The 57,671-nt window shown below is 66.8% G+C and carries 50 protein-coding genes and 6 pseudogenes (2 of these 56 running past the window's edge); 21 read left to right on the forward strand and 35 right to left on the reverse strand.

Translation table 11 applies throughout. From position 1 onward, the window contains the following. A protein-coding gene (locus tag OG844_RS00280) for a hypothetical protein (RefSeq protein ID WP_406387292.1) crosses the window boundary here: on the forward strand, positions 1-66 show its 3' portion. It extends 1,809 nt beyond the left edge of the window; 66 of the gene's 1,875 nt are visible here — the last part of the coding sequence; its start codon lies beyond the left edge, outside the window; its stop codon occupies positions 64-66. A 502-nt stretch (positions 67-568) separates the two neighbouring features. On the opposite strand, the gene OG844_RS00285 is transcribed toward OG844_RS00280, so the two are convergent. Next, positions 569-1,066, reverse strand: a complete 498-nt coding sequence (locus OG844_RS00285; RefSeq protein WP_406387294.1) for a hypothetical protein — start codon at positions 1,064-1,066, stop codon at positions 569-571. A gap of 643 nt (positions 1,067-1,709) precedes the next feature. Between OG844_RS00285 and OG844_RS00290 the strand changes: the two genes are divergently transcribed. The 3 genes from OG844_RS00290 (at position 1,710) to OG844_RS00300 (ending at position 4,755) form a co-directional block, all read left to right on the forward strand. Beyond that, positions 1,710-2,846, forward strand: a complete 1,137-nt coding sequence (locus tag OG844_RS00290; protein WP_406387295.1) for a helicase associated domain-containing protein — start codon at positions 1,710-1,712, stop codon at positions 2,844-2,846. 256 nt (positions 2,847-3,102) lie between these two features. Next, positions 3,103-3,903 (forward strand): hypothetical protein, encoded by an 801-nt coding sequence (locus OG844_RS00295; protein WP_406387296.1) that lies wholly within the window; start codon positions 3,103-3,105, stop codon positions 3,901-3,903. A 408-nt stretch (positions 3,904-4,311) separates the two neighbouring features. Continuing rightward, positions 4,312-4,755: a hypothetical protein gene (locus OG844_RS00300; protein ID WP_406387297.1), complete on the forward strand. Its 444-nt coding sequence runs from the start codon at positions 4,312-4,314 to the stop codon at positions 4,753-4,755. A gap of 690 nt (positions 4,756-5,445) precedes the next feature. Here the strand turns inward: OG844_RS00300 and OG844_RS00305 are convergent. From OG844_RS00305 to OG844_RS00325, 5 genes are all read right to left on the reverse strand, one after another. Then, positions 5,446-5,877 carry a hypothetical protein gene (locus OG844_RS00305; protein ID WP_406387298.1) on the reverse strand — a complete coding sequence of 144 codons (432 nt, stop codon included), beginning with the start codon at positions 5,875-5,877 and terminating at the stop codon, positions 5,446-5,448. A gap of 27 nt (positions 5,878-5,904) precedes the next feature. Beyond that, positions 5,905-6,405: a hypothetical protein gene (locus OG844_RS00310; protein ID WP_406387299.1), complete on the reverse strand. Its 501-nt coding sequence runs from the start codon at positions 6,403-6,405 to the stop codon at positions 5,905-5,907. Between the two features lie 906 nt (positions 6,406-7,311). Further along, on the reverse strand, positions 7,312-8,238 hold the full coding sequence (locus OG844_RS00315; RefSeq protein WP_406387300.1) for a phosphotransferase: 927 nt from the start codon (positions 8,236-8,238) through the stop codon (positions 7,312-7,314). A gap of 6 nt (positions 8,239-8,244) precedes the next feature. Then, positions 8,245-8,958 carry a hypothetical protein gene (locus OG844_RS00320; RefSeq protein ID WP_406387301.1) on the reverse strand — a complete coding sequence of 238 codons (714 nt, stop codon included), beginning with the start codon at positions 8,956-8,958 and terminating at the stop codon, positions 8,245-8,247. Between the two features lie 44 nt (positions 8,959-9,002). Next, positions 9,003-9,311 (reverse strand): SDR family NAD(P)-dependent oxidoreductase, encoded by a 309-nt coding sequence (locus OG844_RS00325; protein WP_406387302.1) that lies wholly within the window; start codon positions 9,309-9,311, stop codon positions 9,003-9,005. A 743-nt stretch (positions 9,312-10,054) separates the two neighbouring features. Between OG844_RS00325 and OG844_RS00330 the strand changes: the two genes are divergently transcribed. Both OG844_RS00330 and OG844_RS00335 read left to right on the forward strand, forming a co-directional pair. Next, entirely contained in the window at positions 10,055-10,849 is a 795-nt protein-coding gene (locus tag OG844_RS00330) for a DUF4037 domain-containing protein (RefSeq protein ID WP_406387303.1), read from the forward strand. Continuing rightward, a pseudogene (locus OG844_RS00335) lies at positions 10,846-11,927 on the forward strand (DegT/DnrJ/EryC1/StrS family aminotransferase). The gene OG844_RS00330 and the pseudogene OG844_RS00335 overlap by 4 nt, the downstream one beginning before the upstream one ends. Before the next feature lie 42 nt (positions 11,928-11,969). On the opposite strand, the gene OG844_RS00340 reads toward OG844_RS00335, so the two are convergent. From OG844_RS00340 to OG844_RS00350, 3 genes are all read right to left on the reverse strand, one after another. Next, positions 11,970-12,134 (reverse strand): hypothetical protein, encoded by a 165-nt coding sequence (locus OG844_RS00340; protein ID WP_406387304.1) that lies wholly within the window; start codon positions 12,132-12,134, stop codon positions 11,970-11,972. 539 nt (positions 12,135-12,673) lie between these two features. After that, entirely contained in the window at positions 12,674-13,825 is a 1,152-nt protein-coding gene (locus tag OG844_RS00345) for a pentapeptide repeat-containing protein (RefSeq protein ID WP_406387305.1), read from the reverse strand. 286 nt (positions 13,826-14,111) lie between these two features. Then, positions 14,112-15,059, reverse strand: a complete 948-nt coding sequence (locus tag OG844_RS00350; RefSeq protein WP_406387306.1) for an SDR family NAD(P)-dependent oxidoreductase — start codon at positions 15,057-15,059, stop codon at positions 14,112-14,114. A 232-nt stretch (positions 15,060-15,291) separates the two neighbouring features. On the opposite strand from OG844_RS00350, the gene OG844_RS00355 reads away from it, so the two are divergent. Both OG844_RS00355 and OG844_RS00360 read left to right on the forward strand, forming a co-directional pair. Then, a complete protein-coding gene (locus tag OG844_RS00355) occupies positions 15,292-16,137 on the forward strand; it encodes a helix-turn-helix domain-containing protein (RefSeq protein ID WP_406387307.1) in 846 nt (281 codons plus the stop codon). Between the two features lie 572 nt (positions 16,138-16,709). Next, positions 16,710-16,941 (forward strand): annotated as a pseudogene (locus tag OG844_RS00360) (transposase); the annotation flags it as partial. A 289-nt stretch (positions 16,942-17,230) separates the two neighbouring features. Here the strand turns inward: OG844_RS00360 and OG844_RS00365 are convergent. The 9 genes from OG844_RS00365 to OG844_RS00405 all read right to left on the reverse strand — a co-directional run bounded on the left by OG844_RS00365 (position 17,231) and on the right by OG844_RS00405 (position 24,132). After that, positions 17,231-17,926, reverse strand: a complete 696-nt coding sequence (locus OG844_RS00365) for a FadR/GntR family transcriptional regulator (protein WP_406387308.1) — start codon at positions 17,924-17,926, stop codon at positions 17,231-17,233. 128 nt (positions 17,927-18,054) lie between these two features. Next, positions 18,055-18,906 (reverse strand): amidohydrolase family protein, encoded by an 852-nt coding sequence (locus OG844_RS00370; protein WP_406387309.1) that lies wholly within the window; start codon positions 18,904-18,906, stop codon positions 18,055-18,057. Continuing rightward, on the reverse strand, positions 18,903-19,214 hold the full coding sequence (locus tag OG844_RS00375; RefSeq protein WP_406387310.1) for an L-rhamnose mutarotase: 312 nt from the start codon (positions 19,212-19,214) through the stop codon (positions 18,903-18,905). Before OG844_RS00375 ends, OG844_RS00370 begins: the two co-directional genes overlap by 4 nt. Further along, positions 19,211-19,861: a lactate utilization protein C gene (locus OG844_RS00380; protein ID WP_406387312.1), complete on the reverse strand. Its 651-nt coding sequence runs from the start codon at positions 19,859-19,861 to the stop codon at positions 19,211-19,213. Before OG844_RS00380 ends, OG844_RS00375 begins: the two co-directional genes overlap by 4 nt. Next, positions 19,848-19,970: a hypothetical protein gene (locus OG844_RS00385; protein ID WP_406395937.1), complete on the reverse strand. Its 123-nt coding sequence runs from the start codon at positions 19,968-19,970 to the stop codon at positions 19,848-19,850. Before OG844_RS00385 ends, OG844_RS00380 begins: the two co-directional genes overlap by 14 nt. 193 nt (positions 19,971-20,163) lie before the next feature. After that, positions 20,164-21,156 carry an aldo/keto reductase gene (locus OG844_RS00390; protein ID WP_406395938.1) on the reverse strand — a complete coding sequence of 331 codons (993 nt, stop codon included), beginning with the start codon at positions 21,154-21,156 and terminating at the stop codon, positions 20,164-20,166. 2 nt (positions 21,157-21,158) lie between these two features. Further along, positions 21,159-21,920, reverse strand: coding sequence for an SDR family NAD(P)-dependent oxidoreductase (locus OG844_RS00395; RefSeq protein ID WP_406387313.1), 762 nt, complete (start codon positions 21,918-21,920; stop codon positions 21,159-21,161). Further along, the gene (locus OG844_RS00400) at positions 21,917-23,269 is read right to left on the reverse strand and encodes an L-fuconate dehydratase (RefSeq protein ID WP_406387314.1); all 1,353 of its coding nucleotides are present in this window, start codon (positions 23,267-23,269) and stop codon (positions 21,917-21,919) included. The genes OG844_RS00395 and OG844_RS00400 overlap by 4 nt, the downstream gene beginning before the upstream one ends. Before the next feature lie 11 nt (positions 23,270-23,280). After that, positions 23,281-24,132, reverse strand: coding sequence for a fumarylacetoacetate hydrolase family protein (locus tag OG844_RS00405; RefSeq protein WP_406387315.1), 852 nt, complete (start codon positions 24,130-24,132; stop codon positions 23,281-23,283). 458 nt (positions 24,133-24,590) lie between these two features. Here OG844_RS00405 and OG844_RS00410 point away from each other — a divergent pair, with 458 nt between their 5' ends. From OG844_RS00410 to OG844_RS00425, 4 genes are all read left to right on the forward strand, one after another. Continuing rightward, positions 24,591-25,628, forward strand: a complete 1,038-nt coding sequence (locus tag OG844_RS00410) for a sugar ABC transporter substrate-binding protein (protein ID WP_406387316.1) — start codon at positions 24,591-24,593, stop codon at positions 25,626-25,628. A gap of 84 nt (positions 25,629-25,712) precedes the next feature. Continuing rightward, the gene (locus OG844_RS00415; protein WP_406387317.1) at positions 25,713-27,266 is read left to right on the forward strand and encodes a sugar ABC transporter ATP-binding protein; all 1,554 of its coding nucleotides are present in this window, start codon (positions 25,713-25,715) and stop codon (positions 27,264-27,266) included. Next, on the forward strand, positions 27,250-28,281 hold the full coding sequence (locus tag OG844_RS00420; RefSeq protein ID WP_406387318.1) for an ABC transporter permease: 1,032 nt from the start codon (positions 27,250-27,252) through the stop codon (positions 28,279-28,281). Before OG844_RS00415 ends, OG844_RS00420 begins: the two co-directional genes overlap by 17 nt. 194 nt (positions 28,282-28,475) lie before the next feature. Further along, the gene (locus OG844_RS00425) at positions 28,476-28,706 is read left to right on the forward strand and encodes a hypothetical protein (RefSeq protein WP_406387320.1); all 231 of its coding nucleotides are present in this window, start codon (positions 28,476-28,478) and stop codon (positions 28,704-28,706) included. Between the two features lie 127 nt (positions 28,707-28,833). On the opposite strand, the gene OG844_RS00430 is transcribed toward OG844_RS00425, so the two are convergent. Continuing rightward, positions 28,834-28,965: a hypothetical protein gene (locus OG844_RS00430; RefSeq protein WP_406387321.1), complete on the reverse strand. Its 132-nt coding sequence runs from the start codon at positions 28,963-28,965 to the stop codon at positions 28,834-28,836. Between the two features lie 635 nt (positions 28,966-29,600). On the opposite strand from OG844_RS00430, the gene OG844_RS00435 reads away from it, so the two are divergent. Further along, positions 29,601-32,081 carry a discoidin domain-containing protein gene (locus OG844_RS00435; RefSeq protein ID WP_406387322.1) on the forward strand — a complete coding sequence of 827 codons (2,481 nt, stop codon included), beginning with the start codon at positions 29,601-29,603 and terminating at the stop codon, positions 32,079-32,081. A 291-nt stretch (positions 32,082-32,372) separates the two neighbouring features. Here the strand turns inward: OG844_RS00435 and OG844_RS00440 are convergent, their stop codons facing one another. Together OG844_RS00440 and OG844_RS00445 are read right to left on the reverse strand one after the other, a co-directional pair. Beyond that, positions 32,373-32,723, reverse strand: coding sequence for a DinB family protein (locus OG844_RS00440; protein ID WP_406387323.1), 351 nt, complete (start codon positions 32,721-32,723; stop codon positions 32,373-32,375). A gap of 113 nt (positions 32,724-32,836) precedes the next feature. Beyond that, positions 32,837-33,712, reverse strand: a pseudogene (locus tag OG844_RS00445) (transposase). On the opposite strand from OG844_RS00445, the gene OG844_RS00450 reads away from it, so the two are divergent. Continuing rightward, positions 33,623-33,952, forward strand: coding sequence for a hypothetical protein (locus tag OG844_RS00450; protein ID WP_406396387.1), 330 nt, complete (start codon positions 33,623-33,625; stop codon positions 33,950-33,952). The pseudogene OG844_RS00445 and the gene OG844_RS00450 sit on opposite strands and share 90 nt — an antisense overlap. 137 nt (positions 33,953-34,089) lie before the next feature. On the opposite strand, the gene OG844_RS00455 is transcribed toward OG844_RS00450, so the two are convergent. Together OG844_RS00455 and OG844_RS00460 are read right to left on the reverse strand one after the other, a co-directional pair. After that, on the reverse strand, positions 34,090-35,931 hold the full coding sequence (locus tag OG844_RS00455) for an alpha-L-fucosidase (RefSeq protein WP_406395939.1): 1,842 nt from the start codon (positions 35,929-35,931) through the stop codon (positions 34,090-34,092). A gap of 129 nt (positions 35,932-36,060) precedes the next feature. Continuing rightward, positions 36,061-38,808 (reverse strand): glycosyl hydrolase family 95 catalytic domain-containing protein, encoded by a 2,748-nt coding sequence (locus OG844_RS00460; RefSeq protein WP_406387324.1) that lies wholly within the window; start codon positions 38,806-38,808, stop codon positions 36,061-36,063. A gap of 902 nt (positions 38,809-39,710) precedes the next feature. Here OG844_RS00460 and OG844_RS00465 point away from each other — a divergent pair. After that, positions 39,711-40,355 carry an RNA polymerase sigma factor gene (locus tag OG844_RS00465; protein WP_406387326.1) on the forward strand — a complete coding sequence of 215 codons (645 nt, stop codon included), beginning with the start codon at positions 39,711-39,713 and terminating at the stop codon, positions 40,353-40,355. A 1,083-nt stretch (positions 40,356-41,438) separates the two neighbouring features. On the opposite strand, the gene OG844_RS00470 is transcribed toward OG844_RS00465, so the two are convergent. The 3 genes from OG844_RS00470 to OG844_RS00480 all read right to left on the reverse strand — a co-directional run bounded on the left by OG844_RS00470 (position 41,439) and on the right by OG844_RS00480 (position 48,736). Next, positions 41,439-42,659, reverse strand: coding sequence for a sulfite exporter TauE/SafE family protein (locus OG844_RS00470; protein ID WP_406387328.1), 1,221 nt, complete (start codon positions 42,657-42,659; stop codon positions 41,439-41,441). A gap of 16 nt (positions 42,660-42,675) precedes the next feature. After that, positions 42,676-46,041 carry a PQQ-binding-like beta-propeller repeat protein gene (locus OG844_RS00475; protein ID WP_406387329.1) on the reverse strand — a complete coding sequence of 1,122 codons (3,366 nt, stop codon included), beginning with the start codon at positions 46,039-46,041 and terminating at the stop codon, positions 42,676-42,678. A gap of 214 nt (positions 46,042-46,255) precedes the next feature. Next, the gene (locus OG844_RS00480; protein ID WP_406387331.1) at positions 46,256-48,736 is read right to left on the reverse strand and encodes a SpoIIE family protein phosphatase; all 2,481 of its coding nucleotides are present in this window, start codon (positions 48,734-48,736) and stop codon (positions 46,256-46,258) included. A 353-nt stretch (positions 48,737-49,089) separates the two neighbouring features. Between OG844_RS00480 and OG844_RS00485 the strand changes: the two genes are divergently transcribed. From OG844_RS00485 to OG844_RS00500, 4 genes and pseudogenes are all read left to right on the forward strand, one after another. Beyond that, a complete protein-coding gene (locus tag OG844_RS00485) occupies positions 49,090-49,296 on the forward strand; it encodes an alpha-galactosidase (RefSeq protein WP_406387332.1) in 207 nt (68 codons plus the stop codon). Between the two features lie 40 nt (positions 49,297-49,336). Continuing rightward, a pseudogene (locus OG844_RS00490) lies at positions 49,337-49,477 on the forward strand (alpha-galactosidase); the annotation flags it as partial. Further along, positions 49,426-50,034 carry an alpha-galactosidase gene (locus OG844_RS00495; protein WP_406395941.1) on the forward strand — a complete coding sequence of 203 codons (609 nt, stop codon included), beginning with the start codon at positions 49,426-49,428 and terminating at the stop codon, positions 50,032-50,034. The pseudogene OG844_RS00490 and the gene OG844_RS00495, both read left to right, overlap by 52 nt. Further along, complete coding sequence (locus OG844_RS00500; RefSeq protein WP_406387333.1) at positions 50,007-51,194, forward strand: M20 family metallopeptidase; 1,188 nt, start codon at positions 50,007-50,009, stop codon at positions 51,192-51,194. The genes OG844_RS00495 and OG844_RS00500 overlap by 28 nt, the downstream gene beginning before the upstream one ends. Before the next feature lie 207 nt (positions 51,195-51,401). On the opposite strand, the gene OG844_RS00505 is transcribed toward OG844_RS00500, so the two are convergent. The 7 genes and pseudogenes from OG844_RS00505 to OG844_RS00535 form a co-directional block, all read right to left on the reverse strand. Further along, positions 51,402-51,617 carry a hypothetical protein gene (locus OG844_RS00505; RefSeq protein ID WP_406387335.1) on the reverse strand — a complete coding sequence of 72 codons (216 nt, stop codon included), beginning with the start codon at positions 51,615-51,617 and terminating at the stop codon, positions 51,402-51,404. Positions 51,618-52,021: 404 nt separating this feature from the next. After that, on the reverse strand, positions 52,022-52,483 hold the full coding sequence (locus OG844_RS00510; RefSeq protein ID WP_406387336.1) for a transposase: 462 nt from the start codon (positions 52,481-52,483) through the stop codon (positions 52,022-52,024). A gap of 196 nt (positions 52,484-52,679) precedes the next feature. Next, a pseudogene (locus tag OG844_RS00515) lies at positions 52,680-52,891 on the reverse strand (glutaredoxin domain-containing protein); the annotation flags it as partial. Further along, the gene (locus tag OG844_RS00520) at positions 52,789-53,790 is read right to left on the reverse strand and encodes an ISAs1 family transposase (RefSeq protein ID WP_406387337.1); all 1,002 of its coding nucleotides are present in this window, start codon (positions 53,788-53,790) and stop codon (positions 52,789-52,791) included. The pseudogene OG844_RS00515 and the gene OG844_RS00520, both read right to left, overlap by 103 nt. Continuing rightward, a pseudogene (locus OG844_RS00525) lies at positions 53,709-54,002 on the reverse strand (transposase family protein); the annotation flags it as partial. The gene OG844_RS00520 and the pseudogene OG844_RS00525, both read right to left, overlap by 82 nt. Before the next feature lie 151 nt (positions 54,003-54,153). Continuing rightward, positions 54,154-54,441: a hypothetical protein gene (locus tag OG844_RS00530; protein ID WP_406387339.1), complete on the reverse strand. Its 288-nt coding sequence runs from the start codon at positions 54,439-54,441 to the stop codon at positions 54,154-54,156. Next, complete coding sequence (locus OG844_RS00535) at positions 54,438-55,256, reverse strand: phytanoyl-CoA dioxygenase family protein (RefSeq protein WP_406387340.1); 819 nt, start codon at positions 55,254-55,256, stop codon at positions 54,438-54,440. Before OG844_RS00535 ends, OG844_RS00530 begins: the two co-directional genes overlap by 4 nt. 70 nt (positions 55,257-55,326) lie before the next feature. On the opposite strand from OG844_RS00535, the gene OG844_RS00540 reads away from it, so the two are divergent. After that, on the forward strand, positions 55,327-56,118 hold the full coding sequence (locus tag OG844_RS00540; protein WP_406387342.1) for a helix-turn-helix domain-containing protein: 792 nt from the start codon (positions 55,327-55,329) through the stop codon (positions 56,116-56,118). A gap of 81 nt (positions 56,119-56,199) precedes the next feature. On the opposite strand, the gene OG844_RS00545 is transcribed toward OG844_RS00540, so the two are convergent. After that, a complete protein-coding gene (locus OG844_RS00545) occupies positions 56,200-56,703 on the reverse strand; it encodes a hypothetical protein (protein WP_406387344.1) in 504 nt (167 codons plus the stop codon). 2 nt (positions 56,704-56,705) lie between these two features. Continuing rightward, positions 56,706-56,873 carry a hypothetical protein gene (locus tag OG844_RS00550; protein WP_406387345.1) on the reverse strand — a complete coding sequence of 56 codons (168 nt, stop codon included), beginning with the start codon at positions 56,871-56,873 and terminating at the stop codon, positions 56,706-56,708. A gap of 228 nt (positions 56,874-57,101) precedes the next feature. On the opposite strand from OG844_RS00550, the gene OG844_RS00555 reads away from it, so the two are divergent. Further along, positions 57,102-57,671 carry the 5' portion of a fascin domain-containing protein gene (locus tag OG844_RS00555; protein WP_406387346.1) on the forward strand. It continues 21 nt past the right edge of the window, so the window shows 570 of its 591 coding nt (coding positions 1-570); the start codon lies at positions 57,102-57,104; its stop codon lies off the right edge, out of view.

The following is a 57,671-nucleotide window of genomic DNA, read 5'->3' on the forward strand; positions in this document are numbered from 1 at the left end:
GCGCATCGCGATCGATGCGATGCGTGGGCCCGGGACTGTCTGTCCGGCACGGCCTACAAGCCCTAGCAGCTGACGTAACTGCAGCACATCGCACCGTGCCTCTGGATCGGCTATCGGCGGTTGAAGGGAGTGACCTGCCAGCGCAGGGCGCCCCGACTAGAATATCCCAGACGTAGAAGCTCCGCTGGCATCTAAGGTCCCCCTGATCGCGTGGGCTGGGTGCACATAGGAAGTGCCATCAACTTGCCCAGCAGCAATGTCACACGATGTCACCACGTGATGTCACCAGCCGCCACCAGGGATTTCCCTCCCCCAGGCCAGACCACCCAAATACGAGACCTGACACTGGCTCAGTAATGACATCCTCTTGATGGCACCGCAACGACTCTTCACAGTGGGCCGACGTACAGGTGAACCAGGGCTCAGCGCTGGCTGTCCCGTGCGGCCTAGCGAACACCCGGTCATCATCGCCGACAACACGGCGCACCTGACCGTCAAGGCGGCTGCCCTGGCGTGGTGAGGGTGAGGATCTGTGCGAGAACCTGGGATTCGAGCCACTCGGCTACTGCTAACCCATGGGCCCCTGCTGACCCATCGGGTATCTCTCACGAATCAGGAGGCCAAGCTCACCCAGTACGGTGAGCAACGCCTGCCTCGTCCTACGGGCCTCCGCTGCCCAGGCCAAAAGAGAATCTCGGTGGGCCGACTCAGCGGCCAGAGCTTTCATCAACGCTGATTCGTTGTCCACGACCCAGGCAAGCCGACGATCTGCCGCGTTCTCGAATTCGGAGAGCAGGTCTGGGCAGTACACACGCATCATGTTGCGCAGCGTGCGCCTGGCAGCTTTGCGCCTATGCTCGCGGATCAGTCGCTTGAACAAGGACACCTTCGGTGTCAGCTGATTGACGATGCTTCGTTGCATTTGGACCGCGTGAACTGTGCCTGCCATCGGGCCGCCGTTAGACCCGCCACAGATCCTATTCACCGACTCGCCGTAGTCGTACCGCCTCCTGAACCAAGTCCGCCTTGCCGGCCCGATCTCGCCGTCGAGCTTCATCTCGATCAAGCGCGTAGTCTGCTCAGCTGCGGTGCACCACTGATCAAGAATCGCATGCAACTCCATTAGGCTGGCATGTAGCGAGGGCCATTCCGGCGATGCGGTTGCCTGTTGCCTTACACCTCGCACGACCGCACCGCCCGCGCGGGTAATGATGGTTGCCTCTGGCCCTGTGAGCATGCTTTCCCCCAACCGCCGACGCACGTCGAGTCATTGAGCCTATTCCAACCTGCTGTAGGGCGCACGGCGGTCGCCGCGAGCACGGTGCTCGACTGTTTCATGCACCTTCGGCATCCACGGGGTCTTTCTGCAGTCCCCCATCGCAGCGACTGGCCGGGGCTCCGGCGCCGACAACGGAGCCCTCGCGCCCCCTGACGTTGCTTCAGAGGGCCTCAAAACACCCGACGGCTGGCCGCCTAACCCGAAGACCTCAGCCACCCAATACCTACGGACATCAAGAACGTTCTGGTCAGAGGCTTGAGAACCTTGCGTTAAGCCCCCGAGGAAAGACATACGGGCAGTGATTTGTCTCGACTGAGGGGGCGTACAGGGGCGTGATGTCATCCACAGGCGACCCTCCCCCACCCGCACCGAGCCCGCCGAGACCATCGACGAAGCCGACGCCGACCTGGAGTACAAGGACGGCCAGGAGGTGCACGGACCGAGTGCCCCGGCGCGAGAGCTGCTGAAGTTCAGCACTCCCAGGGACCCGGCCGTGCTTGCCGCGTTCATCAAACTGCGGATCCTGGACCCCGAACGCGAGCACTGGCGACGCGGGATCGAGGCCTCCGTCCTCTACAACAGCGAGCACGCCGATCTGCAGGTGCCCTTCACCTACCGCGCCCCCGGCACGACGACGGATGACACCCCCGGCCCTGCGGAGGACGGTGCTGAGGGGACCCAATGGCCGGCGTCGCTGGCCGGGTTCCCGCTCGGGCAGTGGATCGCCGACGCCCGCCGGCAGTACGCCTGCGGCACCATGCCGAACGACCGCATCGACCAGCTCGAGGAACTCGGCATGATCTGGTCCACCGTCGACGTCGCCTGGGAAGAAGGCCTGTCCGCAGCCCGTGCCTGGGCCGCTCTGCACGGCCATCTGCTCGCTCCCTTGGATGCCACCTATCAGGGGGCGAACGTCGGGATCTTCCTGAAGAACGCCCGGGCCGCCGCCCGCCGCGCCGACGACAACACCCATCGCCAGGCCAAAGGCCTCCCCGCCGAAGCCGCGGGCTGGGCCCTGTCGGAGGAGCGGAGGGTGCAGCTGGAGGAGATCGACGCCTCGTGGTGCCCGTCCTGGGCTGTCACCTGGCAGCGCGCCTTCCACCTCACCCGCCTCCACCTCGAAGCCGGCGCACCCCTGCCCACCCGGCCCGGCCAGGCCCTGGCCGCCCTGGGCCAGGCCCTGGCCCAGGGCGAGGACCTCGGACGCTGGGTCCAGACGGTGCGCACCGGGTGGGACAAGCTCACCGGTGCCCAGCAGTGGAGGTGCGAGCAGGTCCTCGGTATCGAACCCGCAGAAGAGGCGGAGAAGCCGAAGCCCTCGATGAGCCAGGCCCAGAAGTGGGCGATGCACCTCACCGCCGCGAGGCAGTTCTTCGAGCGCGAGGGACATCTGAAGGTTCCGAGGAAGCACGTCGAGACGATCAGCCTCCCCGGGCCCGGTGCCGACCGAGAAGAGGAGCGTTCCCTGAAGCTCGGTGCATGGATCGCGAACCAGCGCCTGAGGGCAGCGTCGTTGACCCCCGACCGGATCGAGCAGTTGTCCAAGGTCGGGATGCGCTGGGCGTGATCGTGGGCTGACACTCGGCGAGTCCGTCCCTGGCAGCGTCTTGGCGACCGGCCGGCCGAGCAGGTCCGCTTCACCGGGTCGTGCGGTGCCCGACCCGTTAGCACCGTGCCGCCACCGCTGGCGTAACGGGTTGTCGGGATGCTGCGCGAACCGGGTGCAGGGTCCCCATTCTGGCCTCGTCCTCCATGTTGAGCCTCTACCTCGCTGTGACGATGAGCGCAGGGGCCCCGGAGGGATGAGGAGGCGCGGCACACCGATGGACACCGGCGACGACGTAGAGGCAAATCCCTCAGAGTCCGGGCGGCACGGACGGAAGTGGAAGACGGTTGAGCGGTTGTTGGGGGCGCTAGCAGCACTAATCGCGGTGATCGGTGGCGCCCTGTGGGTGTTCCAGTGGGCGGCCGAGGACTCGCCTGTGGAGAAGGAGCAGAATCTGGTCGAGCAGCTGATGCCGGGGCTGACCTTGGATCGTGCGGCCGAGATCATGGACGACAAGCCGCACTACACTCAACGGCTGGCATCCGGCAACAGGGTCTATCAGTACAACCGGAAATGGGAGCGCATCCAGCTCTTGGTGGACCCGGATAACATCAGCGTGCTGTCTGTGGGGGTCTTTGCGGACAGCACAGACTTCCGCCCCTCGTTCCCGCTCGGACGCAAGCATCAGCTGACGCTCAACCGCACGCTATACGACGAGATCGGCGAGCCATCCGTCCTTTTCGGCGACTGCGGGGTCCACTCCGGCAGCTACTTTGAGGCCCACTCGCTCCTGGAGGGAGCCCCGGCAGCCATCGTTGCCGTGGGCATCCATCAGTCCTTCCGGGGTGACAGTGAGACGAATCCCGCGTGCGGATTCAAGAATCTCCCCGGCTGCGTCCCCCACGACTTCAAGGCAGCCGAAGCCTTGACCGGCGACCACACGACGTGTCTGACATCCGCTCCCGAAGGTGCCTTTCGCAGAAGTACTCCCATCGCCGCATTCGTTGCCACCAAACAGGTCGAACTGTCGGACGACATGTTCCAGTCCCCGTACGTCGTGGGCGGCGGGAACTACTGACCGGACGAGCGATCCCATCTCACGTGCTCAGGGCAAGCAGCGGACGTCCGGGCACGTGGCTGCATGGCTACTCGTTACGGGCGTGCGCGCGAGGCGCCGGGCGCACCCGGACGAAGCTCCACGTCCGGTCGTGCAGGGCTCAATGAAGAACGGCTGATTTAAGCGGCACCTGGGAGAGAACGTCAGGCAGCAGCACTTCTCTCTTCTTCGACTCGGCTCGAAGATGGCTTGGACGGGTTGCGGAATCGACAGTTCTGGGCAATCAAGTTTAGAATTCAATTGACGCCTCCTTATGCCTACCCGTTTGATTGTTGCACCTGACCCAGCATCGAAAATTCATGTACAGCAAAGGTGGGGAACGTGCCCAGGACCACTGTCACGCGTCTACGCGGAGCATTAGTCGCCGCTATGAGCATTGCGCTCGCGGCCGGAATCACATCGACCGCGCAAGCGCAGACCACAGCCATCTCAGCTCTGACGAACTGGAATGTCTATTCGACACATTTTGGTCCAAACGGGGAGGATGCCCCCCTCCGCTACGGCCGCGGCGACGTGGCGGGCTCCGCAGGCTTCGGGAAGCTGCACATCGAAGACAAGCACGCGAGCCAAATGGCCAGCTGGTCCGTCATGAAGAGAGACATCGACAAGACGCTGGACAGGGGCACCTGCAGCACCACCGGCACTTCGGGCAACCGCAAGACCACATGCATCCTGAACAGCAACACCTTCTACAACACACGAGCACGCCAAATGAAGGTGGTCTTCGCGCACCGAGTCGACTCGGACTCCAGGGATGGCCGCCCTGTAGGTATAATCACCGCCTACTACTCCATCTGCGGCTGCTTTCGCTAACGGGGGAACATGTCACTTCAGAGGCAGTACACGGAATACCTGAGGGAACTCGAATTCGACGTCCGGCAAGGAATCAACGATTCTTTGACCTCAGAAAAATACGGCACCCTCAATTCCCTGAACTTCCACGAAGACGATCAAGGCGTCTGGCTTGAGGCATCAGTTCAACTGAGGAAAATCGAGGCGCCGTGGAAGTTTCGCCGTGTCGTAGTTCGACTAGATGGCCCTCTCGACAGCCCGCTCATGGCCTCAACCCTCTTCAGCACAGCCATGATTGAGGACCTGGACACACTCCCGTGGCCGCCAACCAGCGCCTGACCGACCAGCAGGCAGGGAAGCTTTCCCGCAGCAAGTGGAAGCCACCGCAGTGAGCACGCCATCTTGATCGGCAGCGACCGTTCAAGCGCTCCATGACGTCTCGGGCCCGGCAGTGGGCTGAAGGGCGGCGAGTCAGCTTCTCGGTAACAGCTAGAGCTGGCCAGCCTCCGCCCGAGCCCGCAGGAACGCGCAAGAGGCCGCTGTCGGCCCACCGCTCGAGATGCATGAGCGCCGACGACAGTATGCGGTGGTGGTCATAACCCTGCAGGGACGCCGCCTGCCTGCAGGCCTGGACCGCGGCTGCCCGCCGAGAGGCACCTCGGGTGCAGATTTTCGTCGGCACCTCTGGAGCGGCGCCCAGGCAGGTGCCGGTCAGCGCGAACGGCCATGGCTGTTGCCCCTCAGCGCTCGGGCTTGGTCCACCAGGCTGTCGAAGAGCTCCGTACTGATGTTCGGCGGGAGGCCGTCGCCCTTGCTGCAGCAGGGCGGCTTGGTACGCCGCTCCTTGGACGGCTGTTCCACCCTGGCAAGCTTGTAGAGCAGGGCGTAGACGTCCGTTGCAGGATCATCGTCCCGGTGTGGTCCGACGAGTAGGACGACGGCCTGATTGCGCGCGAGAAAGGCTGTGACCACCCGCATGGAGTTGCGCAGGTGCTTGACGCATAGATGCTCGACCACATCGCCCGTCAGCCGATACTTGAGCGCTTTGCAGCCCTGGCTGCGCAGCTCCTGCAGGAAGGCCTCGTAGGCGGTGTGGTCAACGCGCCGCAACCGCTTGGTCTGTTGTTCTGCAAGTAGCGTCACTTGTACGGAAGTTGGCACATCTAGAGCCTACTTCGACGCAAGGACGCCTTTGTCTGTTTTCGCCGAGGCTTCCTCAGCTCGAGTGAGAGCCGGCTTGAGCTCTCCTCTCCGGAGTTGCTTCAGGCTCGTTTGCAGTTCAGCGCTCTCCAGGAGCGTCGCGTCCTGAAGGCGGTACCAGACCGCGTCGAGGAGGCCTCTTTGCTTGCCTGCAGCGCGCAGCTCCCTGACGAGGTGCAGCACCCGGTGCAAGGTCTCGGGGTCGACTCGTTTGGGACTCTCTGTCCTCAGGGGAAGCAGACCCTCGCTGACCCATGAGTGCACGGTGCGACTGCTCAGGTCCAGGAGTGCGGCTGCGATGCTGAGGCGGACCGGGGCGGCGTCATGCAGAGCACTCAAGGCGACCTTACGAAGCTTGTCGGCCTGTTCCGGCGAGGTCTCCGCGATGGCCTCTGCAACCTCCTCGACCTCCTCAACACGGTCAAAAAGCCCCTTGACCTGCTCTTTCTCACGTTCCAGCGTCTGAAGCATGGCAACCCTCCTCCCTTCTTACTTCAGAATATCTCTCCTTTTTCGGAAGCAGCAACAGCTGGGGGGAGACCGTTACACACTTGGTTTCCTCTCGGCCCAGGGCAACGCATCTCTCCGCCTACCCAGCGCTGCCCGACATCCTCAGGAAGCCCGCCCCCACCTGTGGCGGCAGGCGGGGCAGGCGTGAGCGGCGCTTTGACGATCCGTTCTTTCATGGCTTTGTGCTTGTCGCTCTCCTCCGCATCGACCAACACAGAGGCCTGCATGTGGTCGGTCTCCCACACGTGGTTTGACGGGGTCGAGCCGAAGCGCTCCGGGGTAGCGGCTGACCTTGTCCTGGCGGTCGGCGACAGCAAGCAGGGCAGTGACGGTCGCAGCCAGATCCGTAATTCGTACTTACGCACTGATTTCGTCCCGGCATGCTGAGGCACCGATTCTGCAGGCCGCCGGGCCAGGAACACATCATGCTTACGCGCCGCACGCTCCCCTCCCGCGAGACTCCCGCGACGGATGCCGGGTGTGACCGCCACCTGGCTGCCGATCGGGAAGCTGGAACACAGCACCGGCCTGGCGACGTCCTGGTCACCGGCCCAGTCGGCCCGATCGGCAGCCGCCGCCGCCCTCCACGGCTGCCAACCCTGGGACATCGACCCCTGCGCCGGCTGTGCCGGCCCGCTCCCCCGGCGTCAGGTCCCGGTCGTCAGCGACGGTGCGCCCCCGGGCGGAGACCGAGGATGACTGGTGGGGATGAGGTGTCGGGGCTGAGGCCGACTGGGCACTTCGTCAGGCGGAAGTGCTCGCTGGTGTGATCGAGGCTCTCACGGTTGCCAGCACGCCAGGAGCTACTCGACGCAGGCACTCCCCGCCGGGTCCTGGAGCTGATCAAGACCCAGGGGGCAAGCGGGCTCACAGCCTGACGGCCGGAGGTTCCTCCTCCATCGCCGAGAACATCACCCGAGCATGGCCTGAATAGTCGAAGCCGGATCCGGTCGTATGACCGTTCATGCCATGCATCACCAGCGACCAGGTGGCCTCGAAGAACCGCACGACCCACTTCATGGATTGCAGTTCCACGAGGTCCTGCCTCGCGTCCGATCCGTATTCGCCCAGCAGGCGCCGATCGAGGTCAGCATCGAATGCGCCGGCCATGGAAATGGTCGCGAGGTCGTAGAGTCCATCGCCCAATCCCGCGAACTCCCAGTCGACGAGAAAGAGCTGGTCCCCCGAGTCCAATATGTTGTTCTCCCACAGATCATTGTGGTTCAGCCCCGGTGGCGCCCCAGCTTGGGCGGCTCGGTGTGCCTCGAAGTCGTCCAGCCGAAGCAAAGCATCCCCGACGCCCGGCGGAAGTGACAGACCCATGTCGCGCGACTGGCCGACAAGATGTCGGATCCGGTCGTAGATCGCACCCGGGCGCCCCGGCACGTCGGTGAGGCCATGCATCCGGTGAAGGACTTCGACCAGCCGCTTCATCGTCCCCGGACTCCCGAGGCCGCCCCGCTGCTGGGGCGGCAGCGGTTCCACCCACGGCGTGACGATCAGGCCGATCGAGGGGTCGCAGTACAGCACCTCCGGCGCGATGCCGATCGTTGCCGCGGCTCGTGCCACAGCCGCCTCGTCAGGGTGATTCACCCCGAGGCGCGTCGCACTGACGGGGTCGGCCTGCCTGACCACGAACCGCTCACCCGATTCGCAACGCACGACCCAGAGATTGTTGTTGAGGCTCTGCACGCCTTCCAAGGACTCGATGAGAATCGGCCCCGTTTCGGAGAACATCGGGATGGACTCGATGACTGACTTGGCGGCCGGTGTCGGCTCGGTGGTTTTGGCCATAGCTCCTCATCCTCTGACGTTCGGGGTGACAGGCGTGGGCCTAGACGGGGAGTAGGTCGCCAGCGCTCCGTCGCGCAGTTCCAGGTAGGGCCACCGCCCTACCATGCCGCGGAGGCGTTCGGACTCTTCCAGGACGCGAACAGCCGGCGAGCCGGTGATTCCCAGGGTGGCTTCGAGTGCTCCGATCAGGCAGGTCGACAGCAGCTCCAGCGAACCCGGGCCGCAGCGTGAGCTGTCCTCGGTCAAGATGAACCCGATGCCTTCGGTATCGCGCTCGATGACCAGACCCATGCCTGTCGTGTCCGGCTGATCAGCTGTCCGGCTTCGGTTTCGGAACTCGATCTCGTACCGGGGCAGCCGGTGCGGATAGGGCCTGAGCGTTGCGCCATACGCTGTTGCAAGCCCGCCGATCCGGGTCGGATCGGCGGGGAGGTGCCTCAATGCATCCCGATGATTTCGGTCGAAGCCCACAGCCCAGTCAGCCGGTTCGCAGGTCCGGGCGTCCCCGAGGGCCAAGGCGATCGGGACGTCGACCGACATCTGAGCGACACAGGGCTCGCGCTCGTCGTCGGGCTGCCGATGGGTCTCGACCAGCAGTGCCGAATCATGCGCCTGCACGATCTCCTCGGCGCGGAAGAAGAACGCACGGACCAGGTTCTGCCAGGAGATGCCGAGGTTTCGGGCACGTCGATCCAACCCCTCAACCACCTCGGTGCCCACACTGCCGACCGACCGTTCCCGCCCCATCGCCCCAGGCCGCTCTATCACCGGCTTGGACGTTCCCGGGTCACCTCCACGGCGGACCCGGTGCCGGTGACACCGGCGTTGTTGATCAGTACGTCGAGCACCCCGTACCGCGCACCGAGTGCTGCGAAGGCAGTTGCGATGCTCCGGTCGTCCGTGAGGTCGAGCGGTACACAGCCCTTCCTCTCGTACGCCGACAGCTCCCCCATGTTCCGCCCCTCGTCGTGGTCATGGACCGCCAACTCGACGACGTAGCCGCGGTCGAGGAGCAGCCGCGCGGTCTCCAGCCCGAGTCCGCGCTCCGCGCCGGTGATCACTGCTATCGGCACAACACACTCCTTCGCTCGAACACTGACCCAGACATCCGATCTATTCACATGATACAGACAATATCATCGGATCAGTCAAGGGGGAACGTCGAGCTTCGCATCCAGGCATGGCCATCACGAATCCTGACGGCGCAGAGCTCTGCCACATCAACTTCCGCCCACTTGCTGGGAGAAATCTGATGGAGTCGCCGCAACAGTGATCCACGAAGGTGATCAAGATGGCTGATGTTGATCTCTGATCACGCATGGCCTACTGGCCAGTGAGACGATATACCAGAGACAGACATAGGATCTTTACGGTGGACTACTGGCCGAGATCACCGGGGGAAGGGTGGCAATGTCGATCGCCGTCTCACAGGACCGGAACCACCGGTATTCGGTCGTTGTCGAGAGCCAGGTTCTGTCGTCGTCAGGACCGTTGCGAACCGTGTTATCCGGGTACGACGGCGAAGCGCTCGTCGTCGTGGACGAAGAAGTGTGGCAGCGCTGAGGCCATGACGTCGGAGCGTTCCTCGCCCAGGCTCCGCACCGGATCCTCCGGCTCCCCGGAGGCGAGGAGAACAAGATGCCGGCAACAGGCTCGAAGTCGTCAAGGCAATGGACGAGTGCCAGATCGCGCGGCGCTCCAGCCCCGTTCTGGTCATCGGCGGCGCGTCGTGTGCGACGAACGTCGACCGAGTCTTCTGGAACATCTAGGAGGAACAGTGCATCCGACCTCTGAATCGGCAGCTCTGACGGCCGAAATGACGGCAGCCGCAGACGACGCGCTGCGGCTGTTCAAGCACTACGACACCGGCCGCTTCGCACTGACACTGAGCGGCTCCATGAGCAAGGGGACGTCCGACGAGCTGTCTGACACCGACTTCCGCTTCTACTCGGACACGCCGCGTCCGGACCCGGGCCCGGAGTGGGACGCCGACTGGCAGGCGGTACGGCGGCGCTGGGCGGAGAAGGGCGTGGTACTCGACGAACCCTGGTTCCGCACCGTAGCCGAGGTGGACGCGGTCGTGGACTCCTGGCTCGGCGGCCACGGCACGCCCGATGACCTGGTCTGGACCGTCTGGGGCTACCATCCGCTGGCCGACCTGGCGTGCCAGATCCCCGTCCACGACCCCGACGGCCTCGTCAGCCGGTGGCGCGACCGATTGGAGCCATATCCGGACACGGTGCGGCACGCGACGATCCAGAAGTTCCTGCCCGCGCTGCGGTACTGGCGGGACGACTACCACTACCGGAACAAGGTGGAACGCGCCGATCTCACCTTCCTCAGCAGTCTGACCGCAAAGCTCATCCACCACATCCTTCAGGTGTTGGCGGCAGTCAACCGGGTCTACTACCCCGGCGACGGCAACAACCTTCGTCAGGCGGCGGCCTTCCATACCGCTCCCGAACAGCTCGTGTCCCGCATCGCCGCCGTCCTGTACCCGCCGGGTGGATCGGCCGACGTCAGGGCTCAACGGAATGGGGTCATCGCTCTGATCGACGAGACGATCGCCGTGGTCAAGAACTCCGCACTGGACGAGGAGGATGGGGCATGAGCGGCGAGCCGATTGCACCGGCCGGGGCCCGACGGTGGGTTCCATGCGAGGAGGATGCTTCCGGACACAGCTTCGGGCCGGAGGAAGCGGCTCTGCTGGCTGAAGTCCTCGCCTCGGGCCGGCTGCTCGCCGCCTCCGACGGCTTCGTCGGCCAGTTGGAGGCCGAGTTCGCCCACCGGTACGGCGTGCCGGAGGCCGTGGCGTGCTCCTCCGGCACCTCGGCGGTCCAAGCCACGCTCGTGGCCCTGGGCCTTTCGGCCGGTGCCGAGGTCATCACCACCCCGATGACTGACATCGGCGGCGTGTCACCGATCGTCCAGGAGCGTTTGACGCCGGTCTTCGCCGATGTCGACCCGCTCACCGGCAACCTCGATCCGGATTCGGTCGCCGCGGCCGTCGGTAGCCGCACCGAAGCGATCATCGTGACCCATCTCGTCGGCAAGCCCTGCAACATGACCCGCTTGACCGCGATCGCGCAGCGCCATGGCCTGGCCGTCATCGAAGACTCCGCCCAAGCCTACGATGCACGCACGCGGATCTCCCGGTCGGCACCTTCGGCTCTGCCGGCTGCTTCAGCACCCAGCAGACGAAGCACATCTCCGCCGGAGAGGGTGGCCTCATCCTGGTGAACGATCGAAGCCTGGCCGTGCGCATCCGGTCCTGGATCAACAAGGGTGTGGAGAACGGAGTTCGTTCGCGCACGGAGGACCATCCGCTGGCGGGCGTGAACGCACGGATGACCGAACTTCAGGGAGCGGTCGCGCTCGCACAGCTGCGCAAACTCACGGGCTTCGTCGAGTCGCGGATCACGATGGCGGACGAGTTGTCGGCCATTCTGTCGGACGTCGAAGGGCTGACTTGTCCGCACAGCGATGTCGGTGAGATGCAAACCTATTGGAAGTATCTGCTGAGCGTCGACCCCGACCTCCTGCCCGGCGCCCGCGACCGGCTTGACGCAGAGCTCACCGCTCGGAGCACGGTGGTCCAGGCCCCAGTTCACGAAGACCCTGTTCGACTGGTATCCCAGCCGACTCGTCGGTGCCGGGCCGGCGCCGCCGGGGGGCGCGCGGGCCCATGAGCTCGGCGGTGACGTGGTTCTCGTACGCCTGGGGCTGACCGGTCACGGCCGGATCGCCTCCTCGTCCCCGGCGGCGATCCGGGCGCGGAAGACTGCCTCGCCGGCGGCGTCGTGGTGCTCCAGGTGTGTCCACCAGCGGTCCCAGTCGAAGCCGTCGCTGTGGTTGAAGGGGTGTGCGAGGGGGCGCAGCTGCTGCCACTCGCGCACGATGGCCACCTTCTGCCACTCGGTGCGGTCGGCCGGGTCCGTCTTCAGCAGGTGCTCCAGCAGTCCGACAGCGTTGGAAACGTAGAGGCTGCGAAAGAGAGCTCGTCGGTCTCGCCGACGTGTTCGTGAAGCCGCTCCAGCTGCTGGTAGCAGAACGCCTCCAGGTCTCGGACGTTCCCGTGCGTGAGCTGCTCGGCGTAGTGCAGGACAACAGCCCCGGGCTACGGACTTGCCGGCGACGCCGCCAGCGCTCTGGAGCACGGCACAACCTGAGAGGCGACGTGCTGCTGGGCCGCAGCCTCCGGCTTAGCGCCTTCCAAGGGCCCGACGCCGCCCCGGCCGTGGAGCCATCTGAACTACCGCGGCAACCACGGTCACCGACTTCCGGCGCGCACTAATTCACCCGTCTGGTTGGCCGACCCAGACGGTCAAGGTTCGGCCACCTGCCGGTGAAGTCGACTGCGGCGGACGGGGGCGTAGACGACCGTTTCCGCCCCCGGGCTGGATCGGATCGGCATCACTGTCTCTGGGATTTGGAGCTACCAGATGACAGAAAGTCTGACGGCCGAAGGAACAGGCGTGCCGACAGCAACGAGAAGCCCGTCGGGAGCCGGACCCACAGCACAATTGAAGTCCACCGTGGTGCCGGAGAACGCCGCCCCGTCGAAGGTCACTGTTCCGCGGGAGAACGCCGCTCCGTCGAAGGTCACCGTGCCACCGGAGAACGCGGCTCTGTCGAAGTTCACCGTGCCACCGGAGAACGCCGCTGCGCCAAAGTCCATCAGGCCGCCGGAGAATGCCGCTGAGCCAAAGTCCACGAGGCCGCCGGAGAACACCGCTCCGCCCAAGGTCACCGTTCCGCCGGAGAACGTGGCGGAGTTGAAGCGCACCGTGCCGCTGGAGAACGTGGCTCCGCGGAACTCCATCAAGCCGCCAGAAAACGTTGCACCGCTGAAGCGCACCGTGCCGTCGGAGACAACCGCTCCGTTGAAGATCACTACGCTGCCGGAGAACCTGGCTGCGCTGAAGGTCACCGTGCCGCCGGAGAACACCGCTCTGTTGAAGCGCACCGTGCCGCCAGAGAACACCGCACCGCCGAAGTTCATGTCGCCGTCGATAGTGACGCCGGTGAGGTCGAGGTCGCAGCCTTGCCAGGAGCGGTGGGTTTCCTGGGGGCGACGGAAATGGTCCCCGATGAGCCGCAGGATTGTGTGCCGGACCTTGCGAAAGGCCAGGTAGCGGTGGTGTTCCTCCTGATGGGTGGGGTCGTTGCCAGGGTCGGGGGTAAAGGGGAGCTGGAGGTAGGCGCAGAGGACGTCGATGCAGGTCTGGCGAAGGTTGTCGTCGGGGGCGTCGTCGGCGAGGCCGGCCAGGGCGTGGACTCCGCCGAGCCGGACGGCCGGGGAGTCCGAGCCGAGTTTGTCGACGGCCTGGGAGAAGCGTTCGGTGTGGAGCCGGGTGGCTTCGCGGTGGGCGCCGGCCTCGTCGACGCGCTGGCGGCGGTAGGCGACGACTAGGGCGACGAGCGCACCGGCCCCGGCGACCACTCCGAAGGAGAGTTTCACTAGGTCGAAGAGCGTCTTCGCGTCGAGCTTCGCGGTGGTATCGATCTCCTGGAAGTCCAGTAGGTCTACCAGGCCGTAGAAGACGCCGCCCGCGACCAGGACCGCAGCGACGAAGGTGAGGGCCAACGCACGGCCGACCTTCCACAACCGCAGCTCCCGTTCATTCAGTGATCGTGGCCTTCTCCTGGATGTCATGACGAGGAAGACAAAGCACTGAAGTCAGCGGTTGCAGTCAGCTGTTCCACCGCGGCCTCGGGCAGCGGTCCGCGCGTCTCGACTGCGGCCGCACGCTCCCGAGGACGGTGGCAACGGACACTCGCCGCTGGAATGGGCGCGGACCGGACCGTATCCACAGACGGTGCAGCTGCTGGAGGAGGCGGGCGCGGCGAGCTGATCCTGGGAGCCCGCCCCGTCAGGTCCGTGCGGCAGCCAGCATGTCGAGCGACACCTGCCATAGCCGCTCGGCCGCTACGGGGTCCAGGGCGTGGGCGGCGACTCCGCCCGGGTCACCCTCGTGATGGGGATGCGCCTCCTGGCAGTCCTCGAAGTACCGTCCGCCGATGCCTTCGAGCCCCGGCCACGTTGCCACCAGCACGGAGGTGGCCGCGCCCTGCTCGGGCGTCTTGAAGACGTAGCCAGAGGCGATCGCCTTGTCGAGTTCGTCCTGGCTCATGTGGCGTGTCAGGTTCGACAGGATCGCGCCGGGGTGGACGGCGTTGGCGGTGACGCCGTCACCGGCCCAGCGCCGGTTCGCCTCGACCGCGAAGAGCGCGTTCGCCGTCTTGGACTGGCCGTACGCGAGCTCGGTGTCGAACGGCGTGCGGCGGAAGTCGATGTCGTCGAAGTCCACCGGCTGTCGCAGATGCCCGACCGAGCTGAGCGCGACGATCCGCGCCCGGTCAGCGGCGGTGAGTGCCGGGTACAGGCCGGTGGCGAGCGCGAAGTGGCCGAGGTGATTCGTGGCGAACTGGAGCTCCCAGCCCTCCGATGTCCGCAGCTCGGGTGTGTACATCACACCAGCGTTGTTGATCAGGATGTCCAGCGGGCCGTCCCACGCGGCGGTGAACGCGGCGACGGACCGCTGGTCGGCGAGGTCGAGCGGCGCCACGAGCACCTGCTTGTTGCCGGTGGTGCCGGTGATGTCCTGGGCGGTGCGCTCACCAGCCTGGACGTCGCGTACGGCGAGGGTCACCTCGGCGCCCGCGCCGGCGAGCGCGCGAGCGGTCTCGACGCCAATGCCGGAGGAACCGCCGGTCACGACGGCGCGCCGGCCGGTGAGGTCGATACCGGCGACGACCTCGGCCGCGGTGGACTCGGCGTTGAAGGGGGTGGTGATCGGGCCGGTGGAGTCGGTGGTCATGGGGGCGGTCTGCCTCTCTACGTCGTACTCGCGGAAGCCGGGCCCGTCGGATGTCACGGCTTTTCGAACATCCCGGTCGGCACCCGTCAAGCCAACCACCTGGCGGGGGCATTCAGAGGAGGCGGAGGAGCCCGGCTCCACCTGGGGTCCAGCCGACCGGGGGTTCACCAGGCCCCCTGTTGGTCTCACCGGTTCCGTCCGTCGATTGAGGACAGGCCTTAGCCTGGAGACCATGGATGACACCTCTCCCAGTACCGGCGGCAGCACGGACCTGCGGGAGTTTCTGCGCTCGCGGCGGGCCCGGATCACCCCTGAGCGGGCCGGCCTGCCCCCGCAGCCGGGAGCCCGGCGGGTGCCCGGGCTGCGGCGCGAGGAGGTGGCGCTGTTGGCAGGGGTGAGCGTCGACTACTACGTACGGCTGGAGCGCGGCCGGAACGTCAACGTCTCGCAGACCGTGCTCGACTCCGTCGCCCGCGCCCTGCGTCTCGACGAGACGGAGCGGGGCCACCTCTTCGATCTCGCGCGCCCCGCCCGCGCCCGCCGCCGCCCGGAGACGCCGCAGCGGGTACGACAGGGGCTCCACCGGCTGCTGGACACGCTCGCCGACAGCCCGGCGCTGGTCATCGGCCACCGAATGGACGTCCTCGCCGCCAACCGGCTCGCCCGCGCCCTGTACACGGACTTCGACGCGCTGCCGCACCGGGAGCGGAACCTGGTCCGGTACCTGTTCCTCGACCCGGCCGCCCGGGAACTGTACCTCGACTGGCCGTCGGCGGCGCGGGGAACGGTCGCGGGCCTCCGTCTGTACGCCGGACGCCACCCCAACGACCTGCGGCTCGAGGAACTGGTCGGTGAACTGTCCCTGTGTGACCCGGACTTCCGCCGCTGGTGGGCTGACCACGACGTACTGCGCCGCAGCCACGGCACCAAGCGCTACCACCACCCCGTGGTCGGCGACCTCACCCTGGACTACGAGGCACTGACCCCGACCGACGACCCGGACCAGTTGCTCGGCCTCTACACCGCCGAGCCGAACTCACCGTCCGCCAGGGCCCTTGCCACTCTCGCCCGCTCGTGACCGTCGGGAGCGATGAGCCGGGAGAAGCCGAAGAGGGCCGGCATCCGTCGACCGCTCACCGATGAGCCCGTAGCCCCCGCCGCGACGAGCACGAAAGCGATGAACCCGAGGGCTGTCTTCTTGGGCCGAGCCTAGACTGCGGGGCGGCTGGTATCGGCCGAAAGGATCCCGGCGCGCGACCAAAGTAGTCGGTCAGCGAGGGCCGCGGCGTTCGCACGCCAGAATCAACCGAGCCCTGAGGGCCGTGTCCTGAGCCCCCTTACGCCGCCGCCCCCACCCGTTCCACTCGGCTCGTTCAGCATCAGTCAGGTCCAGCGGCGCAAGCTTCGGACCAGGACGAGTCATACGAGAAACTGTAAGCCAACTACTGGCTCAGGACACTAGCCCTCCAGCAGCGGTTCGCTATCTGGCCTGGTCAGAGGCGTCGTCGGGAGTGAAGTGGGCTGATGGTGGGTCAGAGGCGGTCTTGCCGGATGCTGCCCTCCAAGGAGTGGCATCGAGCACGGTCCGAGCTGTGGTGAGGGCAGCCTCCCCGGGCGATCGACGTGCCCTGCTCGGCTCGGTCGGCCGCAAGAGGCGGCTGGCAACTGGCAGAACACGCAGGTCACCGCACCCCCGACGGCCTGCGACGGCTGCTGAACGGAGCCACCTGGAACGCCGACGACGTCCGCGATGACCTGCAGACATACGTCGCTGACAAGCTCGGCGAAGCCGACGGGGTCCTCATCCTCGACGACAGCGGCTTCGCCAAGAAAGGCACCACCTCCGCAGGGCGTGCAGCGCCAGTACTCGGGCACCGCCGGGGCTCGCGTCTGAATAACTGCCAGGGTTGATCTGCGCAGGTGTCGTCGCGTGATGGTAGGTGGGTTTGTAGTTGCGCGAGGTTACGGGCGGGGGTTCCGGGTAGCGGTGTGACCGCGATGTGGTGCGGGGTCCAGGAGGCGGTGGCCGTCTTGGAACTGGATCGAGCCGCGCAGCACGAGCTGACGGAGGACCACATCGTCGGTGGGACCGGTAGTTGATCAGCCGTCCGCTGAGCCCGAACCGGCGAGCCCGGGCACGGGAAGGCTGCTGGAAGCGCCCCGGGCTCCGTTCAGCCCAGCGGTGACTCGGAGGTGCCCAGCATGCCGCGCAGCCACTGCTCGACCCCCGCCACATGGACCGTCGCCCACGCTGACGCGAGATCGGGATTGCGGTCTGCGATGGCCTCCATGATGGCTCGGTGCTGTTGACGAGTCCGCTCGACGGCACCCTCCTCCGTCATACCGCGCCATATCCGTGCCCGTGCTGTCGGGCCGGACAGCCCATCGATCAGCGAGCAGAGCACGGTGTTCCCCGAGCCGGACGCGATCCTGCGGTGGAACTCGAGGTCGTTGTCGATCAGCTCCTCCAGCGCGGCATCCTCGCTGAGGCCGTCGAGTACCTCCCGCAGAGCAGCGATGTCCTTGTCGGACATCACCCGAGCGGCCATCGCCGCCGCCGCAGGTTCCAGGATGCGGCGAACCTCCAAGAACTCCAGGACAGTGTCGTCCTGGTGGAATTCGACCACGAAACCCAGCGCGTCCAGGAGCAGGTTCGGCTCCAGGCTCGTAACGTACGTGCCGTCGCCCTGCCGTACGTCCAGGACGCGGATGAGTGAGAGTGCTTTGACCGCCTCGCGCAGGGAATTGCGTGACAGGCCGAGCCGCTCGGCGAGGACGGCCTCCTTGGGAAGCTTCGAGCCGGGACGGAGCTCACCGCTGACGATCATGGCCTTGATCTTCTCGATCGCCTCATCGGTGACTGGCACTGCTAAGCCTCCCAGGTTCCTGTTCTCTGAAGCATAGTCCCAGCGCGACCGGGCAGGACGCGGCCTGACTGCGGCGGCCCAGCCGGGTCGGAATGCGTCGATCACATCAGGCTCTGGCACCTGATGCGCTACAGCCGATAGACCCGGGTCGCGTTGCCGTGGAACACCGCTGCCTTCTCCTCTACGCCGAGTGAATCTGTGAGCTCGTCGGCGACTTCGACGACGGTGCTATATGAGGCTTGCAGGGTGCACACGGGCCAGTCGGAACCGAACAGCAGACGTCGCGGGCCGAAGGCATCCAGTGCCGTCTCGGCATAGGGCTTGAGATCCTGGGTTCGCCAGGAACCCGGAGCGGCCTCAGTGACCATCCCGGAGAGCTTGCACACGGTGTTGGGCAGGGCCGCCAGGCGTCGCAGGTCGGTTGCCCAGGGGTCGAGCCAGCCGCTCGCGATCAACGGTTTACCGAGGTGGTCGACGACGAAGGTCAGGCCGATGATCTGAGCCGCGGCGGCCGCCGCCGCGGCCAGCTGGTGCGGCTTGACGACAAGGTCGTAGGCGAGACCGGCCTCGGCGACAGCGGTGAGGCCGCGCTGCACATCAGGACGGAGCAGCCAATGCGGATCGGGCTCCGCCTGAACTTGGTGACGGATGCCGACAAGGTGTTCCCCGCCGGGTTGTTCGCGCAGGGCGGCGATTGCATCGGCAACATCCGGGGCCGTCAGATCGGTCCAGCCGACGACACCTGCGACGAGGTCGCTGCGAGCCGCGAGAGCCAAGAGCTCAGGTGTCTCCTCAGGCACGCAGACGGTCTGGACGACCACGGTGCCGACCACGTCGGCTGCACGCGCCTCGGTGGCGAGGTCCGCAGCGGAGAAGGAGCGTGCCAGCGGCGCAAGCTCCTCGCCCGCGATCCACGGCTGCGGGCGTACCGTGAGGTCCCAGACGTGATGGTGCGCATCAATGATCGGCCGATCCGTCACAGCTGCCACACCACCGGGAGCCCCGCCGCCGCGCCGGCCTCGGAGTAGTCGTGGACGACGTCGAGGAACTCGGCCATTCTGGCCTGCCAGACGATGTTGACCGGAAGGTGCTCCAGCTCGGCGAGCAGGCGCGGATAGTCGTCGCACTCGAGGAGGTGGAAGAGTTCGCGGTCGCTGCGCCAGATGGTCCAGGACGTGACTCCGGCGGCCCGGATGGCGGCAGTGAGTTCCTCGGGCACGGCGCGGTGGGCAGCCTCGTACTCCTCGATCCGGTCCGCGCGGACGCGGGTGTGCAGGGCGATTCTCATGGCTGCTCCGAGGACGTGGGGTCGACGACGATGACGTCTAGGGTTCGGGGGCCGTGTACGCCTTCGACCCGGTCGAGCTCGATGTCACTGGTGGCGGACGGTCCCGAGAGGAAGGTCAGGGGCATCCGCGGGTCAAGTCGCGCGAGGGCACCGGGGACGTCGTCGGCGATCTGCTCGGCACGGATGATGCAGAGGTGGTAGTCCGGAATGAGCGTCAGGGCGCGGCGGTTTTGGTCGGCGTCGGCGTCCGAGACGATGGTGCCGGTGACAGGGATCCCGGCGGAGGCGAGCGTGATCGCTCCATCCATGGTGTCCAGGGCGGGCACGTCCATTGGTTCGGGATGCCACTCCCAGTCGCCCGGCGGTAGCAACTCGCCAGGGAACCCGTCCGGCGGCGCCAGTCGTGTGGCGCCGCGCAGGCTCAACGCGGTGGCTATGGCATCGCGCAGTCCTGCACGATCGGTACGGGAGACGGCGGCACGGTAGTCGGCGACCCGTTCGGCAAGGAGGGCCACGGTGTCCTCGTCCGGTTCGGTATGGGTTTTCCGGTAGTCCCGAGGGACGGGGACGTCATCGGGCCGCTCGCCCAGCGGGACGTCGGTGAGGGCGGCGTGAACGCGTCCGAGGATGGCCTCACGGCTGCTCATGGTCACCTTCCCGGTTCCTGCGCCACCAGCTGCGGAAGGACTCGGCCGGCGGCGCCGGTGTGTCGCGGATGTCTGACCAGCCGTGCAGCGGGCTGGGAAGCCGCCCGATGTGCCCGCCCCTGGCGAGGAGACGTCCGCCGACCGCCGCAGCCTTCTGGGCCGGCCAGCACCCTGGGGTGGTCGAGGACGGAAGCCGCCGCCTTCATCACCATGGCCTCGGGGCTGGGCAAGCGCTTGGCAGCACGCTTGGCCTCGACGGCACATGATGTCGTTGAAGCAGGTGATGAACAGCGCGATGCGCATCAGCCCTGCTCTTGGGGGGTCGGCACGTCGGCGGCGAGCAACCCGCGCTCCTTGAGCTCGGCCCAGAGCGCGACCGGGATGGGGAAGTGGAGCATGGCGACGGCGTCCTCGATCTCGGGGGAGTTGCGGACACCGACCAGGACTCCGGAGACGGCAGGGTGCCCGAACGGAAATCGCAGGGCGGCGGCACGTAGGGGCACGCCGTGCGACTCGCAGACTGTTTTGAGGTCGAGCGCGCGTGCCACCAGGTCACTGGGGGCAGGGGCATAGTCGAAGGTCGCACCTGGACGGGGGTCGGCGAGAAGGCCGGAGTTGAAAACGCCGCCGATGACGACGCCCACGTCCTGCTGAAGGGCGAGTGGCAGCAGTTCGTCGAGTCCGCGCTGGTCGAGGAGGCTGTAGCGGCCGGCCAGCAGGACGGCGTCGATGTCGGTGTCCCGGATGAATCGGACGAGCAACTCGGTTTGATTCATGCCGACGCCGATGGCGCCGAGGATACCTTCGCCCCGCATGCGTTCCAGTTCCGGGTATGCCTCGTCCAGGGCCTGCTCGGCGTGGTCGTCCGGGTCGTGCAAGTAGGCGATGTCGATCCGGTCGAGGCCTAGGCGGTTCAGGCTGTCCTCGATGGACTGGCGCACGCCCTTGGCGCTGAAGTCCCAGCGCCTGCGGTGTGTGGCGGGCACGGCGAAGCCATTGGCGAGGTCGTTGCCGATGCCATCCGGCGCCGGGTCGAGGATGCGTCCCACCTTGGTGGACAGCACGTACTCGTGCCGAGGCATGCGGCGAAGCGCATCGCCCAGTCGCCGTTCCGACAGGCCCAGTCCGTAGTGGGGGGCGGTGTCGAAGTATCGGATTCCACAGGCCCAGGCGGTGGCCAAGGTCTGCTCGGCCTGTACGTCGCTCACCGGCGTGAACAGGTTGCCGATGCCGGCCGCACCAAGGGCGAGTTCACTCACCCGCACCGTGCTGTTCCCGAGTCGGTTCTGACGCAGCATCACGGCTTTGGCTCCGGTCGCAGGCGCAGGCCCGCCATGCCGCCGTCGACCGCGAGGGCCGTCCCGGTGGTGCTGGCGGCTGCGGGGGAAGCGAGGTAGGCAATGGCGGCAGCCACTTCCTCGGCGGTGACAAGCCGGCCGTTCGGCTGACGGCCGTTGAGTGCGGCCCGCTCCGCGGCCGGGTCGTCGGTGGCCTCCAGCAGCCGCCCCACCCACGGGGTGTCCACGGTGCCGGGGTTGACGCAGTTGACGCGGATGCCCTCGCGAACGTGGTCTGCGGCCATGGCGAGGGTGAGCGAGAGGACCGCACCCTTGCTCGCGGAGTACAGGGCCCGCTGGGGCAGGCCGGCGGTGGCGGCGATGGAACAGGTGTTGATCACCGAGGCACGGGAGGAGCGGCGCAGGTATGGCAGGGCGGCACGGGTGGTGCGCACGATGCCCAGCACGTTGACGTCCAGGACGCGGAGCCACTGCTCGTCCGGGTTGTCCTCCACCGTTCCGACCGCCCCCATGCCGGCGTTGTTGACCAGGATGTCGATCCCGCCGAGGGCTTCGGCCGCCCCTTCGACGGCCGCGCGGACGGATTCATCGTCGGCGACATCCGCGGTGAAGCCGCGCAGCGATGTGCCGATGCCGCTGGGGTCGACGTCGAGTACGGCGACGTCCGCTCCGCGCTCGCTCAGCAGCATGGCGGTGGCGAGGCCGATACCTGATGCACCGCCGGTGACCAGTGCCCTGTGTCCGTAGAGGTCGGTGGTCATTCCTGGTCCTCTGGGTCCGTGGCGGGCTCGGTGCGGGCCGCGTCGGAGACCCAGAACGCGCCGTGGGGGTAGGTGAAGGCGTCGATGCTGCTTTGATGCATGTCGGCGGAGAAGCCGGGCCTGGTGGGTGCCTGGTAGTGGCCGTCGCTGATCACCACTGGGTCGACGAAGTGCTCGTGGAGATGGTCGACGAACTCGATGACCCGGTCCTCGGTGCTGCCTGACAAGGACACGTAGTCGAACATCGACAGGTGCTGGACGAGTTCGCACAGGCCCACGCCTCCGGCGTGCGGGCACACCGGGACGCCGAACTTCGCCGCCAGCAGCAGGATGGCGAGGTTCTCGTTGACTCCGGCCACCCGGGCCGAGTCCATCTGGAGGACGTCGATAGCGCCAGCCTGGAGGAGCTGCTTGAAGACGATACGGTTCTGCACGTGCTCGCCGGTCGCGACCTTGATGGGGTGGACACCGCGGCGGATGGCGGCGTGGCCGAGGATGTCGTCCGGGCTGGTGGGCTCCTCCACCCAGTACGGGTCGAACTCCGCGAGGGCTGTCGTCCATGCGATGGCCGCCGCGACGTCCCAGCGCTGGTTGGCGTCGATGGCGATCCGAATTTTCGGTCCCAGCGTCTCGCGGGCCGCGCGGCATCGACGGATGTCGTCCTCCAGGTCGGCCCCGACCTTCAGCTTGATCTGAGTGAAGCCTTCCGCGACGGCCTGCCTGGCCAGGCGGGTCAGCTTCTCGTCGGAGTAGCCGAGCCAGCCAGGGGAGGTGGTGTACGCGGGGTAGCCGTGTTTCAGAAGCTGGGCGGCGCGCTCGCTAGCCCCCTGCCTGCCCTTGCTGAGCAGTTCCAAGGCCTCGTCGGGGGTCAGGGCGTCGCTGATGTAGCGGAAGTCGACCTGGTCCACCAGCCATGCCGGATCGGCGTCGGCCAGGAGCTGCCACAACGGCTTGCCCTCATGCTTGGCTGCGAGGTCCCAGACGGCGTTGACGACGGCCCCGATCGCCATGTGTATCACGCCCTTCTCCGGGCCCAGCCAGCGCAGCTGACTGTCCCCGATGAGGTCGCGATACAAGGAGCCGGGGTCGGCGCACAGCGCGGCGACGGAACGTCCGACGATATGGTCACTCAACGCGTTGATGGCAGCAACCTGAACATCGTTGCCACGGCCGATGGTGAAGGTGAAGCCGTGTCCCTCATGGCCGCCGGACGAGGTACGCAGGATGACGTACGCGGCGGAGTAGTCGGGGTCGGGGTTCATCGCGTCGGACCCGTCCAACCCCCGCGAGGTGGGGAAGCGGATGTCGTAGGTGTCGACGGCGGTGATCCGCGCTGTGGTTGCGGACAACTCGATGCCTTTCACGCGTTGATGAAGGTCTGGCGCTGGGTACCGAGGCCATCGATGGACAGCTCGACGACATCGCCTTTGCGCAGGTAAGGGGTACCCGGCAGGCCAAGGGCCACGCCGGCCGGAGTGCCGGTGTTGATGACGTCGCCCGGGCGCAGCACCATGTACTGGCTCAGGTACCAGACCAGATGGGCAACGTTGAAGATCATGTTCTTGGTGGTGCCGTCCTGGCGTGTGGTGCCGTTCACTGTGAGGCGCAATCCCAGTGCTTGAGGGTCGCTGACCTCGTCGGCTGTGACCAGCCAGGGGCCCATCGGGTTGAACGTCTCGCAAGACTTGCCGAGGTCCCACTGGGGGGAGAGTTCGAGCTGGTACTCGCGCTCGGAGACATCGTGACTGACCGCGTAACCGGCGATGTGCTCGGCGGCCTCGTCCGGGCTCGCCAGGTAGCGGGCCTCGCGTCCGATGACGACCGCTAGTTCGACCTCCCAGTCGGTTTTCACCGAACCGCGCGGGATGAGGACCTGGTCATAGGGGCCCACCACGGTGGCCGGGTCCTTCATGAAGACGACCGGCCGCTCCGGGACGGCCGCGCCGGTCTCCTCTGCGTGGTCGCGGTAGTTGAGACCGACGCACACCACCTTGCCGGGGCGAACGACAGGCGCGCCTATCCGCTGACCGACCGAGACGAGGGGCGGCAACGCGCCGTCGGCAAGCGCCTGCCGCACCTGGCCGATCCCTCCAGAGGCGAGGAAACTCGCGTCGATGTCGGCAGTCAGGCTCCGCAGGTCGTGCACGGTGCCGTTCTCTCCAAGAACTGCCGGAATCTCCGCCTCTGGCGCACCGATGCGCAGTAGCTTCATGCTCGTCTCCCGTTCGATGCGCTGGACGACAGCGCCTCGCAGATCAACACATCGGATGAATCCGTCTAGCGCGATCATACGGCCGACATCACCCGTCCGCAAGAAGTCATCCGATGACTGCGGACGATCACATGCGGAGGACTGCACAAATGTGCAGGTCAGAGGCGATCTAGAAAGCTCCGCGGGAGCGATCTCAGGTTGACGACGCCACGGGTACGAATGATCAGGGTTGTCCTCTTGTCAGGCCGTTTCCCGACTCGTATGGTCCTCATTATCACAAGCCATCCGATGACTGTGGGGCTAGATCCGCCTCCCGCCGCGGATCACACGGGGCATCAACCGGCCGCTCTCCCTGGACGAGGGCATGACCAAGGCCGGGTCACCTCTCGGTATGGGCCTCGATCCCCCTGTCATGCCAGACAGAACGCGTCGGCAACCCAGCCAAGGAGAACAGCACGATGAAGCCTCGCTCCTCCAGAATCGCGGCCGCCGCCGCCGTGGCCCTCGTCGCCGGCTTCGCCACGGCCTGCAACCGCGACAACACCGACTCCGTCTCCAGCAGCGACGCCTCGGTCGGCATCGACCTGCCGCGGTCGGACTCCGACTTCTGGAACTCCTACGCCCAGTACATCGACCAGGAGACCAAGCACCAGCGGGTTAAGACCCTGCCGGTGAGCAACTCCCAGAACGACGTGACCAAACTGGTTGCCAACGTCCAGGTCTTACAGAACACCGGAGCGAAGGCTGTCGTCATGGCGCCGCAGGACACTGGTGCCATCGCCTCCACGCTCGACCAGCTCGCCACGAAGAAGATCCCCGTCGTCAGCGTCGACACACGCCCCGACAAGGGTGACGTCTACATGGTCGTCCGCGCCGACAACCGGGCGTACGGCACCAAGGCATGCGAATACCTCGGGGAGCAGCTCGGCGGCATGGGCAAGGTCGCGGAACTGCAGGGGGCCCTCGACTCCATCAATGGCCGTGACCGCTCCGAGGCCTTCGCCTCCTGCATGAAGGAGAAGTTTCCCGGCATCAAGGTGATCGAGCTGGCCACCGACTGGAAGGGCGACGTCGCCTCGGCGAAGCTCCAGTCGACCCTGTCGGCTCATCCGGATCTGAACGGTATCTACATGCAGGCCGGTGGGGTCTTCCTGCAGCCGACCCTCACCCTGCTGAAGCAAAAGGGCCTGCTCAAGCCCGCCGGAAAGCCCGGGCACATCACCATCATCTCCAACGACGGCATCCCGCAGGAGCTCGACGCGATCCGTAAGGGACAGATCGACGCCACCATCTCCCAACCTGCCGACCTCTACGCCCGGTACGCCGTCTACTACGCCAAGGCGGCCGCCGAGGGCAAGACCTTCAAGCCCGGCCCAACCGACCACAACTCGACCATCGTCAAGCTGCCCAACGGGCTTGAGGATCAGCTCCCCGCTCCCCTGGTCACCAAGGAAAACGTCGACGACACGGCCCTCTGGGGCAACTCCATCAGCTAGCAGTCCCCGTGCCCGTGAGCGGCGGGCGGGCACTTCCCCCGGCCACCCGCCTCTCATGGAATCCTTGGAAAGGACACCTCCGCCATGGCGGACTCCCACCCCATACGGGGCCCCGTCGTCGAGGCCGACGGGATCAGCAAGCGCTACGGCGCCACAGTCGCTCTCAGCGGCGCCCGCATCTCTGTCGCATCCGGCGAGTCTCACGCGCTCGTAGGCCGCAACGGCGCCGGCAAGTCCACGCTCGTCAACGTTCTCACCGGGCTGCAGCGCCCGGACACCGGCACCCTGCGTTTCAACGGCGAGCCTGCCCCGGTCATCGGCGACACCGACGCCTGGCGCTCCCGCGTCGCATGCGTCTATCAGCGCTCCACCATCATTCCCGCACTGACCGTCGCCGAGAACCTCTTTCTGGACCGGCAGAGCAGCGGCGCGCTGCGCGCCATCAGCTGGAAGGGGCTGCGCCATCGCGCCAAGGACCTCCTCACCGAGTACGGCGTGGACGTCGACCCCACCGCCCGTGCGCAAGACCTGACCGTCGAGCAGCGCCAGTTCGTGGAGATCGGCCGCGCATTGTCATTCGGCGCCCGGTTCATCATCCTCGACGAGCCCACCGCGAAACTGGACGCACGCGGTATCGACCGGCTCTTCGAAAAGCTGCGCTCACTGCAGCAGCAGGGCGTCGCCTTCCTGTTCATCTCGCACCACCTGCAGGAGGTCTACGACCTGTGCACCACGGTCACGGTCTACCGGGACGCCCGCCATATCGTCACCGCCCCCGTCGCGGAGCTGAGCAAGCAAGCCCTGGTGGAGGCGATGACCGGAGAGCAGTCTCTGGGAACCGAGCCCAGTTGGTCGGTCAGTGGCCGGATGCGTGCGGACGGTGCCCCTCTGCTCGACATCGATGGCCTGTGCCTTGAGGGCAACTACCAAGAGGTCTCTCTGACCGCGCGCCCCAGCGAAGTGGTGGGACTCGCCGGCGCCGCCGCCAGCGGCAACGTACAGCTCGGTGAGACCATCGCCGGTCTACGTCGGCCCGACAGCGGAACCATCACGGTGGCCGGCTGCAAAGTCCGCACCGGGCAGGTGCCCGCCGCACTCGCTGCCGGCGTCGGCTTCGTCCCCGAGGACCGGCACATCCAGGGCCTTGTCCCTCAGCGGAGCGTCGCCGAGAACGCCACATTGACGGTCACCAGTCAGCTGGGTCCGTGCGGCGTCGTACTGCCCTCGCGCATCCGGTCCTTCGCGGCGCGCATGATCGCCGCTCTCGACATCAAGACTCCCGGGCCCTCCGCTCCCGTCTCCGCGCTGTCCGGAGGCAATCAGCAGAAGGTCGTCATCGCGCGCGCTCTCGCCATCGAGCCCCATGTCCTGGTCGCGATCAGGCCCACCAACGGCGTCGACATCAAGTCCAAGGAGTCCCTACTGAGCACCGTCCGGCAGGTCGCCGACGATGGAAAGACCGCACTGATCGTCTCCGACGAACTCGACGACCTGCGCGTCTGCGACCGTGTCGTGACGATGTTCCACGGACGCGTTATCGCCGAGTTCGAGCACGGATGGAGTGACGAACAACTGGTCGCTGCCATGGAAGGCATAACCGACCCCACCGAAAAGGAACAGCATGCCTCCCGCCACTGAGCTGCGTGCGCTGCCGGAGACCGGCACCACCGAGCCCGAAGGCCGCCGCCTCAAACTGGCACGGCTCCGCGATCTGTCGCTGGTCCCGGTGCTGCTCGTCCTGTGCCTCATCGGCTTCATCGTCTCGCCCGCGTTCCTCACCTCGGACAATCTGCTCGGCGTCGGCCAGCAGTCGACGGAGCTGAGTCTGCTCGTATTGGCTCAGGCGCTCGTCCTCATCGTCGGCCGGATGGATCTCTCTCTGGAGTCGACGATCGGCCTCGCCCCCGTTGTCGCCGTCTGGCTCGTACTCCCCGACCACGGTGCGAGATTCAACGGCCTCGGCCTGCTCCCGGAGTGGACGTCCATACCGCTTTGCCTGCTGGTCGGCGCCATTATCGGCCTGATCAACGGGTTCCTGATCCTCAAGCTACGGCTCAACGGTTTCATCGTCACACTGGGTGGGCTCACGCTGCTGCGCGGCTTGCAGATCGCTATCTCCGAGGGTCAGTCCATCGTCAACGTGCCCCGCTCGTTCAGCTACCTCGGCAGCGCCACCTGGCTCGGCGTCCCAGCCGCGGTCTGGATCTGCACGGTGCTCTTCGCCATCGGGGGCAGCACCCTCGCCTGGCTGCGTCATGGCCGCGCGCTCTATGCGATCGGCGGCAACGCCGAGGCCGCCCGCGCCGCGGGCATCCGCGTCGACCGGCTCGTGTGGGCCGTACTGATCATCGGCAGTCTTCTCGCCGCGTTTGCCGGAATCCTCTACACCGGCCACTACGGCTCCATCTCCGCAGATCAGGGCAGCGGTTGGATCTTCCAGGTCTTCGCCGCCACGGTCATCGGCGGTGTGAGCCTCAACGGCGGCCGGGGCACTCTGTTCGGTGCGCTCACGGGTGTGCTCACTCTGCAACTCGTAGTCAACGTCATGACCCTGGCAGGTGTGCCGCCTCTCTGGAACCAGTTCCTCAACGGCGCGATCATCATCGTCGCGCTCATCATCTCCCGCTTCGCGTCCGGCGAGAAGCAGGAGTAGCCGGCTCCAGTGACCAACTGAGAGCAGCCGAGCGGCGCCGCCCATCTGGGGAGAGTCAGGCGCGCGCCGCTTCGGCCCACGCAGGAGGGGCACACCATGACAGTGACCAACCAGGCCATCGAAAGAGATGATCGTTTCCAGCGCCTTGAGACCCGGTGCTCGATTGCCCAACGAGTGCGACTGGCAGGCCAGCATTGCTCGGCATTCTTTCCACCCACACCCAGCGGCTCCGCATCGTGCGCGGCACCCACGCGCCGACGCGCGAGCAGGCCCATCGCAAACACGAGGCCATCTGCCGGGCCTTGGCCGTCCGCGACGCCTCGCTCGCCGCGGACGCCAGCTCTGTGCATGTCGCCGCCGTCGAGGACTGGCTGACGAACGGAATCTCCCGGGAATTCTCCGGTCAGGGGGCCTTCCCTCCTTAGGGTGTCGGCCTACATCTGACGTCACCACGTCACGGCGACGGCCAAGCGCCACCCACCGCGGACCAGCCCGGCCATTGATACAGGCAGGGCGCGAAACATGACAGATGACCGGTCGTCAGGGACGGCGTCATCGTACGTGCAACGAACCACTGCGCCACAACTCGACGATGGCAGCGCCGCGCACCTCGATGCGCGCGCCCCGGCGGTGATACATCGCACCCGTGGACTCGGCGAGCACACCCGCTGCGTCTCGTGCCACGGCTGGCGACGGAGCGACAACGATGAACGTCTGCGTTCCTTGCAATCCGTCGGCACTGCGGGTTCCAAAGGTTACTTGCCAGTGTTGCACTTCGACCTCCCGATGTGTGCGCCGTGCACGCAATACATCCGATGTTTAATTCATCGTAGGTGCACCATGCGATCTGGGCAAGTTTCGCCAGCTGCCGGAGACTGCCTCCCTCCTGCAGTCATTCCCAAGTTTGGGCAACCTGGGCGCCACGCATCCATTCACTGTGGCCAGTATTCAACCGATGTCTGTCGCAACATCGCAGTAATCCCGCCGAGGCGGCCGCGCCGGCCTCAGGCGTCGAGCGCGACTGGACTGCAGCCGTGGACACCCAACGCAGGGTGGCATCCCGCACGATCCATGGATCGGATGAATGTGCGTCACAAAGTGCCTCAACTTAACAACTGAACCCTGTGAAAAAGGTGTTGCTCCGATGTATGGCCTGCCCTAGCCTTCCACCTGCCGGGCCCCGGTGACCGTCGTCACTCTGCGCTACCCGAACGCAAGGAGGAGGACCCATGTCAAGGGTTCAGATCAACCGAGCCGGCTCCCGAAAGCGAAAGGGGGTAGGACGGTCCGTGGTCGCGTCCGTTGGCACACTCATGGCCTTGTGCACCACGGTCGTGACGGCCGGCCCCGCCGCCGCGGCACCGAACCCCGTCGTCGCCGTCAACGACCACGACACGCCCGCACAAATCCTGGAGAAGGCAGCGTCCCTGACGCCGAGTCAGCGGCAACTGGACTGGCAGCTGGAAGAGCTGACCGGGTTCATCCACTTCGGCCCGAACACATTCACCTTCAAGGAATGGGGGACGGGGACCGAGGACCCCGACGTCTTCAATCCAACCAATCTGGACACCGACCAGTGGGCTGAGATGTTCAAGGAGGCGGGCTTCAAGAAGGTCATCCTCACCGCCAAGCACCATGACGGCATGCTGCTGTTCCCCTCGGCCTACTCCAGCCACGGCGTGGCCTCCAGCAACTGGATGAGTGGCAAAGGCAACGTGCTGAAGTCGTTCACCGACTCGTTCCGCAATCACGGCCTCAAGGTCGGCGTCTATCTCTCGCCGTCGGACGGTCACGAGTACCACGCCGGCAGGTTCGGCAACGGCAGCACGCCGAAGCCCACGCACATCCCGACCATCAGTGACGGCACGGACAGGGGCTTCGACTTCCCCGCGGTCGACGACTACAACCGCTACTACATGAACACCTTCTACGAGGTGCTCACCAAGTACGGCAAGCTCGATGAGATCTGGCTGGACGGAGCCAACCCGTGGCCGGACGCCCCCCAGCGCTACAACTTTTCTGACTGGATCACCATGATCCGTACGCTCCAGCCGACCGCGGTGGTCTTCCAGGACGGCGGCCCCGACGCACGATTTGTCGGCACTGAGGAGGGGCTGACTCATCGCGTGTCGGAGTGGTCGGCGGTTCCCAACATCGGCGATCCCGCCACCGCGGCGGACTCCGTGATACCCGTGCCTGGCGGCAGCAACTCTGCGAGCGATCTGGGAAGTGACGCCCTGCTGTCACAGCGCAATGCAGATGGCACCAGCAAGTGGGACATGGTCCGATGGCAGCCGGCCGAGTGCGACGGCATGTTGCAGGCTCCGTCCTGGTTCTGGGACCCGGGAGCCAAGCCGGTCTCGCTGGCCACCCTCCAGCACATGTATATGAACTCGGTGGGCAAGAACTGCCAGCTCCTGCTGAACGTCGCCCCTGACAACACCGGACGGATGCCGGCCGAAGCAGTGGACCGCATGAGGCAGTTCGGCAGCTGGGTTCGATCCCTGAATGTAAAGGTCTCCTCCGGTGCCTCCGCCGCCAACGACACCGGCACCTCCAACACCAGCGGCAACGTTCCGAGCAACGTGCTGGACGGTGACGGCTCGACGGCCTGGCAGCCCAACGGAACCACCGGAAACCTCGTCATGGACCTCGGGCCTGCCAAGACCTTCAATGTGGTGAAACTCCAGGAAAACATCCAGGTCGGGCAGCGCGTGTCCAGCTTCGCCTTCGACGTCTGGGACGGCAACGGCTGGCAGGAGGCCGGCAAGGCCACAACCATCGGGTACAAGCGCCTATTGCACCTACCGAACGCCGTCACCACCACCAAGGTCCGGTTGAGGATCAACACGTCTAGGGCGCTGTCCCCGGCGATCGCGACCTTTTCCCTGCACTCCGACGGCGCGATCGACACGAATATGGCCTTCGGCAAGTCCGCCACGCAGTCCAGCACCCTCACAGGAAGCGGGCAGGCCAGCCGTGCTGCTGACGGGAACGCCGACGGCTCCTTCCCGGCCGGTTCGGTCACCCACACGTCCGAAACCCCGCTCGACAACAACCCCTGGTGGCAGGTCGACCTGGGCACCTCACAAACAGTCGGCCAGATCAAATTGTGGAACCGCACCGACTGCTGCTCCAACCGCCTCCGCGACTTCTACGTCTTCGCCTCCGACACACCATTCACGTCAAACGACCCTGCAACAACCAAGGCACAAACCGGCGTATGGCACACCCACCGGAGCGAAGCGGTCGGCACATCCCTGACACTCCCCGTCGGCACCAAGGCCCGCTACATCCGCGTACAGCTCGTCGGCTCCGACCGACCACTCTCCCTCAGCGAAGTAGAGGTATTCGCCAACATGGCGCTCAACCGCCCGGCGACCCAGTCCAGCACCCACCATCTCGGATCCAGCGCGGATCGGGCTGTGGACGGCAAGGCCGACGGAATCTTCTTCGCCGGTTCGGTCACCCACACGTCCGACACCCCGCTCGACAACAACCCCTGGTGGCAGGTCGACCTGGGCACCTCACAAACAGTCGGCCAGATCAAATTGTGGAACCGCACCGACTGCTGCTCCAACCGCCTCCGCGACTTCTACGTCTTCGCCTCCGACACACCATTCACGTCAAACGACCCTGCAACAACCAAGGCACAAACCGGCGTATGGCACACCCACCGGAGCGAAGCGGTCGGCACATCCCTGACACTCCCCGTCGGCACCAAGGCCCGCTACATCCGCGTACAGCTCGTCGGCTCCGACCGACCACTCTCCCTCAGCGAAGTCCAGGTCCTTGGGTGACCCCCGAGGTCTTCTCCAACACCATCGAGACCACCTAGTTGTCCGTCCTCTGTACCCACCCCAACGGTTTCGTCACCCGTAGCGCTCACAGTCCAAAGCGGGTGCGGTCCTCCAGCTGGTGGGACCGCACCCGCCAACCCGTTTCACAGCGCCCCGGTGACCGGCCACTAGCCGGGTACGGCGCCGTCGGCCCGCGCACCCAGTGCATGCGACGACTTGCCCTAAGCCCTGCTGAGTGCACTACCCGACATCGGTCATCCGATAGAGGCATCGTGGCAGTCGCTATCTCCGTCAAGGCGACAGCAGAGTTTCGGCGACGCCCATCGCGGCGAACCTTTCGGGGTCGCACTGCCCCCAGTGCCAGGCACGCAGGGTCGGGCTGGCTGCAGCCAACGCGCTGCTGAGCAGCCCGCCGCAGGCGGTGATGGCCTGGAGTACCTCAGCCGGTGAGGCAGTGGGGCGGACGTTCAGGTCAAAGGGAAGGTAGGCGTCGGCGGGCTGGGCTGCCAGCTGCCCTGCGTAGGCCAACAAGTCGTGGCCGATGTGCGCTGCGGTTTGCCAGCAGGTCCATTCAAGCGGTCCCGCTGGCACCGTCCAGTCCTCGGCGGTATGAGGGCTGAGCACCTGCAGCATCTCTGCCACGGCGGCGTCAACGTCCCGTTGATCAATGCAGCACCCTCCTTACGGTTCATGCTGTGCGACTGGCTGTGCCGGTTGTCGTTCATTCACGCCGTCACGGATCTGGGACGTCCGCCCTAGCGGATGCCCTTCTCGCTGCGGATGCGGGCTCGTTCCTTCCCCTGGGCAGCGAGTACGTCGGGGTGGCGGGCGTTGGCTTGCGCCAGCGCAGGTAGGCGCGCAGGGCCCAGGTCTGCGCAGGATGGCTGCGGTGGTTGGAGTTGGCCAGGGTGAACTGGCGCAGCGGGCCGGAGTGCGCCTCGATGGGGTTGGCCCAGGAGGCGTAGGTCGGGGTGAATCACAGCTCGACCTTGTTCTTCTTCGCCCAGCGGCGAATCGTCGCGCCGGTGTGGGCGGAGAGGTTGTCCAGGAGGATGTAGGTCGGGGCGCCGTCGGGTCGGGCGGCGCGGATCGACTTCAGCGCGGCCAGGCTGTTGGCGGTGCCTTTGCGGCGGTGGTTGACGCCCCATAGGCGGTCGTCGCCGACGGAGTAGCAGCCGTGGAAGTAGGTGACGCCGTGGGTGCGGCGGTAGGTCGCCGGCAGCCGGTTGGGCCTGCCCTGCTTCGCCCAGCAGGAGCCCGCGGTGGGTCTGATCCCCAGCGGCCACAACTCGTCGAAGGCGAAGATGCGGTCGGGGAAGCGGTCCAGCACCTGCTCGATGCGGTAGAGCTTGGCGTCGGGGCCGGGGTCGGGCGATTCCTTCCAGGTCTTGGTGCGCTGGAAGGTGATGCCGCGGCGCAGGAGCAGGCACCGTAAGGCTTCCCGGCCGATGCGGATGACGCGTCCGTGCACGCGGCGCAGGTCGGGGACGGCCTCCCGCCCATCGAGGGTCCAGACAGGCCAGACCGATCTCGTTGAACCGGTGGATCACCTCCCGCGCCGTGTCCTCGTCGGCCTGGACCAGCTGCGCGATCACCGGGACCCGGTTTCCGCCGGCGGACGCCAGCAGCATCCTCGGCGTCCTGGAGGCGCGGCACGGCTCCGGGGTCTATGTGCCCTGTCTGACGATCTCCTGGAGAGCTGCGGCCTGTTCGCGGATAATGTCCTTCTGGTCTCCGAGCTGCGACTCGAGGCAGGCCACGCGCAGCGCCATCGCCTGAGTGCAGTGGTCATCGACCCGACCGACTCCGTCCGCGACCAGGCCATCGCCAAGACCCTCAGCACGACTCTTACCTGGAAGGTCCTCGCCTGACAGCACCGTTTGACCAGAGCAGTGCGGCCTCGGCGCGATCTCACCGAGGCCGCGCCGCACGCTGCCCGCCCTCACGGAGAGGATCAGTTCCCGCGGCCCTGCCGCCAGGCACTTCAGTGAGACACGCCTGATCTGGCTCAGTTCGGCGAAAGCTGGCTACTCGGCACGATCTGCTGGGGCGTGTTCGGACTCGACCAGAGCAACTTCATGTGCGCCTCCCCGGTCTGCTCCGTGTGCTCGACCCTGATGGCGTACTTCTTGCCAGCTTGGAGATCGACGGCGCCCTTGTCGACAGTCGGCGCGTGCGGCCGGGTGTTGTCAATGATGAGTCTGCCGTCGACCCAGACCCGGACAGTGTCGTCGGACACGGTCGTGAACACGTACTTCTCGCTGTAGCGCGGCTCGATCGTTCCGGTCCATCGGGTGCCGAAGTGATCCGAGGGGATACTCTCAGCCGGTGAACCACCAAACCGCCAGGCGTAGTTGATGGTCGGATCGGTGCGCGTGGCCCTTGGGCTCCCCGACAGCTGGTCGTTGTCGAAGATCTCGGCCTTGAGGCCGGTGCCGGTTCCCTCGGCCGTAGGAGCGGGCGGGGTGATCGACAGCTTGATCACCGTGGCGGCCGGGTTCGTGTCGTCGCCGGATGGAATGATGTCGTATCCGTCGCCCGCCTTGGTGACCGTGACCTTCTGGCCGCTACCCAGGACGCTCGCGCTGCCGACGGTGAACCCGGTGGTGGTGGTGGTGAGGTGCAGCGGCTTGCCCGCACCGGGCCAGTGGTAGACCGAGGCGTACAGGTCGTTGCCCGACCGGCTGACCACACCCCAGTCGGGTTCGGCGACGACGCCGGGGAAGCCCGCCTTGTAGATCGCGGCGCCCTGCCCTGACCGGTCCAGCCAGTCACCGATCTCCTTGAGCGCGGCGATGGATGGAGCGGGCACGCGTCCGAGCTTGTCGGGGCCGATGTTGAGGAGGTAGTTGCCGCTCCTACTCGTGGTGTTCAGCAGGTTCCGGGTGAGCTCTGCACCCGACTTCCAATTGTTGTCCCGACGTGAGTAGCCCCATGTGTTGTTCATGGTCATGCAGCTCTCCCAGAGCTGCCCGTCCACCGGTGCCTCCGGGATCTCCTGCTCCGGTGTGCCGTAGTCGCCATCGGAGACCCGCCGCTTGCCGACCCGGTTGTTGATCACCATTGAGGGATCCAGGTCACGCAGGTAGGACTCCAACTCCTCGCCGTCGCGTGCGGACCACGGATTCACCGGCCGGTCCGAGGCGACGGTCCACTCCCCGTCGAACCACATCAGGTCCGGGTCGTAGCCGTCGATCAACTCCTTGAGCTGCGCCCGCATCCGCTCCTTGTACTGGGGGAAGTCGCCGGTGAAATTGGGGTCGTGCCAGTCCCAGATCGAGTAGTAGAAGCCGAGCTTGATGCCTTCGGCGTCGGCGGCCTGCTTCAGCTCGGCGAGGATGTCGCGGTTCTTGTCGAAGGACGAGTGGTCGCGCAGGTTCCAGGTGTTCTGCTTGGTCGGCCACATCGCGTAACCGTCATGGTGCTTGGTGGTGATCACAATGTACTTCTGGCCAGCGCTCTTGGCCGCCGCGACGATGGCCTTCGCGTCGAACTCCTTCGGGTTGAAGGTCGCCGCCTGCTTCTCGTACTCGTCCTTCGGAATGCTGCAGAGGTACTGCAGCCATTCAGCGCCTCCCGAGTACTGGCAGGTCGAGCCATCGGGACGCGTGTATTCGCCCTCGAGATTGGAGTAGGCGCCGAAGTGGATGAACATGCCGAACCTGTTGTCGCGGAACCACGCCGTGCGTTCGGCCGTGAACGGGTCGTCGGTCGCGTAGTTCGTTCCGGGACCAGGGGCGGCGGCCACAGCTCCCTGGTCCGGTTGGGCGGACGACGTCGTGGGGGCGAGCGTCAGCAAGCCGACGAGCGTGACGGTCAAGGCGATGGCCCTGTCGCGTGTGAACATCATGGACATGTGCAGTACCTCCCTGTGGTCGTGGGCATCGTGAAGCAGGACGCCCCTCACAAGTGGCGTGTGCCGCCAAGAGTTCTCCCCTTGTCGGCGACCGTTCCTTGGCGGCCGTCGACCGGGAGCCGGTCAGCCGGCGAGCCGCCACTTCTGGTTGGTCTTGCCGTGGCAGGCGTAGAGGATCAGCTTGGTGCCGTCGGCAGTTCCGGCTGCGTTGGCGTCCAGGCACTTACCGAAGGCCTCTAGCTCCTGATTCTGTTGGTCATACATCCACTTCTGGGCGGCGGTGCCGTTGCAGGTGTACAGCTGCACCGGTGTGCCGTCGTCCGTCCGCGCCGCCTCGACGTCCATGCACTTGCCGAGGGCCCGGATCTCACCGCTCGGGGCGGAGAAGGTCCACTTCTGAGCAGCAGTGCCATTGCAGGTGTAGAGCTGTAGATCGTTGCCGTCCTGCGAATTGGCCGCGGGGACGTCCACGCACTTGCTGCTGGCGACACCGACGATCGCCGTGGACAGGGCACCGGTGGTCTTGTAGACGTGACCGGCTTCCCCGTCGAAGCTGATGCGCTGCCCATCGCGTGTCGGGGTGATGGCCCGGCCGGTGGTGGTGTCGACCACGCTGAACGCCCCGAGGAACATGGAGCTGCGTACGGCGACCGGGCCGTTCTTGGCCGGTGCCAAAGTGAACTCGGCGGCCCCGTGCTCCTTCCACGAGGCGCCCACCGTGACGTTGCCGCGCGCCTTCAGACCAGTGAACGATCCGTTCTTCCAGGTGCCCGGCAGCGCCGGCAGGGGGCGGATGTCGCCGCTCTGGCTCTGCAGCAGCATCTCGGTCATCCCCGAGGTGGCGCCGAAGTTGCCGTCGATCTGAAAGGTGGAGTCGTTGCCCAGGGGGTGCAAGTCAAACAGGTTGGGATAGGTGTTTGACTTAAGCTGCTCGGCGAGCAACTTGTGCGCGCGATCACCATCGAGCAGCCGCGCCCAGAAGTTCGTCTTCCATGCCCTGCTCCAGCCGGGGGAGTCAAACCCGGTTCCGCCATCTCCGCGCGCGTCCAGTGACACCTCGGCCGCGTCGGCGAACCTGGGCGTCGTGTCCGGGGAGATCTGGTGGCCCGGGTGAAGGGCATACAAGTGGGAGACGTGGCGGTGGGTGTTGTCACTCCTGTCCCTGTCAGCCTTCCACTCCTGCAGTTGACCCCAATTGCCCACGCGCAGACCGGGGTCGAGCTTGCCCAGTGCCGCCTGGAGGTCGCCCTGGAAGGAAGAGCTGACGTTCAGTTCCTTGGCCGCGGCGAGCGTGTCGGTCAGCAGCCCCCACACAATCTGCTGGGCCATAGAAGCACCGGCGGTGAAGTCCCCGTGTTCGGGCGAGAGGCTGGGCGTCACCACCAGCTTGCCGTCCCTCGGATCGGTGCGCAGGTTCTGCAGCCAGAACTGCGAGGCGCCCTTCAGCAGCGGATAGGCGCGGTCACGCAGGAACGCCGTATCCTTGCTGAAGAGGTACTGGTCATAGACTTGCGAGGCGAGCCAGCCGTTGGCCTCGGGGAACCAGAACGAAGTGGCGTAGTTGTGGACGCCGGTGAAGCCGTACGGGTTGGTCTCGTTGTGCACAACCCAACCGGGCGAACCGAACATGTCCGTCGCGGACCTAGTGCCCGCGTTCTTCAGGTCCTCGACGAACGCGGTGAACGGCTCGGCGGTCTCGGCCAGGTTGGTCTGGGCGGCGGGCCAGTAGTTCATCTGGAGGTTGATGTTGGTGTGATAGTCGGCGCTCCATGGCGGAGACGTCGAGTTGTTCCACACCCCCTGCAGATTCGCGGGCAGCGACCCAGGCCGCGAAGAGGCGATCAGCAGGTACCGGCCGTACTGATAGAAGAGCGCTTCTAAGGCCCGGTCCTGCGCGGACGCCCCACCCGAGTAGCTGGCGCGAAGCTGATCGGTGGGCTGACCGGGCATCGACTGGCCGATGTCGAGTCTCACCCGGTCGAACAGGCCCTGCTGATCGGCGGTATGGGCGCTCTTGAGGCTGTCGTACGACTTGGCGGACGCCGCGTCGACGGCCCTTGACACGCTTTCATGCGGGTCTGCGCCTCGATAACTTGGGTATTTCTGAGCGTAGTTGGTTCCCGCGCTCATCACGAAGGTCGCGCTGTCGGCACCCGTGACCGTCACCTGACCACCACTGTCGGTGACCGCGCCGCCTTGGGTCTTGACCTGGATCTGCGACTCGAAGACGAGACCGTTGTCGGCGAGCTTGCCACGAATGGTGAGCCGCCCGCCGTTCGCCGTGGCGGTGAAGTCACTTCGCGGCGAGGAGTATCCGAGCGTGAACGAGACCTTGCCGGCCTGGTTCGCGCCGAGTCGCCCGGCGATGACCTTGTCCGGGTGGCTGGCGAAGTACTCCCGCTCAAAGATGGCGCCGCCCGCGTCGTACCTGACACCGGCGACCGCGTTGCGAATGTCCAGGGAGCGGCGGTAGTTCGTGTACGAGGGCTCTCCTCCGGACATCGACAGGTTCAGGTCGCCGAAGGTCTGATAGTCACCGAAGCCGGTCTTGGCTTGGCCGAGCTTGCCGGCGACCCAGGGCGGACCGGCCTGTCCGTCGCGGTTGATGGTGTCGACGACTTCCTGTAGCGCCGCCGGACGGGGCGAGGTCCAGTTGCCCGAGTTGTATCCGGCGGCCCCCGGCCCCCCTGTCCACAGTGTCTTTTCGTTGAACTGAAGCTTCTCTATGCCCACTCCCCCGTACACCGTGGCCCCCATGGCTCCGTTGCCGATGGGCAGTGCTTCCTTGTGCCAGTCGGCGGCGGGATTGGCGTACCACAGGGTGAAGGGGTCGGCTGCTGCGGCTATGGCCCCGGTTTCAGGTGCAGCCATGGCCGCACTCGTGACCGACGCTGCGCACAGCACCCCGACCACAGCAAGCGGGGGGAGAAGCCCCCACTTCCGCGTTCCAGATCTTCTGATCATCGCGTGCGCATCTCCTCGGCTCTAGGAGGCTCGTGGCGGTGACACCATAGAGTCGACGAGACATCGGATCAATACTTCTCACACACGGAGGTTTGGGTCGTCACATTCGTCATGAATATCCCGATAGTTGAGAGTGATCCCGAAAGATTTGCCCGATGAATGACTCTCCAGCCCCAGTTCTCTCGCTCGGATGGCAGCACATCGGAAGACACCGGTCGGGTCAACGTGCCGGGCGCGCCGTCACGTTGACCCGACCGAAATCCGTTGGGCCCTCAGCGCATGGCAGGCGGGCGTCACGCGGAGCGATAGATCCGATGATACGCCACTCTTTCCCTCAATCTCACGGGAATTCAACTCCAGGTCTTGCTCATAGACCCGATGTGTTGCAGGCTCTTGTCCGAAACTTCGAACCAGACGCCATGACGGAGCCTCACCATTCGTCGGTGCACATCGAGCCCGCGAAGCGCACCGAATCCACCATTCCTCCACGCACACCGTCACGGAGAGGCGACGCACATGTCCCGTCGCAGGACCGGCACATCGAAAGCCCGTTGGCATTCATGGCGGACCGCGACACCGGCTGCCACCATCGCCGCATGCAGGGGCGTGCCGACCGGCTGCGCCGTCGCCGACAAGGCCGACGGTTTTGATGAACCGGGCTGACTGATCCACTATCGCGCGGCAGGGCGATCCCAGGGCCGAAGTCGCACTTGCCCTTGGAGTCTCGGGGACACCGCACGAGCGGACGGCATAGGTGCCGGCTCCCTCCCCGCGGCCCCATCCGACCGCACCACCACCAGGTGATCACCATGTCCGAAAGCGCCACCGCCTACATCGCCCCTCGAATACCCCTCGCAGACCCTGACTTGACCGCGCGTATCCGCAGCGGTCCGCCAGCTGCCGCCGCGGCTGCGTTGGAGGAGCTGTACCGGCGTTACCGCACCTCGGTTCTGATCTACGCACGCAGCTGCACCCAGGACTCGCACACCGCAGAAGACCTCGCCGCGGAAGCATTCGCCCGCACACTGCGGGCCGTACGAGGTGGGACAGGCCCCACGGGCCCCTGGCGGCCCTACCTCATTGCCACCATTCGTCGCACAGCTGCTGACTGGGCCACAACCGCGCGCCGGACCGAACTCGCCGCCGACCTCGAGACTCGACTGCCCGACGCTCCGATGGCAGCGAGCGGAGAGGAGCTGATGTTGGTGCAGGAGGACGCGGATTTGGTGCGCCGAGCATTCCGGAGACTCCCTGAGCGCTGGCAGATCGCCTTGTGGCAGTCGGCCGTAGAGGGCCAGGCCCCCGGCACCATGGCTCCGCTGCTCGGTCTCAGTCCCAGCGGCGTCACGTCCCTGGTTGCCCGCGCCCGCCAAGGGCTGCGCGCGGCCTATCTGGCCGAGCAGGTAGCGGGTGAGGCATCGCCAGAGGAGTGCGGCGGCTTCCTAGGCCGCTGACGGCCCTTGAAAACGCCCCGGGCTGCGACCAGTGAGACAGGCGGCACTTCGCGGGCAGGCGCCACGGCGCCATGGACAGCGCGCTCCTGGGTGAGCCCAGGTGAGCCGAATGCTGTCGGACCCACAGGCACGTACCTACCAAGGGAGGCGGACGCCGGGGCAGTGGGTGACGGGGAGGAGGAGTGTGCGGCGGGGGGCGTCTCGGCCAGAGAGCGGCCGCGGAGCGGACCATGTCCCCTTCTCCGTCCGACGACACGGTCATGCATGCGACAGCGCCTCCCGTGACCAGCACGGCAACTACGGCGGCTACGCCGGTAGTGCGGCTTCGCTGAGGTATTCGTCTCGGGTGACGGCGGCTGTGCCGCCCCGGCGGGTGTGCCGCGTGCACCGGCCCGAGTACGGAAGTCGGATCGCCCGGTGCAAGGGGGACCTTGGCCTCGGGAGGGCATAACAGAAATCGTGAAAGTCAGTCCGGGAGGCTTCCATCAGCCACCGGGCCGCCGCGCTGTTGGCCGCGAGTTTGCCGTCATCGCAAGGGTCAGCCAGAACCGCAGTACGTCGTCGAAGGACCTGTGGCCTACAGGTGTGCCGCCGAACAGGGCCCGCCAGTGTTCGGCGGCAACTCCCCTTCGAGCCGTGCCTATCGGCGAGAATGGAACCTCGCACGGGCGGCGCTCGCCGGTCCCGCTTCAACTGCCTCGCGGAAGAACCATGGGTGCTCGCGGGCACCGCCCCCACTGGACGATATCGAGAGCGGGTCGTCGCGCCACCACGGCGCACCGGAATCGTCATCGGCCAGTGGGGGCGGTGCCCCTCGGGACCTCGGTCTGTGTGACGGCGTCGGAGCCGGTGGCAACGGCGGCGCCCGGACAGCGGGGTCTGGAAAGTCCGGGCGCCTGCGAAGCCACCGGCTCCGGAGAGCAGTGGCGTGCCGGCCGGATGCGGCGACCTGGCCGAGCCAGTGGGCACTCGGCTTGTGGAGGTATGGGCACAGGTCAGGCGGTCGATAGTGTTGAGGATGAAGGTGGTCCGGAAGCTGCCCCCATTGGTAGTTGTCCAGGGACGTAGTCTGCTGGACTGGCGTCAGGGGCCCGTGAGTCGCGCCGCTGCCAGGGCCGAGGCGACGGTCCCCGCGGTCACCACGGCTGAGGCTGCAAACAGCGGAGTCCTCTGGCTCCACGTTCGCAGCACCCGCGAGTGCGAGAGCCGGTCCAACAAGGCGTCCCGTCCACGCAGCACGATCAGGCCGACACCGGTGAGCGTCAGGGCCATGCCCAGACCGAAGGCGGCCACCAACGCCAAGGCGACGGCAGCCTTGCCGGTCAGCAGGCCGGTGACCAGCACAAGGAAGGCGGACGGCGAGGGCAGCAGGCCGCCCGAGACACCCAGTAGCAGGAGGCCTCGCCATGTCAGCAGAGACGAGGCGTTCGGTATGCGACGGGTGTGTCCATGCCCGTGGTCGTGGTGCTTCCGATGGCGCACATGCCGCTGAAGCAAGATCGTCCCCACCGCCACCACCACCAGCGCCGCGGTCAGCTGAAGCCATCGCGTCAGTGCTGCGATGTCAGGAAAGCTATCCGCCGCCAGCCACCAGCCGACCGCCAGGGCGGCTACCGAGAACGTGTGCATGAGGGCGACGATCCCGCCCAGCCACACCGCGTCGCGCGGTCTGCCCCGACCGGCCACAAGATACCCGGCCGCCACCGACTTGCCGTGCCCGGGCGCACAGGCGTGGAGTGCGCCCACTGCCGCCGCCACAAGCAGCGCAACCGGCAGAGCCGCCCCATGGTCCAGCAGTGACGTCAGGTCGGTGGACCACGACCATATCTCCGCGTCCGGACCGCTGTCAGCGTCCGCTGACGTGAGCGCGAGCGACCGCGTCGGTTCCTCGGCCGTGTGCAGAGCACCGCTGCCGCTGTCCGTCACCGACAGCGTCCGGTACGCCGGATTGACGTCCGTCAGTGCCGTGACAGTCAGCGCGATGCGGTCTACCGGCTTCGGGCAGACGAAGTGCAGGCCCAGTTCGGGATCGTTAACCGGCTCGGCACGGCATGGGCGCGCGTCCTGCCGTACGACGATGTGGGAGCGCAAATAGCCCGCCTCGTCGCCGCCGGACTCCTCCCTGAGGACGGCAACGTCGTCCTGCTGCGCGGACCACGTCACGTCCACGGCAGTGCCCTTCGCCGCGACGCTCACGACGGGCGGGGTTCCGAATGGGTGCGCCTGCGCCGTGCCCGCGCTGCAGAAGAGCAGCGCGGACACGGCGATCAGCAGGAGCAACACCCTGATGTGTAGTACTCGCACGGTGCTGCTTCCCCCCTCAGCGCCGACGTGCGGTGAGCGCATGGACCGCGCCGTCGTCCGTGAGGGCAAAGACCCAGTCACCGCTCACCGAGAGGGCCGAAGCCACTCCCCCGCCGAGGTCGTACGAGGCGGACGACGCGCCGGTCGCCCGGTTCAGGACGAGCAGCCGTCCGTCCCACGTCCCTACGTAGACACGGGAGTTCGTCACCAGCGGATGCATCGTCGGCGAACCCGCTCCAGCCGTGCAGCCCCGGGCGACCCGCGATGGGTCGTCCGCCGGGCTCTCCCCGGCCAGGTAGCCGGCCTTGAACTCCCACACCGGCTTCGACGGATCTGCGGCACTCGTGTTGTAGGCGCGTACGACACCGTCCCGGCCAGCGACGTACGCCATGTCCCCCCACACGGCCGGGCTGGTGATCGGGGCAGGTCCCGGCTCGCACGTGTTGCCTCCCGCGCTACTGGTGCCAAGGTCGGACTTCCAGGTTTCCGCGCCCGTCTTCGGGTCGTGCCCGCGAACGCCGGACGCCGTGAAGGTCACCAGCTTCGGATCGCCCGACTCGAGGTCGGTCAGCGCGGGTGACGAGTGGCTGTCAATGCCGCCGCCGGTGTCCTTCACCCACAGCTGAGTGCAGGTGCTGAGGTCCATCGCGATGAGGGTGTTGCTCGACATGGAGTGCAGGTAGACGGTGTTGGAGCCGGGCTGACGGATCGCCGTGCTATGTGCCTGGCCCCAGGAGAGCGCTGCCCCGAAGCCTCCGGGGAGCACCGCTCCGGTCCTGCCGTCACGACAGCGGATCACGTTCGCGTCCTGGTAGACGGCGACCGGGCGGTCGTCACTGCCCTGGAGGGAGAAGACACTGACCGGCCCGCCCGCGCGACCGTAGCGGCGTACGGTGTCGCCGTGCGTCTCCTCGCGGTCGATGGCCTGCCAGGCGACACGGCCGTTCGCCAGGTCCAGCGCGTAGATCCGGCCCACACCGGTCGTCAGGTAGACCTTGCCCCCGTGGATCGTCGGCGCGGACTCTGCGTCCCCATCGAGGTAGGTGCGCCAGATCTCCCGCCCTGTGGGGATGTCGTAAGCGAGCACCATGCTGTTCGGCGAATCGAATGCGCGGGCTGAGACGATAAGTTTGCCGTCCGCTACGACGGAGCCGTTGAGATGGAACTGCTCGCCGGTCTGCCGTGCCCAGCGAAGGGCGAGCAGCGCGCCCGGATTGTCGCCACTGGCAGAACGCCCGGTCTCGTCGCGGCCCTGCCGCAGCCAGTTCTGTCCGGCCCTCGGCTCGGGCAGGTCGGAGTCGGGGACGATCTGGAAGGTGTTCCTGACGACGGGAAACGGCTTGCCCCGGGTGTCGTAGGCCACTGACTCGGCCGTGTAGGTGCCGGGCTTCAGCCCGCTCAGATGGCTACTCGCCCTGGTCCACGAGCCGCGCGCTGCGGGGCAGGGCTCGGGCTGAGCACCGGGCGGGGTGTAGCAGTTCTCGATGCCGGGCCAAATGGCTGGGATGCCGAAGCTCAGCTGCGCCTGTCGCACGACCCCGCCCCCGCTGTCGCGCACGGTCAGCGTGGCACGCTCGGGCCGGCGGCCGTTGTCCTCCGCATACACCTCGACGGGCACTCCGGTCCCGGCGCCGTGTACGCCGCCTTGGGCGGGACTGACGAGCGCGGCGTCGTCATCGATGGCGAATTGACGGTGGGTGCCCACCACATGGCCCGAGTCCTCGTTGCCGGGTGTGTTCGGGTTGTCGGTGATGGCGCTGAAGTCGAGAACCTTGTAGTCGGGACGAGCACCGTCGATGCCGTACGTGCCCTGGTTGTTGATCTCGACGGACCGTTTGAAGGCGCCGCGCCGGAACTCTGCCTGCTGGTTGTGGCCCGCAGCGACCATCCGCACGTCGTACTTCGCGAGGAGGTCGATCGTCGGTTGCATGCCCGCGCCGGGGCCCCACTGGGTGAACAGGGACCGGTGCGCGAAGACGAACACCTGCTTGCCTACCGCGTTGCGGGCCAGGTCCTCACGCAGCCACTCCAGCTGCGGTGCCAGCCCGCTGGAATCGTAGTTGTCCTCAAGTACGACGATGTGGCGGCCGTTGCGGTCGAAGCTGTACCACTCGGGTCCAAGGTTGCGACGGTAGTACTCCATGCTGCCGCCGTAGCCCTGGGATGTGGCCGTGCCGCCGAAATCGTGGTTGCCCATCACCGGATAGAAGGGGTGGCCGAGCCGCCCTTCCTTGAGACCCTCGCTGAACAGGTCGAAGCCGCCCTGACGGCGCGGCTCGGCCATCTGGTCCGTGACGGTGAGGTCACCGGTCGCGATCTGCATCGTCGCACCGTCGACCTCGGACATCGCCTGGACCTCGCTCGTCCACCGGGCCCGGTCGCCATCGCTGCCGCTGTAGACCTCGACGTCCGAGTTCATGATCCACGTCTCGGTGGGGTTCGAGGCGTTGTGGTCAGATACAAGAGCGAAGTCAACGCCCGTGCCGCCGGCTTCAGGGACCTTGCGGAAGAACTGCGGGACGTAGTCGTCGCGCAGCACGGGCGTGTATCCGTCGGGCGAGACGATGCTGACGAGGTCGGTCTCTCGCCGCTGCGGGTCAACCGGCAGGCTGTACGTGCCGTCCGAGCCGGTCGTGGTCCATACGGCGCCGTCGGTGACGTCGACGCCGGGCAGTGGCTTGTCATCGGAGTCCCGGCTGCCGTTGCCGTTGCGGTCTTCGAAGACGGTGCCCTGGACGGTCACGGGGGCGGCTGAAGCCGCGCCGGCGTCGGCGAAGGCTGGGTGGGGCGCGAGGACGGATGCCGCGACCGCGCCGACGGTCGCCAACTGCAACCGTCGCCGGGTACGGAGCGATGCGCGCAGGAGCGCCGGCAGTCGCCAGGCTGCGAGCAGTAGCGCGGCAGCGACCACGGTGAGGAGCGTGACGGGCAGCCAGGGGAACGAGGGCGGGGCGTGCGCGCCCCGGATGTCGACGAGCGGCGTGGCCGCGGAGGCGTCGGCGACCGTGCCGTCGAACTCGACCACGACCTGCGTCAAGCCGGCCTTGTCGATCAGCGAGCTCAGGTCGAGTGCGGCGATATGGCAGCGCCATGCCAGCTCGATGACGACACCACCGGGCACGCCGCCGGCGTCGCCGGGCACGCCGGTTCCGGTGGCCGGGCAGGGAGCCGAGAGCAACTCGGCCGCCCAGTGTCCGGCCTGTTGGGGCGTCACCACTGTGTGGTTCACGATGAGGCGGCCGCTCGTTACGTGGTCACCGGACGTGATCGCGAGTTCCGCGTGCTGGGGTGAGACATGCGCCGAGGCGGTCTGAGCACCGAAGCCCAGCACGAGAAGCAACAGCGCGATGGCAAACGCGCTCACGTTGCGTATGAGGTTCATGGGGCCGGAGGCTAGGCATGCTTTGATCGGTTACCGGCCCGTAGCGAGGGACTTAATCGTGCCGTCCTGCAGTGTTCCGTTTCGTGTTCGCGGCAGTTCGCCTATACGGGCGCCAGGCGGCTTCCGGCCTGCGGCGCGACCTGCAACGCTTGACTCCGCCGTAACCGTCGGCGACACAACAACCGTGACTTCGACACGTCACTTGGCTGGCCTCTCACCGTCCGTCAAGCGGTTGCTCCGCCCAAATGATCTTCCCGTGCGCGGTGTAACGAGTACCCCAGCGATGGGCCACCTGAGCGACCATGAACAGCCCGCGCCCGCCCTCATCCGTGGTCCGGGCATGATGCAGGCGTGGCGAGGTGCTGGAACCGTCGGTTACTTCACAGATCAGCGCCGCGTGGCGAATGAGCCGCAGCCGCACCGGCGGGGTCCCGTACCGGATGGCGTTGGTCACGAGTTCGCTGACGATGAGTTCGGTAGTCCAGGCGAGGTCATCGAGCCCCCACGTGGAAAGCTGCTCCATGGCAAAGGCACGGGCGCGGGCAACTTGTTCAGGTTCGTTCGGCACATCGCACGTGGCGACGTGGTCCCTTCCGAGCGCGTGCGTGCGTGCGAGCACGAGGGCGATGTCGTCCACTGGACTGCCGTCGAGCATCGCCGCGAGAAGATCGTCAGCGGCCCTTTCCAGATCGCCGTTCAGGGATGACAGCGCCGCTGCAAGACGGTCGGTCTCCAAGGAACGCGCGGGGTCGGAACCGCGGAGCAGCCCATCGGTGAACAGCACAAGGACCGTGCCCTCCTCGACGTCGAATTCCGCTGCCTCGAAAGGAAACGTGCCGACACCGAGCGGCGGCCCGGCCGGCAACTCAGGAGTCAGAACAGTTCGACCAGGTGTGACGACGAGGGGGGGCACATGACCGGCCCGCGCCACTGTGCATGAGACCGTCACCGGGTCGTACACCGCGTACAGACACCGCGCTCCCTGCACATTCGAGGCCGGCCCATGGTCCGCGAGGCCGGAGGACTCTTCATCGACCAGACGCAGGACCAGGTCGTCCAGATGTGCCAGCAGCTCCTCCGGCGGAAGGTCCATATCAGCGAGCGTATGGACTGCGGCGCGTAGTCGCCCCATCGCTGCAGCGGCGGAGATCCCGTGCCCTACCGGATCCCCCACGACCAAGGCGACCCGGGCGCCGGACAACGGAATCACGTCAAACCAGTCGCCACCCACGCCTCCGGCCGCGCCTGCCGGAAGGTACCGGACGGCGATATCGACCGATGTTGATCCTCCGAACTCGCCGGGCAGGAGGCTGCGCTGCAGGGTCAGCGCGGTCTCTCGCTCCCGGGCATAACGGCGGGCGTTGTCCAGGCAGAGCGCTGCCCGGGACGCCAGTTCCTCGGCCAGGGCCAGGTCGTCGTCTTCGAAGGCATCCGAGAATGCCGCACGGACAAACACCGCGATCCCCAGGACGGTTCCGCGCGCCCGCAACGGGACCGCCATCAGGGAGCGCATCCCCCAGCGCTTCACTCGCTCGGCCCGCAGAGGATCCTCAGCCAGCCAGTCGGCCCGGTCGGCATCCAGCTCCGGCACCAGGATCGCGGACTCCTCCAACAGACACTGCGCCATCGGGGAGGACTCCGGATACTCAGGGGGTTCACCGATTTCAGCGGCCGCTTCCGGCACGCCCCCATGAGCGGAATGATGGGCTACCCGCCGAAGCGCCGACGACGCAAGTGGAAGGCCGGGACCGGCAGTGGAGGCCGCTCCGTCGATCACGGTCTCAAGCAGGTCGACGGCGGCGAAGTCAGCGAAGGCCGGGACGGCGACCTCCACCAGCTCGGCGGCGGTGACCGACAAGTCCAGCGTGGTACCGATCCTCGCGCCGGAGTCAGTCAGCAGCGTCAGCCTCTGCCGGGTGCGCCACTTCTCGGTGATGTCCACCCCCATGTAGCAGATCCCGAGCACTCTGCCCGCCCCGTCGTCCAGACGCAGAAAGGACGTCGAGTATGCGTGTTCACGCCCTGGGTCGGCGGGGACGTACCCCTGGTACTCGAACCCCAGCACCGGAACACCGGTTTCCAGAACCTGCCGCATTTGCTGCTCCACGCCTCTCGGCGCGAGCTGGGGCAGAACCTCGGACATACGGCGGCCGAGTCGCCGGGACAGGGGCACGCCCGCCATGCGCTCCAGGGTCTCGTTGAGCCAGACATAGCGCAGCTCGGTGTCCAGGACGGCAATGCCATACGGGGAGCGAGTCAGGAAGGCTCCCAGAACCGCATGGCTGGCATCCCACCACGGTGCCCTGGACAGGTCCACCGCTGCCAAATGCCACAGACGTACCCCGGCAGCGCCGACGTGGGGCGTCGCCTGAACACCGAGGGTCAGCGTTCTGCCGACCTGTGAGTGGACCCTCAGCACCGCACTCGAAGCTCCGGGAGATGCGAGCGCCCTATCGACAGACTCTAGATCGGCGATGGACTCGACGAAGCGGGCGATCGGCAGGCCCAGCACATCGGAGGCGGCATAGCCCGTCAGCTGCTCTGCCGCAGACGACCAGCCTACAACCATACCACTGTCGTCCACCATTGCCGAAGCCGTTGGCATCAAGTCGAACGGCACTGGCCCGGCAGACCAGCCGCGGCGGCCCTCCGAGCGAGGCATGGCTGGACCTCCTAGAAGGAGAAGTGTCCTCATTCTCCTAGGTTCTTGTGACCGCGGCCACTCGTCGGGCTCTCCCACGTGATGTCTCTGCCGGGGAAGGAACCGCGGCGGCTGTCGCAAGTGGAAGTGAACAGCAGCGGCCCGCGGGCACTGTGCGGCGGCAACACCCGTACCCGCGGATGGCCCACCGTTGCAACACTGACGGCGGCACCGGCTGCCGAGCCTCCCTGGCACGGCTGGCTTCCCTATCGCCGATTGCGTGGCAGGCACACCCATCCCACGACGCCTCGGCCGGTGACCCTGAACACCTGGGAGGCGGTCCAATTTCGACCACCGGCTCGACAGGATCGTCGATCTCGCCGAGCGCGGCTCGCGTCGGTGTGGAGATGCTCGTTCTGGACGACGGCTGGTCAGCGGGCGCCGCGACGCGGCAGGGCTCGGCGACTGGACGGTCGACGCGACCGTGGCCCGACGGGCTGCGCCCGCTGGTCAAAGACGTCAGATCACTCGGCATGCAGGTCGGGCTATGGGTCGAGCCGGAAAGGGTGAATCCGCATTCCGATCTCGCCCGCGCCCACCCGACTGGGTGCTGACCGCGCCAGGACGTACGGCCCCACCACACCGCCCCAGCAAGTGCTCGACCTGGCCAGGCCCGAGGCGTACGCCCACATCCTGGCCCGCTTGGACGCACTGGTCGACGAGTACGACCTCGACTGCCAGAAATGGGACCACAACCGCGATCTACGGGAAGCGGTCCATGCCAGGAGCGCCGGAACACACGCCCAGATGCTGGCTACCGGCTCATCGACGGACTCCGCTCACGGCATCCCGCGTTGGAGATCGAGTCCTGCTCTTCAGGCGGCGCGCGGATCGACCACGGAATCCTGGAGCGCACGGACCGGGTGTGGGTATCCGACACGAACGACCGGCTTGGGCGACAGGTCATCCAGCGCTGGACCGGGCTGCTGGCGCCACCGGAACCGGTGGGCTGTCACATCGGCGCAGCCACCGACCACACCACGGGCCGCACCACCACCCTCGCCTTCCGCCTGGCGATGGGACCTCACCGCCTGTACCGACACCGAACTCGATCAACCGACCACGTGAGTCAGCCTGCACAACCGGCTCAGGACCATGGTGCACGGCGGACGGACCCCACACGCCGATCATCCCGACCTGAACGTCTGGCTGCACGACGTCGCCTCCGCCGACTGACGCCACGCCTTGTTCAGTCTTATGCAGCTACTGAGCCTTTTTCAACTTCAAGGCTGGGTTGGAGATCGGCTCATGTAGCCTCCGGCGCATGTCTTCCGCGCTGGACCACGCGATGATCGACAAGATTGCGGCCGAGATCGACGATGAGCTGATCGGGATGCGCCGCGACATCCACCGGCATCCCGATCTTGCCGGTGAGGAGCGGCGCACATCAGCACTGGTCGCCGAGCGGCTTCGCGCCGCGGGTCTGGCCGTCGTAACCGGCGTGGGCGGCCATGGTGTGGTGGCGGTGCTCGACGGTGCGGGTGAGGGCCCGACCGTCGCCTACCGGGCCGACATGGACGCGGTCGACGACGACGAACTGTTCGACTGTGCCTTCGCCTCGCAGGTCCCGGGGGCGGCCCACCTGTGCGGCCACGACCTGCACACGGCGATCGGGGTGGGTATCGCCTTGGTCCTCGCACGGCTGCGGAAGCAGCTGAACGGCCGGGTCGACTTCGTCTTCCAGCCGGCCGAGGAGACGTGCGAGGGCGCCCGGGCGATGATCGTGGACGGGGTTCTGGAGCGGACCGCGCCACGGGAGATCTACGCGCTGCACTGCGGCTCCAATCCAGTCGGCACGCTCGCGGTCGGGCCGGGTCAGCCGGGGCAAGACCGCTTCCGGATCGAGCTGGCGGGGCCGGGCGCCGCCGACGACGCCAAGCGGCTCGTCGCCATGATCGACGGATTGTCGACTGTCGGGCGCCCGCAGACGCCCGGACAGCTCCAGCAGCTCATGGACGACATGCAGACCCCGGACGGCCCGCTGGCGCGCTTTGTCTACGCCCTGTCCCATTCGAGCTCGGGCGATGATGGCGCGCGAGTGCACGCCTATCTGCGGGCCTGGCCTGAGAGCCGGTACGCCGAGATCCGTGAGGAGGTGCGGCGCTGGGTGGATGCGCTGCCCCGTGGGCGGGTGGAGTTCACCGAGCCTGCGTTGCCCGCCATGGTGTGCTCGCCGGAGCTCAACGCGGCGGCAGCCTCGTACCTGCGAGGCGCCCTGGGTGCGGACGCGGTCATGGTGTTGCACGCGGCGTATCCGTTCAACGGCGAGGACTTCGCGTACTTCCTGCACCAGGTGTCCGGAGCGATGTTCTACCTCGGTGTCGCCAACCCGGAAGCGGGCATCAACGGGGTCCCCCACTCCCCGAACTTCGCTGCCGACGAGCACGCGATCGGTATCGGGGTCCGCGCGATGGCGGGGTTCCTGTCACACCGTCTCGATGCCCTCGCCTGAGCTGCACCCGGTCGGCCGGGCAGCGCACCTCGCCAACGTGAGATGCAAAAATGCTCGCTGCCCGCGCAATGTCCTCGCGTGTGCCCATCGCATTCCCCTCCCTGGCCTGCACGTATAACAGGGCTCACCCCGCGTCCGGCGGATGGGCCCTGACGCGTCACACGCCCGGCTCGGCCCCGTCGGACACCGATGCCACCGGCAAGCAGGTCACGAGTCCGAATGGACAGTACCGACGGCCGTCGGCCGCCGTGAGTCGTGGGGTGTCCTGGCGCGGTCGATGCATGGGACGCACGCGAACAGCTGAACGCCGGCGCGGTCGCCCACCGGGCGCATGACCGCTGCCTCGCTACCGCAGACGAGACAGGCGCGGTCGTCCGCCTGCGCGGGCGTCAACTGCTCCGGGATGGGTGCGGTGCTGCTCATGATCTGGACTCCTTGATCGGAAGGTGTTTCGCATCAAGGCCCGTTCCGATGTTCACGGCACCGGTACGGGCCGTCTCGTATCCAGGACGGAGACCGACGCGAGTCGGGGGCCGCGTGCCCTGCAGGGCACAGTGATTCCCAATGTGGTTTGTCAAGGCGTGAGTTGCCGTTCTGTGGTGTGGTCAGGCCGCTGCGTGGCGGGGTGCGGGCGGCTCGGTGGTGAAGGTCCGTTGGTCGCGGATAAGGGCCCATAGGACGTCGAGGCGGCGTCGGGCCAGAGCGAGGACGGCTTGCTTGTGCGTCTTCCCCTCGCTGCGTTTGCGCTGGTAGAAGGCCTGGGAGGTGGGGCAGCAGCGGGCAGCGACCCGTGCGGAGAGGTAGAAGACCCGCAGTAGGCGCCGGTGCTAGCGGTGCGGACGGCGCATGTTGGCGCTGATCCGGCCCGAGTCCTTGGGAACCGGGGCGAGGCCCGCGACGCCGGCCAGGCGGGCTGGGGTGCTGAATGCGGCCAGGTCGCCACCAGTGCAGGCGATCAGCTCGGCGCCCAGAAGGGTGCCGATGCCGGGCATGCTCACGATGGTCTTGGCGTGCTGCTGGCGGACCCGGTCCTCGATGAGCGCGTCAACGCGCGCGATCTCGGCGTCCAGGTCCATGACCGCGCGGGCCAGTGTGTGCGTCATGGCGGCCGCGGTCTTCTCGCCGGGGACCTGGGTGTGCTGGGCGTGGGCAGCCTCGACCGCAGTAGCCGCGATCACCGCGGCATTGCGCACGCTGCGGTTGGCGAGCCAGCCGGCAAGACGGCTCTTCCCGATTCGCCGCAGGGCAGCGGGGGCCTGGTATCCGGTCAGTAGAACCAGTGCGCCCATCGAGGCGTTGTAGTCGAAGGCACGCTCAACGACGGGTAGACAAGCATTCGAAGCCTCTGGTGGAGACGGTCTCTCGGTCGAAAGCCCATCTACCAGGGGCTTCATCCGTTTGTCAGGCCAACTGCCCAGCCCGCACAGGAGGTTGGAAAAGGCTCAGTGGCACAGGACAGCCTCTCCGGTAGGTCGTGGTTTCTGATCACGCTGAAGGGGAGAGCTGTTCGCGCACCCATTCGGGATCGGGGTTGGTGTGTGGCTGCCCGCCACGACGACGGTGGGCACGGTCTCGTTGCCGTCGCTGGCTGCTCTCACCGCTGCGGCTGCTGCCGGGTCGTGCCAGATGTTGGCCCAGTGCAGCTGGCGGGCGCTGCGGCCAAGCCGGATGCGCAGTCGTATGCAGTACTTGCAGCCCCAGGGCCCCGGAGTGTTCCGCGAATGTCTGGTTTGATCATGGGACGCCGTGGAGTGTGAGGATGGCTGCGGGGGTTGGTTTGGGCGCGGCGTCCGCTGGAGGTGTTGGTCCAGCCGGTGAATCGCAGGGTGGCGCGGACGATGTCGCGGAGCGCGGCCATGACCGCGGGGCTATTGCGGGTGCGAACCTGGCTGGCGTCCTCGCCGAAGGTGCAGTCCCTGATCCAGTGGACGCTGTTTTCGATGATCCAGTGTCCCCTGGCCCACGCGGCCAGTTCGTCGGCGCTGCCCTGGTACGCCGCGAGGTCGGTGACGGCGTAGACGGTCTCGGCGGACCACTTCTTCGTGTCCAGGCGGCGTCTGCGGCGGATCCGCAGGACCTGCTTGGCCTGCGGGAACAGCAGCCCATCCACGGAGGCGACCTGCACTTCGCGGATCTCCTCGCGGCCGTGGCCGCGCTCGGTGGATCGGCGCAGGACCGGGACCTCCTTCCAGGGCAGGCAATGGAGTCGGCGGGCCAGTGTGGGTTGGTTGCTCTTGATCGTGAACAGGTAGTGGGATCGGCGCGACAGGAGGTAGGCGGCATGGTCGCGCTGCGCGTGAAGTGCGTCCGCGGTGACGACGGAGTCCACCTGCGGTCGTGCGCCTGCGGACGGGGGTTGGCGCGGCAGGTGCGGCGCTGTTCCCGCTCGGGGACGCCGTCCGGGGTGAGCGGGGTCGGTGCGGGGCGGACCAGGCCAGCCAGGCGGGCGTACCCGGCCCGCGTGAGCTCGGCTGGGTCGACTTTGCCGTAGGCGTCGCGCAGGGTGCGCTCGTCCGGGCAGCGGTAGCATCGGGCGAACGGGTCGAAGGGGGCCCCGAGCCGGGCCAGCGTCTCCTGCCCGCAGCGGCGTACCCATTCCGCTCTCGCGGTAAGGGAGTTGTTGCCTGCCGCGCTCATCGCACAGACCCCGATCGCTAGAAGTGTGGACAGCTGGTAGCGCACTCCGCGTGGATCTCGGGGGTCGGGTACTTGGCCAGCCGGTCGAGCAGCCCTGCCGCCTCGGGGGGTGCCGGGCAGTTCGGTTGCGTGACCCGTGACGGGAGGGGGGGCGCTGGGCGACTGGGGCATCGGCGGGGATGGATCAACGAGCACGGCAGCCTTGCGGATCGTGAGGCTCAAAGAATCCGTGATCCGCGGGCGCCGTGCTCGCTTTGCTTCAGGGCGTCCACCGGCCACGATCGGGGCAGACAGGGTATTTAGTTGCGATCGGGGGCATGGCTCAGCGGGTCGTACGTGCCTGTGAGCCGTCGTCGAGCTTCTCGAAGAGGAACTCGTGCTTGAGGAACGAGGTGTCGTACTCGTGCCCGGGGTATGGAGGGATGAGCTGAGCTGCCTGGATGAGCCGCCAGCCGTCGAGCAGAGCGTCGAGTCCGGTCTCGTACGGCGGTTCGCCGTCGTCCCCGGTCGCGGGCCGGGTCCGCCCGGTGCCGTCGTAGACCGACCAGCCCACGACCCGGGCGTCCAGCGCGGAGGTGCCCAGGTAGAGGGCCAGGACCTGCTGCCTCATGCGTTGCTCCCCATAGACGGACGGTTGCTCACACGGGTGACCCAGTGGTCGATGTCGAAGGTTGCGTCGCCGGTCAGGGCGCGCCACAGGCGGACCCTGTTATAGATTTCCAGGCGTCCGGCGGCCGTCTCGTACCAGGGGAACCAGGCGCTGAGTTCAGCCGCGACGGCCGGGTCGGCGAGGTCGGCTGTGTTCCACAGCCGGACCTGCGCCACGGTCGGATTGAACCGGATCTTGAACATGTACCGGCGGGTGTCGCTGTCGTTGCGGCGTCCTCCGTGCCACAGGCCGTGGTGCAGCAGGACCACTGTGCCGGCGGGACAGGTCAGCCGGGTCTGCCCGCGCAGGTTCTGGTAGCGCCCGGTGTCGCTCTCGTTGGTGCGGCGCAGATGACTGCCCGGCACACTCAGGGTGCCGCCCATGTCGGCGGTCACCTCATGGGGGTAGTACATGAGTTGGACATCGAAGGCGTCGGGCCGCACGTCGATGATCGCGTCGCCGTGCAACGGTTGGGCTTCGCCCCCGTGCGGCTCGCGGATGTGGACGGCGTGGTGGTCGACGGTCGGCTCAGGGCCGACCAGGCTGCGCAAGGCTCCGGCGACCGGGGGCAGTTCGACCAGGCTGCGGGCAAAAGACCCTTCGGGGAACGCTGCCAAGAGCGGGGTGCCGTAGGGCACGCCGGGGATCCCGGCGTCCAGGACCTCGATCGCCCGGGCATTCATCTCCGCAGGCACGACCGCATCCATACGCAGGTAGCCGTGCGCTGCAAAGCGCGCCACCTGGACTGAGGACAGCAGGTGTTTGCTGGTTGTCATACGGCAACCGTAGGTGCACCAAACTCTGATGTCGTGGCATGCGGTCACCATGTACTGGTAGTTTTTCACTATGAAGCAAACCGCGATCCACCTGGACGACCTGCCGCGGATCGTCAACATCGGCGTGGGCGTACACGGGGTTGCCCATCTCCACGACACCTTCCGACTGCCCGACCTGTGGCAGCTGCACCTGTACGGCTACACGGCCAAACTCACACTCGGCGACACGGTGCACCCGATCCGGCCCGGCCACGTGAGCCTGATCCCGCCGGACACCCAGGCGCATTACCACTACCGCGGCAGGTCCGAACACCTCTACGCGCACCTGCGACTTGCGCCTACGGGCGCGCCGCGCACCGTAGCGGTGATGCAGGACGCAGCCGCCGAGACACCGATGCTCTCCGACCTGCTGCGTCGGGCACTGGTGGCCTCACGAGGTGCGCCCAGCGAGGCCACCGCCGCGGTGTGGACAGTGCTGTGGCGCGTGGTGAACCTGGCCGGTCTCGACCACACCGGACGCCCTCACGCCGCGGTCGCCGCCGCCATGGCCCACATCGAGACGCACCTGGCCGATCCGCTGGCCGTGCCGGACATCGCCCGCGCGGGCGGAGTCTCACCCAACCACCTCACCCGGCTGTTCCGCACCGAGACCGGCGACACCGTGGTGGCCTACATTCGCCGCCGCCGGCTGGAGCGGGCCCGCCACTTGCTGCGCGCATCAACGCTGCCCATCCCCGCCGTCGCCGCCGCGGTCGGGATCAGCGATCTCCAGGCCTTCAACAAGGCGTGCCGAAGCGGGTTGGGCAGCGGCCCACGTGCCTACCGGTCGGGTGCCCCAGGACAGGCGGACGCGCCGCGCTGATCGCGTGTCACCGAGTCCCGCAGCCCGCAGAGCCGGCCCCTATACCCTCCCAAGCCAGCACAACCGCCAGTGGACCCGCGCTCACACCCTCACGCTCACCCTCCCGGTAAGGGTGGAGTAGCCGCCCTGGGACATCACCCGGGCCGTGTGCCGTACGTAGGCTGCCTGCTCCGGACCAGCGTCCGGAGTGTGGGCGCGGACATGGCCCAGCAGCCCGCTGGGCCGGCCGGTGGTGGTGAACCACGAGACCACCAGGTCACTCAGCTGTGCGCGGGCGCGGCGGCCGGGCTCGATCAGCTCCGGGTCCAGGCCCGCGTCCATGCTCCGCATGATCGTGTCGGAGACCTGCGCCCACTCGGCCAGCGGCGGGGGTGTGACACCGAGCAGGTCGGCGATCGCCGTCAGGGCGACGGGCTGCGCGAGCTCGCGCATGGCCTCCACCATCGGCTGCCCGGCCGACTGCTGCAGCCGCTCGCGGATCGCCTGACCGACCGAGTTCTGCAGGGCGTCCAGGTTCTGGGCGTGCAGCGCGGTCATGAACAGGCTACGCACCGCGGCCTGCTGGGGCGGGTCGAGGACCTGCACGCTCAGGTGCGCGTCCGGGACCTGGTTCCAAGGCGGCGCGGATCCCGCGCGAACGTCTCGTGGTCGCGCAGCACCCGCAGGCAGTCCTCGTAGCGGGTGATCAGCCAGCACTCCATCACCTCGTGCTCGTACCGGATCCGCTCGCGGAACCGCCGCCCCCGGCCCACCATTGCCCGGCCGTACCACGCGAAACCGAGCCGGCCTGCGTGCCGATGTCACACTCCGGTGCCCTAGTGCCCTCTATGAACAGCGGAAGGGGTTTTCAACGGCGGTCCGGAACACGGTGGTACCTGACTTTCGACCGCCCGCCCCCGCACACACTCCTTATGGCTCAACCGCCCAAAACGCGCAGCGGGCCGTGACAACAGGAGTCCAAGAGCATCCAGAACGGGAGACACATGAAAACGCAACTCACCAGATCCTTAGGGCTGTTCGCTGCTGTCGCCGCCACGGTGCTGTCCGTGTCCGGGCCGACCGCTGCGGCGCCCGGCACCGACACCGCAGATGCCGTGTCGCTCAGCGAATTCATCGATCAGCGCGAAGCCGCTTCTGCACCGATGTCGGCGCTGGCCGTATGCGAGCCCAATGTCTACCTGACATCTCGCGCCAACGACAGGATCGTCGCAGCCGAAACAAACTACACCGGCTACGACGAGGGACTGCTGCGAGCCCGCTCGACCAGCGTCGGCAGCATGGAGCGGTTCACTCTCTGCGACCACGGCGGTTACTACACCCTCCGGTCCCAGGGAAACAGTCGCTACGTCACCACTGAACTCAACTACTCGGGGGCAAACGAGGGACTCTTGCGTGCCCGCGGCACCAGCATCGGCGAATGGGAGAGGTACAGCATCAGCTGCCCGTCCTACTGCACCATCAAGTCCCAGGCGAACAATCGGTACGTGAGCGTCGAGCTGAACTACGACGGACACGACCACGCAATGCTGCGCGCGCGTTCGACCAGCGTCGGG

This window comes from Streptomyces sp. NBC_00887, assembly GCF_045207585.1.

Bases quoted from the DNA above. Each gene is read 5' to 3' on its own strand.
- OG844_RS00295 (WP_406387296.1), top strand. From the start codon at position 3,103: ATGGACACCGGCGACGACGTAGAGGCAAATCCCTCAGAGTCCGGGCGG.
- OG844_RS00300 (WP_406387297.1), top strand. From the start codon at position 4,312: ATGAGCATTGCGCTCGCGGCCGGAATCACATCGACCGCGCAAGCGCAG.
- OG844_RS00310 (WP_406387299.1), bottom strand. From the start codon at position 6,405: ATGCTTCAGACGCTGGAACGTGAGAAAGAGCAGGTCAAGGGGCTTTTT.
- OG844_RS00315 (WP_406387300.1), bottom strand. From the start codon at position 8,238: ATGGCCAAAACCACCGAGCCGACACCGGCCGCCAAGTCAGTCATCGAG.
- OG844_RS00330 (WP_406387303.1), top strand. From the start codon at position 10,055: ATGACGGCAGCCGCAGACGACGCGCTGCGGCTGTTCAAGCACTACGAC.
- OG844_RS00350 (WP_406387306.1), bottom strand. From the start codon at position 15,059: ATGACCACCGACTCCACCGGCCCGATCACCACCCCCTTCAACGCCGAG.
- OG844_RS00355 (WP_406387307.1), top strand. From the start codon at position 15,292: ATGGATGACACCTCTCCCAGTACCGGCGGCAGCACGGACCTGCGGGAG.
- OG844_RS00375 (WP_406387310.1), bottom strand. From the start codon at position 19,214: ATGAGAATCGCCCTGCACACCCGCGTCCGCGCGGACCGGATCGAGGAG.
- OG844_RS00380 (WP_406387312.1), bottom strand. From the start codon at position 19,861: ATGAGCAGCCGTGAGGCCATCCTCGGACGCGTTCACGCCGCCCTCACC.
- OG844_RS00395 (WP_406387313.1), bottom strand. From the start codon at position 21,920: ATGACCACCGACCTCTACGGACACAGGGCACTGGTCACCGGCGGTGCA.
- OG844_RS00405 (WP_406387315.1), bottom strand. From the start codon at position 24,132: ATGAAGCTACTGCGCATCGGTGCGCCAGAGGCGGAGATTCCGGCAGTT.
- OG844_RS00410 (WP_406387316.1), top strand. From the start codon at position 24,591: ATGAAGCCTCGCTCCTCCAGAATCGCGGCCGCCGCCGCCGTGGCCCTC.
- OG844_RS00415 (WP_406387317.1), top strand. From the start codon at position 25,713: ATGGCGGACTCCCACCCCATACGGGGCCCCGTCGTCGAGGCCGACGGG.
- OG844_RS00420 (WP_406387318.1), top strand. From the start codon at position 27,250: ATGCCTCCCGCCACTGAGCTGCGTGCGCTGCCGGAGACCGGCACCACC.
- OG844_RS00455 (WP_406395939.1), bottom strand. From the start codon at position 35,931: ATGATGTTCACACGCGACAGGGCCATCGCCTTGACCGTCACGCTCGTC.
- OG844_RS00460 (WP_406387324.1), bottom strand. From the start codon at position 38,808: ATGGCTGCACCTGAAACCGGGGCCATAGCCGCAGCAGCCGACCCCTTC.
- OG844_RS00465 (WP_406387326.1), top strand. From the start codon at position 39,711: ATGTCCGAAAGCGCCACCGCCTACATCGCCCCTCGAATACCCCTCGCA.
- OG844_RS00475 (WP_406387329.1), bottom strand. From the start codon at position 46,041: ATGAACCTCATACGCAACGTGAGCGCGTTTGCCATCGCGCTGTTGCTT.
- OG844_RS00480 (WP_406387331.1), bottom strand. From the start codon at position 48,736: ATGAGGACACTTCTCCTTCTAGGAGGTCCAGCCATGCCTCGCTCGGAG.
- OG844_RS00485 (WP_406387332.1), top strand. From the start codon at position 49,090: ATGCTCGTTCTGGACGACGGCTGGTCAGCGGGCGCCGCGACGCGGCAG.
- OG844_RS00495 (WP_406395941.1), top strand. From the start codon at position 49,426: ATGGGACCACAACCGCGATCTACGGGAAGCGGTCCATGCCAGGAGCGC.
- OG844_RS00500 (WP_406387333.1), top strand. From the start codon at position 50,007: ATGTCTTCCGCGCTGGACCACGCGATGATCGACAAGATTGCGGCCGAG.
- OG844_RS00505 (WP_406387335.1), bottom strand. From the start codon at position 51,617: ATGAGCAGCACCGCACCCATCCCGGAGCAGTTGACGCCCGCGCAGGCG.
- OG844_RS00510 (WP_406387336.1), bottom strand. From the start codon at position 52,483: ATGGGCGCACTGGTTCTACTGACCGGATACCAGGCCCCCGCTGCCCTG.
- OG844_RS00520 (WP_406387337.1), bottom strand. From the start codon at position 53,790: ATGGGTACGCCGCTGCGGGCAGGAGACGCTGGCCCGGCTCGGGGCCCC.
- OG844_RS00530 (WP_406387339.1), bottom strand. From the start codon at position 54,441: ATGAGGCAGCAGGTCCTGGCCCTCTACCTGGGCACCTCCGCGCTGGAC.
- OG844_RS00535 (WP_406387340.1), bottom strand. From the start codon at position 55,256: ATGACAACCAGCAAACACCTGCTGTCCTCAGTCCAGGTGGCGCGCTTT.
- OG844_RS00540 (WP_406387342.1), top strand. From the start codon at position 55,327: ATGAAGCAAACCGCGATCCACCTGGACGACCTGCCGCGGATCGTCAAC.
- OG844_RS00550 (WP_406387345.1), bottom strand. From the start codon at position 56,873: ATGGTGGGCCGGGGGCGGCGGTTCCGCGAGCGGATCCGGTACGAGCAC.